We start from the raw sequence: 54,681 nt of genomic DNA on the forward strand, positions 1-54,681 counted from the left end.
TCGCGGACAGCCACAACGGCCCCTCCAACGTCGCGATCATGGTCAGGTCGGTGACCCACAACCGGTTCGGTCCGTTCGCGGTGAAGTTGCGTTGCACCAGGTCAGGGGCCAGATCGGCGTCTGGGTCCCGGCGGGTGAAACCCTTGCCCCGGCGGGGGCTGATCCCGGCGAGGCCGGCCTGGCGCATGAGCCGTTCGACACGTTTGCGGCCGACGTGGACGCCCTCACGCCTGAGGACGGCGTGCACGCGGGGTGAGCCGTAGATCCCGCCGGAATCGGCGTGGACCTGCCGGATCATGCCCGTCAGGTCGGCGTCCTGGCGGTGCCGCCGCACGGCTCCTTCTCGGCCCGGCGCCAGCGGTAGTAGGTGGATGAGGGGATGGAAAGTTCCCGAAGTACGGGCTCGACCCCCAGGTGCGGGTGCGCGTCGAGGAGCGCGGTCACCTGGGCCGGGTCGGGTCGAGCTGGGCCGCGAAAAAAGCCGAGGCCGTCCGCAGGACCTCGTTCGCCCGGCGCAGTTCCCGCACTTCGCGCCGCAGCTGAGCCAGCTCGTTCTTCTCCTCGGTGGTGAGCATGTCGTTCCGTTCGCCGGCGTCGGCCTCGGCCTGGCGGATCCAGTTGCGCAGGGCCTCGTGGTGCACACCGAGTTCCTCGGCCATGCGGCGAATCACGGGCTTCGGCTCGGCGGTCCGATACATCCGGACCGCACGCTCACGCAACTCCAGCGGGTACTTCCTCGGTGCAGGCATCGTCTGGGCTCCTCTCGTGAAACCCATCTGACCCTCTGTCACCTCTTCCCGCATCTCGGGGGGAACCTCAGAGCTGGTGCGGCTGTGTCTCGTGGCGCCGTGGTTAAGGCGACTGGCTCAACGCTCGGATTCCGGGTTGATCGTCGGCGGGCAGTCTGCTTCCCCGGTGATTGCAGACGGTGGGCGCTGCGTCTCGGTACGGTGGCGCGGTGCGGATGGATGGTGAGTACGCCGCGTGCCGGTTCGTCGTCGTGGGACTGGAACTCGCGCGCGAAGCAGGCAAGTTCGACGTGCTCGGTGTCGCGGCGCTCGCGTTGCTGGGTGCGGAGTGGACGCCTCAATGGCGTGTGCACGCACGCGTGGGGCCTGTGCAGGAGCCGGTCTCCTCAGCGGCAGACCCCTCCGCGGTGGTGTGGGTGGAGTCGGCTGCGGACGCGCTTGCGGCGGTTGAGCGGAAGCTGACGGCTGGTCCGCATGTGGTAGTGGCGCGTCTCGGTCAGGTCGAGGCGGGGATCTTCCGTATGCATCGGGCCTCCTGTCCGCGCTTGGCGTCCCAGGTCATTTGGGATGCCTTGCGTCTCGCGCAGATCGCCTGTCCCTCGGTTGCCGAACCCTCGGAGTCCGCGCTGGCGTCGGCTCTCGGTGTGGAGCTCCCGCACCGGCAGGCGCCGCTCACTCAGGCGGTCTGGGCGACTGCCGAGATCTGCCGGCGGGCGGTGGCGCAGGGGGTGGCTGCCGGCCGGTGGTCCTCGTTACGCCAGATTGGCGATCTTGTGGGGAAGCAGCAGCCTCCGGTCGAGGCCGAGTTCCTCCCTGCACATCCCGTGCAGGAGGCCTTGTTCGACGGGCTGTGACCGTGCACCGGGGCGGGCGGGCATTGGCGGTCGCTCGTCTTCAGCGGAGCGTTGCGAACGCTCGGCTCTGGCTGAATTTCCGTCATTCCCGGGTGGCCGTGGGGGTTGCGTCGATAGGGTCCCCGGGTGCTCTCAGGTACCAGTTCTGCACTCCTGTCCCAGCCGCGTTTCCGGCTCCTCGCGGCGGCCCGCTTCGTGTCGGTTCTCGGGTCCAGTTTCGGTCCGATCGCGCTGAGTTTCGGGATCCTGGCGCTGCCCGGCGCCTCACCGGGGGACCTGTCGCTGGTCCTGGCCTGTCAGGCACTGCCCCAGCTGGCGTTCGTGCTGTGGGGCGGTGTCCTCGGGGATCGTGTCCGCAGCCGCTTCCGGCTCGTGTGCGTGACCGAGACGGCAGCCGCGGCTATCTGGGCGGCCTTGGCACTGCTGTTCGCGCACGGCGGCCCGGTGGTGTGGATCGCGGTCCTCGCGGCGCTCGGCGGGGTGAGCCGGGGTCTGTTCTCTCCGGCGCTTGAGGGCGTGGTCGTGGACGTGATTGAGGACCAGGGTCAGCGGCAGCAGGCCAACGCGCTGATCAAGGTGTCGGTCAACACGGCCAGGTTGATGGGCATGATGCTCGCCGGCGTCGTCGTCAGCATGGCCGGTCCTGCCGTCGCGCTCGCGGTGGACGCGGTTTCGTTCGGCGCCTGTGCGGTCCTGTTCGGTGTCCTGGGCCGGTCCACCCCGGACCGGCCGGTGCGCTACAAGACGTCGGCGGTGCACGATCTGCGCGAGGGCTGGCACGAGTTCGTGCGCCATGAGTGGCTGTGGGTGACCACCGGCCAGCTCACCATCGTGCTCGCGGTGGTCAACTCGGTGGCGGGCCTGTTGGGCCCGATGCTCGCCAAGGCCTATCTGGGCGGGGCGTGGGCGTGGTCGCTGGTCATGGTGGCCCAGGTCGCGGGGCAGGTCGCGGGTGCGGGGTGGGCGGCGAAGCTGCGCCCGGCCCGCCCGATGCTGGTGGCGACGCTGTGCACGGCCGGTGCCGCTCTGCCGGCGCTGCTGCTGTCGCTTCGGGCTCCGCTGCCGGTGGTGCTGGTGGGCGCGGCCGCGTACGGGGTGATGTGGGACGTGACGATGGTGATGTGGCGGACCTGCCTGCAGCGCGAGGTCCCCGACGACGCGATCTCCCGCGTGTCTTCGATCGATCTGCTGGGCTGCCTGGCGGTGCCGTCGGTGGCGCTCGCCGCGGTGGGGCCGCTCGCCACGGCGTTCGGGCCGGGCCGGGTGGCGTTCGCCAGCGCGGTGTTCGTCCTGGCGGCCGCGGGCTGCGCGCTGATGTCCCGGGACATCCGCACTCTGCCCGGTGATCCGCGACCGCAGGCGGAGACGGCGCCGGTCACCGCGGGAGCCGCCTGATCACCCCGGTGGACAGGGCGTCGGGATGGTGCCGGCCTGGGCGGTGAGGACGGCGAGGGTGTGGCCGGGGCTGACCGGCAGGACGGAGTGGGCGAGCCAGCCGGGGGCGAGCACGGTGAGGCCTGGCTGGGCCGTGAGGGTGACGGCCCTGCCCCAGGGGAGTCCGGGCACGCTGGCGGCGTCGCAGCCCGCGCGCGGGTCGTGCAGGCACAGGGCGCCGGACCGTTCGTGCGGTGACCGGCCGTCGGCGGCCAGGTAGCACCAGGCGGTCCAGGCGCCGTGTCCGTAGGCGAGGGGAGTGCGGTGGCCGGCACCCCAGATCTGCACGGACACCCGCACCTCACCGCTGGCGTCGTGCGGGAGCGCGGCCTGCCCCAGGGCGGTGAACACCGTCCGGGCCTGTTCGACGTCGAGGAGGTCGTCGGCGTTGATCTCCCGGACACCGCAGTCGGTACGGTGCACCTCGTCGCTCAGCAGACGGTGGTCGAGGACGGGCTGGATCGTGCCGAGCCAGACCGCTGTGGCCCAGAGGTTGTCGGCCGTGGCCTGCCCGGCGGGGACGGGCAGCGCGTGCGCGGTGGTCATGGCCGCTCCACGGTGACGTTGAAGGCGATGCACAGCCGTGGGGTTTCGGCGGTGTGGGGGGCGACGGCGTGGCGCAGCCAGGAGGGGAAGGCGATCAGCAGGCCCGGGTGCGGGTGGACCTGGAGGGGCGCGGCAGCGTCGGGCCGTGTGGTGGCGAGACGGGCGGGGCGGGGGTCGAAGAGTTCCAGGGCCCCGCTCGCACGGTTGCCGGTCTGAAGGTAGTAGACGCCGGAGACGGCACTGTCGTGATGGGCGTGCGCCTCGTGGAAACCGCCGTGCCCGTAGTGGACGGCCCAGCCCGACAGGCGCAGGGGGGTGTCGGGTCCGGCGTCGGTGACGGCGAGCGCCGCGTCCCTGATCCAGCCGTTGAGCGCGGCGATGGCCGGAAGGTCCCAGGTCAGGATGGAGGGTGCGGACTTTCGGGCGTTGTGCACGCCGAGCGAGAGTGACGGATCGGTCTGCTCGTACTCCAGGATCTGCTGGGCGAGGGCGGTGGTGTCCGCCCCGGTGGGCGTGGTCTTCCGGTAGATCCGGGTGGGCCACAGCTGCTGGGGCGCGCCGCGTACGCGCCAGGTGGCCGACGGCGCCGCGAGCGTGGTCATGAGGGTGCTCCGGTGAGGGTGTAGACGGAGATGTGCTGGGTGGAGGTGACGGCGAGGGGGGCGTGGTGCCAGTCGGCGTACCGGTCGGTGAGGGTGAGTCCGGCGGCCTTGGCCAGGAGGTCGAGTTCGGAAAGGTGGACGTAGCGCAGGATCACCGGGAGAAGCCGGGTGCCGCTCGTATCGAAGCGGATCTCCTGGAACCTGATGATCTGCGCGATCGGGTCGTGGGTGTGGCCCGACAGGGCCAGGTGGGTGTCGGCCAGTTCGCGGATGGCGAGTTGCTGCCGGCCGGCGAGGAGTCCGGGGGCGCGGGGCACGGTTGCCTCGATGACGAACCGTCCGCCGGGCGCGAGTGTCTGCGCGACGCGCGCGAGGCACGCAGCCTGCCGGTCCTGGGTCAAGAGGAAAAAGAAGCTGGAGAACGCCACGTAGATGAGAGGGAACTGCGCTCCGCCCGTGTCGAATTCGGCCATGTCACCGAGGTGTGTCTCGACGGGCCGGTCACCACGGTGGCGGTGCAGCTCTTCGAGCATGTCGGGGGAGATGTCGACGCCGACGACTTTCACGCCGCGGTCCGCCAGGGCGAGGGCGATGCGGCCGGTGCCCACGGCGAGTTCCAGCGCCGTACCGCCGCCGGAGAGCGACGCGAGGAAGTCGGCGGCCGGGGCCGGGTCGCGGTCCTTGTGTTCGGCGTTGTAGTGGGGCGCCCACTGGTCCCACAGTTGCTGTTGCTGACGTGCACGGATGTCGGTCACGCGGTCTCCCGGGAAGTGGTCTCCGTCGGTGCAGGGCGTGTGGCCCGGGCCGGGGTCACCCGGCCCGGGCCACACCTGCCGGTGGTGGTCAGCCGTCGGTCTTCGGGGCGAGCGCGGGGTCGAGGAACGTCTTGCGGGCGTGGATCGTCCCGCCGACCTTCTCGGTGCCGACGAGCTCGTCGACCTTGCCGTCTGCGCCGGCGATCCCGCCGCGGGTCAGGGTGACGGTCACCTCGGCCGACAGGGCCATGTCCTCCTGGACGGCGCCCTCGTGCATCGCGGCGGCGCTGACTAGGCCCTTGTTCACCAGGTCCATGACGTGCTCGACGTCGCCGGGGTCGAGTTCGATGCCCGAGATGTTCGCCCGTTCCTCGGGGGTGGTGTAGCGGGTCACCGCCTGTTCCTGCGGTCCGTCCATGCCTCGCTCCCTCTGCTCGGTAGGGGTGGATGCGGTGACAGTAGGACCGGAGCCGGACCGCAGCCCAGTCACAGTTCGCCACTGGATTAGCGCATTTGGGGATGTTTGCCGGGCGGACGTGCAATTGCGTCTGGGGCGGTAGGACTCCACCCGCGGGTCGCGGCGGGTGATGCTCGGTGTGTGCCCGGTCCGCTCGCAGCCGGGACATCCGGAGGCGTGTTCATGCTCGCGACCCGTACCGTGCACCAGCCGCTGCTGCCGGACGACAGCGCGGTGACGCAGCTGCTCAGGGCCTTCTACGGCACCGGGCGCGCCGGCGGTCTCGACCGTCTCGCGGGCGGTGGCGGGCCGCTCGGCTTCGACGTGACGACGGCTCTGCAGGTCCAGGTCCTGGTCAGCCTCTACGGGTGCGACGGTGTCGTGGAGAGCGGCTGCCACCTCGGTGACAGTACGGAGTACTTCGCCCGCGCCTACCCTCACCTGCCCGTGCGCGCCTGCGACATCGACCCGGCCCGCTCCGCGTTCGCCGGCGACCGGCTGGCGGGTTTCCCCCATGCGCAGGTCCGGCACGGCGACTCAGCCGAGCTGCTGCCCGGTCTGCTCGCGGGGATGCGGCGCCCGCTGGTGTTCCTGGACGCCCACTGGGGGCCCGGCTGGCCGCTCTCGGCCGAGCTGACCGCGCTACGGACTGCGGTGGGTGTCATCGACGACTTCGAGATCGGGCACCCGCGGTTCGGATACGACACCTATGACGGGCAGGTCTGCGGGCCGCAGCTGGTCGCCGACACGTTGCCCGGCCTGGAGCGGATGTTCGTGGGCCACGTGGAGGCCGACTATCCGCTGCCGTGTCTGCAGACCGACCGGCGCAGCGGCACCGGATTCCTCCTCCTCGGTCTCGACGACAGCCCCCTGGCCGGGCATCCCTGGTTCGCCGAAGTCCCGCTGCGTCCTCGCCCGCTGCTGCCGTCCTGGGCGACTGGGCGGCAGGAGCGGTGAGCGGCGCGGTGGTGCTCAGCAGCAGCGTGCGCGAGGCCGCGGCGGCCGACACGTGCGCCCGTGCATGGCCGGTGGCGCGCCGCCTGGGCGTGACCCGCGTGGCGGAGACCACAGGGCTGGACAGGATCGGCATCCCGGTGTTCAGCGCGGTACGCCCGCAGGCCGCCATCGTGGTCGTGACCGCCGGCAAGGGCCGCCACCGGCAGGAGGCGCAGGCCGGCGCGATGATGGAGGCCGTCGAGCAGGCCGTTGCCGAACTCTGCAGCCCGTCCACTCCCCTGCGCTGGGCTTCCCCGCGGGCCATCGCCGCCGAGAACGGCGTGAGACTCGGCGCCTGGTGCCCCCGGCCGGACCGGGTCGTCGACGTCGACGAGCCGCTCGCGTGGATCACCGTGACGTCCGCCGACGGGGAAGTGGAATTCACCGCCCCCGCCGAACTCGTCCTCACGCCCTGCCCGCCCGGGGCGACCAGCGGCCTGTTCGGTTCCACGACCACCGGCCTCGCCTCGGGCAACACCCGTACCGAGCGGTCCTGCATGGTCTGTGCGAGGTCCTCGAACGCGATCTCACCTCGCTGATGAGCGTTGGTGACATCACCTGTCTCATCGCTCCGGACACCCTGCCGCCCGGTCCCGCCCACCTGTATGAGCAGATCCGCCGCGCGGGCCTCGGCGTGTGGCTGCGCTGGCTGCCCGCTTACGGCGGCCACTACATGGCCTGCCTGATCGACGATCCCGACCGCGCGCACCCGCTGTACTGCAACGGCGGCTTCGGTTTCCACCCGGTACCGGAGATCGCCGCCGTGCGGGCCCTGTCGGAGGCCGCGCAGTCCCGCCTCACCTACATTCAGGGCGCCCGCCACGACCTCACCGACAGCTACGCCGTCTACACGGCGATGAGCGCCGGCCAGCGGGCCGCCTGCCGGGCCCAGCTGCTCGCCCGCTACAGCAGCCCCCAGCCTGCCGGCCCGTTTCCCCACAGTGGATCCGCGCACGGTGACCGGACGCCGCAAACGCTCCTGGAGGACCTGCTCGCCGCGACCGAGGCCGCGGGTCTCGGGCCGGTCGGCGTGCACGACTTCGCGCCGCTCGCGGCGCCCTTCCACGTGGTGCGTGTCGTGGTCGCCCACGCCGAGCACCTCACCCCTCTCACCCGCCGTTTCGGCCGCCGCCTCGTCGAACACGTCCGGAGCAGCCGGTGAACAGCCCGCCCGGCGCCGCCCGGGTCCACCTGTTCGTCGGGCCCACCGCGCACGGCCTGCCCGCCGTGCTGGTGCACCAAGACGGCATACAACTGCGGCCGCCGGCCCGGCGCGGGCACGTCCAGGAGCTCGTCGACGGTGAACCGGCCGGCCACATCGTCCTGGTCGACGGCCGTTACGACGATGTGCCCGCCGTCGGGCACCGCGAACTCCTCGACGCCCTGGCAGCCGGATGGAGGGTGACGGGCCTCGGTTCGATCGGCGCCCTGCGCGCTGCCGAACTCCACGGCCACGGCATGACCGGCTACGGCCAGGTCTTCACGCATCTGCTGACCAGCCAGGCGCCAGACGACGAAGTCGCGCTCCTGCACGGCCCTGCCCCCGGCTACCGGCCGATCACCGAGGCACTGGTCGACCTGCGCGCCTTCGCCGCACACCTCACCCACGCCGGCGTCCTCAACCGGGACCAGGCCGCCGCCGCCATCGGCCTTCTGGCGGGCCGGTGGTTCGGCGACCGGTCCCAGCCCGCCTTCCTCGACGCCGTCCGTACGACCGCCGACGACGCGGCGGCCGCGGCGGTGCGCACCCACCTGTCCCGCCTGCCGGGTCTGCGCGTGAAGGCGCAGGACCTGCGCGACTACCTCATGGAGCGCCCAGGGACACAGTCACCGACACCGCCCCGTTCGTGCCCGGCCACTGCGGCGGCTGGCCCTTCCTCGACGACGAGCACGCCCCGCAGCGCCTGCTGACGGCCGTGGCCTGTGTCCGGCTCGCCCGACGCGACGGCCCGCACCCCGCTCCCCGGCCCGACGCCCTCGCTGCCGTCCTCACCCCCGGTGAGGCGCTGCGGATCCGTGCCCTCGACCTTCCCCGCCCCCTGCCCGCCGGCACCCTCGCCCCCCACCAGCGGGCCGCGGTCTCGGCCGCGGTGGACCTCATCGCCCGCCTCATACCGGCGTGGGCTCCCCTCCTGCGGTCGCTGCCCCTCACCTATCTCCCCATGCCGGCCGGCCGCAGCAGTATCAGTGCCTCCTGCTTCGCCTGGCCCCAGCACATCCTGCTCTCCGGCGCCGCCTTCACCGATCCGGCGATCCTCGCGGAACAGGCCCTCCACGAGACCTGCCACCAGTGGCTCTACCTGTGCGAGGAACTCGCCCCGCTGCAGCAGCCCGGCTGCACCCAGCGGGTCACACTGCCCTCGGGCACCAGCGGCCGAAGCCCCGCCGAGCTCCTCGGCGCCGCCCACGTCACCCGCGGTCTCGCCCGCCTGTGGCCGCTCCTCGACGTCCCCGGCCCCGTCCGCGACCGACGCCTTGCCCACCTCACCGCCTACACCCGCGGCTGCCTCGACCTCGTCGCCGCCAACCGCCCCTTCTTGACGGCCGACGGACACGCCCTCGCCGACCGGATCCTGGAGGCCACCTCGTGACTCTCTCCACCACACCGACCGCACCCCCGAGCGGCACGTTCTGGCCCACCCCGCTGTACACCCGCACCATCAAGGAGGGACCGGCCGTCAACGAGGCCCTGCGCACGCTCATCCTCGACCACACCCAAACCTCACCGACCTCCCAGGTCGGCGTGAAGAACGCCGACAAGACCCCCTCCGACGTGCTGCGCTGGCAGCACCCCGCCATCGGCCGGCTCCGCGGCTGGATCACCGGCGCCGCCCGCGCGCTCAACGACCACGTGGGCGCCGGCCGGACACCGTCCGGCCAGGAAACGGAGATGATCGCCGAGGCGTGGGCCGTGGTCTACCGGCCCGACGGCCTCCACCAGCTGCACAGCCACCACGACGCCGCCTGGTCGGGCGTCTACTACGTCGCCACCGGACACATGGAACAGGGAACCGGACTGCTGCAGTTCGTCGACCCGCGGCCCGCCGCAGCCGCCCGGGAGTCCGGCCGCACGCCCCTGCACACGATCGTCCCGGAGCCCGGACTGCTGGTCGCCTTCCCCGCGTGGCTGCGGCACTGGGTCACCCCCTACCAGGGCGACGCGGAGCGCGTCGTCATCGCCTTCAACGTCGGCTTCCGCCGCAGCTGAACACATCCCCGCGAGGAAGGAGAATCCGTGTCCGTCACCGCCTTGTGGCCGACGCCCGTCCACACCGGCCTGCTCAGCGAAGACGATCTCACTCGCCTCACCCCCGATCCCGCGCTGCTCGCCGGTCTCCTGCCCGAGCACCACCGAGCCCGAGACCTGGCTTGGTCCTCGCGCATCGAGACGTGGGACGAAGGTTTCCACGCGGCGCTGCGGCATGGCACGGGCGAGTGGTTCGCCCTGGTCGTGCTCGGTGCGCGCGTACGCGAGCGCTCCGGCTCCGAGGCGTCGGGGGCGTTGGTCCTCCACGACCCGCGGGCCGGCGCCGCCAACGTGGCCCTGCCCGGTCTGCCGTGGGGCCGGCCGATCACCGTGCCCACCATCACCGGCACCCTCGTGCTCGTGCCGGGCTGGCTGGCCTGGCAGATCGCACCCGTCCACGCCGACGAGCAGCGGACCGTGCTGACCGCCAACACACCATAAGACCCGCTCGCCAGCCCCATGTCCGGCTATGCGACCAGTTCGGCAGACCGCCCGGCTGCCGCGCGCCACAGGGCATCGAAGCGGGCCGCGCTCTGGCCGTCGCGGCCCGGGACGAGGCGGGGGCTCACGCCCCCGCTCTCCGTGGCCGTCATCGTGAGAGCACCGTCACCGAGAACCGCCAGGGAAAACGCACCCGCCGAAGCCGCCTCAGCTGCCCAGGACGAGGGCAGCACCCGGATTTCCGTCCCCGGGCCCTCGCTCCCGCACAGCTGTGCCGCCTGCTCACGCATCACCTCGTCACCGCCGACACCGTTCGTCAGGGCGCTCTGACCGAGCAGGACGCGAACGGAGACATCACCACGCTGGGCAAACCGCTGCTGGCGCAGGGCCAGCAGCCACAGGCGCCGCTCTCTCTCCGCCGTCGCCACCGGCGCCAGCAGTGCGTGTGCGTAGCGGGAGGTCCTCAGCACCGCCGGGATCACGGTCGGCGCATACACCGCTCTCAGCCCCACAGGCTCCACGTCCAGGTAGTCCCGGTAGGCGGCGTCGGTGACATCGCTGAAGGAGTGGTAGAAGCTGCGGCCCTGGGCCCGAGCAACCCACTCCAGCACCTGGCCGCGCAGGCAGCCGGAAGCTTCATAGTGTTCGATCAGCCGCTGAATGTCCGCCGGGGCTGCCCGGTGGCGGCCGCATTCGATCCGCGACAGCTTCGACACGCTCAGATAGGTTGCGCTCGCCACCATTTGGAGCGTCAGACGACGCGCCGCGCGAAGCCGGTACAGCTGGTCGCCGAGCAGAAGACGCGCGATCGTCGCGCTCAGCCGGGTGTCACAGACCAAGGACAAGGAGACCCCTCCGTACGCTCGGCGGCCGCCATCCAACGGCCCTGTGCGGCAGGCCGGCGTGCGGCCGTCCGGACCGCTCTCGGTGGATGTGGAGGTGGTGCTGTCAAGCACCCGATGTCTGTACGCCGGCCGCGGCCGGCGTACGCAAGGCCGCCGCCGGTGTGGACACACTCATCGGCTGCTCCTCTTCAGACGGGTGGTCGTGGACCGCGGCCAAAACAGCTCACGTCTGGACAGCCGTGCCAGGTCAGATTGCGGGGATGGAAGGGCGACGGCAGGGGCCGCACGGCAACGCGGAGCTTTCGGAATTCGTCGACCTGCGCCGTCCGGCGCCCGGAGACGGACCAGGCGCCGGACGGCACGTTCCTCAGGTAACCGGAGCCGACCTGCAGGGGGGAGGCGCACAAAGGGGGCCAACAAATCGCAGGCGGTGTAAGGGTGTTCCGCACCGGCCTGCCCGTCCTACGCTCGTGCCCATTCCACGGCTGCGGGGGGCCGTGGTCCCCGACACGATGGGGGGGCTCAGTGCCAGGCACACCACGACGGTCCCAGGGCCGCAACACGGAGCTGGAGCGCCTCATCCAGGCGTCCGGCGCCAGTCACAAGTCGCTCGCCCACCGGGTCAACCAGATCGCCCGCGAGTCCGGACAGGAAACGAAATACGGTCACACAAGTGTCTCCAATTGGGTGAACCTCGGAATGATCCCGAGATCCCCCGTTCCCCGGTATCTGGCCGCTGCGCTGGGAGAACGCCTCGGACGGCCGGTCTCAGTCGAGGAACTCGGCATGTATGAGCGTCAACGCGGCAAAGGTGACCTGGGGTTGGATTTCCCCCGCAATCCCTCCGACGCGATCAGCGTCGCCGCGACCTTCTGGAGAACCGTGGACCGCCGACACTTCCTCAGCAACGGCTTCGCCGTCTCCGCTTTCACCACCCCCGTCACCCGGTGGCTCACCCAGCCCGCGGACGCGGCCACCGCCCACCAAGGCGGCCGGCGCGTCGGCCGCAGCGACCTGACCGAGCTGTGGCAGGCCGCCGACGAGGCCCGCCTGTGGGACTCCAAGTTCGGCGGGGGCAACTGGAAGTCCAGCTCCGTCACCGAATGCCTCCGCCTGCGCGCCGCTCCCCTGCTCTCGGGCACCTACACGGAGTCCATCGGCAAAGAACTGTTCGCCGCCACCTGCGAACTCTCGCGCGTCGCGGGCTGGGCGGCCTTCGACGCCGGCCGCCACGAAGAGGCGCAGCGCCATTTCGTCCAGGCACTGCGCCTCGCACGGGCCGCCGGTGACGTGCAGGCCGGAGCCTACGTGCTGACCACGATGTCCCTGCAGACCATGCTCCGCGGCTTCCCGCGCGAAGCCGCCGACATGGCCGAGGGCGCCTACGAACGGGCCAAGCACTCTGCCGCGCCGCGGGTCCTGGCGTTCGCCAAGCTGGCCGAGGCCCGCGCGTACGGCCGCGCGGGCGACCCGAAGGCCGCCGGCGCCGCACTCACGCACTCCGAGGACCTGCTCGGCTCGATCCGCCCCGACAGCGCCCGTGATCCCGAATGGCTGTCGTATCTCACGCACGCCCGGCTCGCAGCAGACGCCACCGAGATCTACCGCGACCTCGGTCAGCCGCAGGCCGCGATCACCTGGAACGAACAGGCCGACGCCATGCCACCCGGCCGCTTCACCCGCGCCGTCGGCATCCGCCTGTCCATCCTGGCCAGCACCCATCTCCAGGACGGAGACCTCGAACAGAGCCTCCACGTCGGCTCCCGCGCCCTCGAAGTCCTGCGCACAGTGTCCTCGGCCAGAGCCCACGGCTACCTCCACAGCCTCACCGCAGACCTGAAACCCTGGAAGAAGGACAACGAGCACGTGTCCGAGTTCATCAGCAGGACCCGGACCGAGCTGGCAGCCGCCTGACCGGCTCCCCTTCTCCGGCCCGCCTCCCGGCTCCCCCTGGCAGGAATGCGGCTGCTCAGGGCGCCGTGAGGTGCAGTCTGGGCTGCAGGTTTTCGCGGCGCGTGGCCAAGTGCGCGCTCGTGACCTGTTGACTGCGAGCCTGTCTCACGCCATGGCCGCACCGATCAGTCTCAGAGCTGTGGCCGGTCTGAGACTCAGAGGGCCGCCGGGACGGCGCCGTCACCCCTGCGGGCGACGGCGCCAGGAGCACCGAACAGGTATCGTCGGACCCGAGGCCGACCGGCCACCCGAGTTGCCACGGTTCGTGAGATCCGGCCACGGGACCTGAGATCCCGCGTTGGACCTCTCAGGGCTGTCGCGGAGGTACCCCATGGCCAGAACCATATGGTCAGGAGCGATCAGTTTCGGTCTGGTCACGGTACCTGTCCATGTCCAGTCCGCGACCGACGACCACTCGATCCGCTTCCATCAGTACTATCTGGAAGACCTGGGCCGGGTCCGTACCCGGAAGGTGTGCGAGCTGGAGAACCGCGTGGTGGCGAACGCGGAGATCGGCAAGGGCTACGAGTACTCCAAGGACCGGCTCATCCCCATCTCCGACCAGGAGCTGCGCGACCTGCCCCTGCCGACGGCGAAGGCCATCGAGATCGACGCGTTCGTGCCCGAGTCGGACATCGACCCCATTCAGATCGCGGAGGGCTACTACCTCGCACCCGACGGGCAGGTCGCGGCGAAGCCGTACAAACTGCTGCGCCAGGCGTTGGAGCGCTCGGAGAAGGTGGCCATCGCCAAGTACGCCTGGTCCGGCCGCGAGCGGCTGGGCATGCTCCGGGTGCGGGAGAACGCGATCGTCCTGCACGCGCTGCGCTGGCCGGACGAGATCCGTGACCCGGCCGGGCTGGTCCCGCCGCCGGTGGAGGTCTCCGAGGAGGAGATCGAGCGGGCACTGGCACTGATGGAGACGATGAGCCGCGACGATCTCGACGACCCCGAGTTCCGCGACGAGTACACCGAGGCCATCGGCAAGCTCATCGAGGCGAAGCGGGAGAACCGCGAGCCACCCGATGTGCCGGCGCCGGAGAAAGCCGCCGAGGTCCTCGATCTGATGGCCGCTCTGAACGAATCCGTGCAGCGGGCCAAGGCCTCGCGCGGCGAGGACGCCGACGTGCACGAGATGCCGCGGGCCAAGAAGGCCGCCGCGAAGAAGACCACCCGGTCGCGGAGCTCGTGAGGAGCGGCCGGTGCGGGCCTACGGGCGGAGGCTGACGTAGCGCACGGTCGAGCCCCACTTCTTCATGACGGGGGCAGCGCACCACTGACAGAGAGGGAACCCACCTCGACCATACTTGTGCGCTTTGCGCTGACACGCTGCGCAAGGCCCGACCAGGTCGCCGGGGCAGACCAAGGCGGAGGGGTCGGGCTCTGTGACCGGCGGGGTGTCGGAGGTGCTCATCTGATGTGTCCGTTCTGGGTGACCGGCATGAGGTCACCCAGAACACAGCCTAGCGACCGCGGCACGGACGTTCGGTTAGCGCCCGTCCCGTGCAGGCCTCACTCTAAGGGCATGGCTTCCGCACAGCCCGTCGTGGTCTACCCGCCCGCCGTGGACGGCGGCCGGCGGGTCCGCGTGGCCGACCAGTTCCTCGGGATGGCGTACGGCCTGCTGGACATCGCCGAGTTCCTTCGCCGGGCGGGGCTCGAGGACGCCGACACCGAGTACGTCGCCACCTCCGGCCTGATCGAGTGGCGCGGTGGCGGACCGGACGTGTGGCACTGAAGCGCAACCCGGGAAGAGCCTGCCCCGCCCGAACAGGTGATTGCCTGCTCTTTACGCCAGTACCCGGTCGATGGTGGACCGGCTGAGTCCGGTCAGCTCGTGCGCTCGGATTTTGCTGACCTTGGCTGGGCGCCCCACGACCAGCACACCGGAAGTCCGGCACACCAGCCCTTTGACCTGCTACTTCAAGTTGGCAGTGGCTCAGGGCGGCACCTCTCACGCCCGCGACATGAGCGGTGGCGATTGGCGGACTGCCGCCGTTCGTGTCCACCGGTTCAAGGAGCGCGCCTCGGCGTGCAGGCGCACCGGGAAGGGGCGACAGCGCGAGCCGCTCCGGCGATACGTACGCTCGGGCGCCGGCATCTGCAGCGAGGCGGTGCCTTCGAAGCCAGCCGGGTATGTCAGTGGTCGCTGTCAGGATGACAGTATGACGATCATGGGTGTGGCGCGTCACGGCGTCGACGAGCAGCGGATCGATGACGCCCTCCAGCGAGGGGTGCGCCTGGCGGTCGGGCACTGGTCCGACATACGGCACAGCTGGCGGCCGCTGCGCGAGGGGCTGCGGGAGATGCGCGGCGACCTGCTCGACCTTGCCGCCGCCCATACCCTGGAGGATCCCGCCCTCGGCGCTCCGCAGTCGCGCAGGGTCCTGCTCACCGCGGCGGAGTGCGCCCTGGGAGAGCTGGCGCTGGGCTGCTTCCCCGGCGGCGACTGGGACGTTCCTCTTCCCCTCGTCGGCGAGACGCTCACCAGCGAGGAGGTGCGCTACGAAGAGGACCGGGAGCCGGCCTCGCTGTCCACCACCGCCCAGACCTGGGTCGAGGCCTTCGCCTTGTGCGTGATCAGCGGCTTCGTGTGGCAGCGCAGCCGGGTGATCGGTCCGCTGCTCCGCGAGGACTACGCGCCGGCCGTCCGTGACGGAGTGCCGTACTCGAAGCGGGAATCGGTGTCGGCCCCGGCCGACCTCGCCGAGCTGGACGCCCTGTGCGGATACCTGACGGTCGTACGCGGCCCGGTCCCCGGCGCCGTCCCCGGCCCCGTACCGCTGGAAAATCCCGGCCCCGCTGCGCATCCTGCTCGACGACGACCAGCCCGCCTTCGAACGAGCCCTGACTGCCCGGCTCCTGGAGCACCGCGAGAGCGTCGGCGCCGACCCGGCCCCGCGCACCCTGCTCCCGGTGAGGACCATCGCGGTATCCGCGCTCGCTTCCCTGGCGCACGGATGGAAACTGAGCGTCCAGTCCCCTTACCTGCCCGACTCGCTGCTGCACACTCCGCAGCACTGACGTGCGTGCCTGCCAGAAGCGGTTACGTGCCAGCTTGGCCTGACATGCACTGCCTGTCAGCTTTAGTCCGGCCATCATGACCGCCGCTGACACGCCGCCTGCGGACGCGGGGAGCCGGATCCGCCGCACACCCCTTCACGGAGACGGCCCCGGCCTGAGGTTCCCCCGCTGCGCGGGACTCCATCACCTCCCTGCCGATGTTCACCGGCTACTGGAGGACCGGTGGCGCCCGCCGGGCGGCCCGGTACGAGAGGACGTCGTCCTGCGGACCGCTCCTCATGTACCTCACGTCAATCATCCGCGTAGGCGGCGCCGACCCCCGCCCGCATCCGCCGGCACCGGCAAAGCGCTGCCCGACTCGGCGCGGGCCCTCGCCGCCAAGCAGCAGCACGCCCTGGCCCGCTGCCGAAGTCCCGCGTACGGCCGCGCCCCACTGCTGGAGCGGGCGGCGGAGCCGAAGCGCACGGCGATGCTGACCGCGGTGATGCGGCACCTGGAGGCGAAGGCGATCGACGAGGCCCTGGACCTGTTCCATGGCCTCATGGCCACCCGGCTGCTGAACACGGCGAAGCGGAAGACGGAGAAGGAGCGGCTGTTCACGCTGCCGCAGATGGAGAAGGCTTCGCGCACACTCGCGCGGGCGGCGGGCGGCGGCGAAGGTGCTGTTCGAGGAGGCCGGCGCTGTCCCATAGGCGTCCCGCGTCCCCGGGCCTCCTGTGCCCTGTTCTCCCGGAACTGCCAGAGGGGGACAACAGGAGCGGTGTACCGCGCATGGTCAGGAGGGTCAGCTCGTGACCAGCCACCGCAGCGGATCGTTGTAGTAGCCCTGCCACAGCTCGACTGCGGCGGGCTTCTCGCCTGCTGGGATCAGGAAGACCTGACAGACCTTCTCCGACTGCCCGGCGCTCAGCTTCTTCTCAGTGTCGAACAGCGGGCAGTCGGGCCACGTCGCCCGGCCCATGATCACGATGAGGGCCCTGGTGCGGTTGATCATCAGGTCCGTGGTCATGTCGCCGATTCTCATGGCCTTACCGCCCTTGTGGCTGAGGGTGGCCCGCACGTAGACCGGGATGGTGGGCTGATCAGTCGCATCCTGCTCCAGGCCGGAGTTGTCCATGTCGGCCTCGGTGCCAGTCTGTACCTGCGTCACGGCGACCGTGTACCGGGCACCCTTGGACGCCGACGCAACGCTTTCCTGCACCGGGCTTGCCTCACCCAGGCGGAGGGTCGTCCTGCTGGTCGACGCACCACCCGACGGCTGGGCATCAGAACTCCCCGAACCCACGCCGGTGCAACCGGCCAGTCCCGTCACCAGGACCAATGCGCCCGCCAGGGCATAGCTCGTCCGCATTCTTCTCACTCCCCGTTGGTCATTCCCGTCGCCGTGCTGAGCAATGTGGCCCCAGCCGGATGCTGTAGGCACATGATCTTGCCAGACCGGCGCTGTCCGACCGGGTGCCGGTTGGGAGCAGGCAGCGGCCAGAGCCCGGTCCCGTTCCGGCCGCGCTCACCGGGCGCCGTCCGGCTTGCCGACGGTCAGGCAGGGCGCGCGGCAGGTGTCGCGGGTGCCGGTCGAGTGGTTGAGGAAGTTCCGTCGGGAGCGGTCCAGCCCTCGCGGTCGGCCCACTCGTGTGCGGCGGCGAAGCAGTCCCCGGCCCGCCCCGGGTGCGCTCCGGCCCGCCAGGGCGCAGGGGCGTGGTCGCGGCCGTGGGTGAGGACCAGGTCGGCGAAGGCCGGATGGGTGAAGGAGCGGTCGAGGGCCAGGGCGCGCAGCTGCTCCAGCGCGGTGCGCAGGCGTCCGGCCGCCGTGGCGGGCCCGGCGGCCGCGCCGTGCGGGGTGTTCATGCGGCGCCCTGCTCGTGGTCGTTGAGGGAGGCGGCCTCGGCGGTGCATACCGCCACGACGGGCCCGGTGAGCCGTCCGGCCCGCCAGGACTCGGCGAGCCCGGCATCGAGGAGGTCGGCGCGGGTGGCCAGCAGCCGCATCTCCCCTGCCAGGCAGCCCGCCGCGGCGGCGTCCGGGGTGACCACGGACAGCGTCCCCGCGCGGTCGGCGATCAGCACGGAGCGCTCCCCCAGCGTGGTGAGCGCGCGGAGGTGATCCGGGGTCACACGGACGGGCGGCCAGCCCGCCGGAATCTCGCCCGCCATCTTCTTCCCCCTACTCGTCGTCGCCGGTGGTGGACGGTGCCTGCCAGGTCAGCGTCTGAAGCGGCGGCCGCAGTCCGGCGGGCCGGGTCGGCGGCCGCGCCGTGGCGGACGCCGCGTCGCTGAAGAGGGCCTCCGGCGCCGTGGTGACGGAAGGTGTCCGGTCCGTCGCCCCGTCGCGGGCGAGCCGGCCGACCAGTTCCGCGGCGGTGATGCCGCGCCGGGCGGCCTCGGCCTCCAGCAGGCCGCGCGCCGTGGCGAGCGGGTCCGGGGCCGCCTGCCCCTCGGGCGTCCGCCCGGTCATCGGACGCCCGTGCGGGTGAGGGCGTGCAGGCGGGCGAAGTCGTCGTCGGTCAACGGGCCGCCGTCCGGACGGCATAGGCGATTTCGGTGCGGACGGCGCGCGCCGTCACCTCGAACAGCGCCGCCTGGGCCGCGCCGGTCGGCGCCTGCGGCATGTCCCCTGCTCCCTCAGGAGTGTTCACGCGGCACCGTCCCCGAGCTTGAGGGCGTCATAGGCGGCGCGGGCGTAGTCGCGCGGGGTCGCCGCCGCGCCGTGCACGGCCGCCATCGCGGCGAGCAGCCGGGTGTAGCGCGGGTCCGCGGCGACCGCGTCGGACTCCTCCAGCAGCTCGAACTTGCGGGGGTCGCCGAGGCTGCGGACGTTGATGCGGGCGGTGCGGCCCACGAGAGCGCCGTCCAGGTGCAGGTCGTGCTCGATGACGCACGCGGCGCGGCCGTCGGGCCCGATGACGCCGACGCGCAGCCGGCGGTCCCGGCCGGCCATGTACCGGTCGAGGTCGCGGTACAACTGCCTCTCCTGCACCGTACGGCCCGTGCCCGGCGGGACATTCCCCGTCATCCTCTCCCCCTACGCTTCCAAGCCGTCCCGGCGAAGTCGTCGCGGGCGCCGGTAGCCGGCGCCCGCCTGTTGTCGTATCCCGGACGGTTTCGGATTCCGGGTAAGGAGAGCGTATCCAGGATCAGGCGCCGCCCGCCCGGACACGGCACCGTCTTGCCCGACGGCCGGTGTCCCGTCTCGTGGGACGGTGTCGATGTCTCAGACCCGTGGCTACTGGGGCGCACGACACGCCCCGGTAGTCCAGCGGCTGGTCGCGTGCGAGCCGCGGCGTTCGATAACGACGGTCGACGGCTCGGTGCGTGGGTGATCTGGCGCAGGGGTGGAATCCTCGGACCCGGACGACTCATACCGAACCAACGACGAATCGCTTGTGCCGGCGGCCAGCACAAAGGCCTTGGCCAGGGATTCCTTCGCCGTCGCGGCCTTCTTCCTCGGGGGAGATCCGATACGGCGGTGGCCGAGACCCAACTGCCGGCCACCGCCGCGATGGGCAGGACTGCTACATGTCCAGCAGGTAGTCGAACTCGCCTGCTTTGGCGCCGAGCAGAAACGCCCTGGCCTCTCCTGGAGTGAAGACGTGCGGCGCCCTGTCTGGGTTCTTTGAGTCACCCACCAGGAGGTAGCCGTCCTTCGTGCCGATCCGGACGCAGCTCAAGCGGCTGCCGCGTGCTCCAGCAGCGCGTCGAGCTGCGCAGCCGTCCCCTCGGGGTCGGTCGTGTGATGGATGGTGCGGATGCCGAGAGCTTCGGCCGGCGCCAGGTTCTCGGCGTGGTCGTCGACGAACACGCATTCCGGCCCCGTCAGGTCGAGAGCGTCCAGCGCCCGCTGGTAGATGAACGCCGACGGCTTCCGCACGCCTTCCCGCTCGGACAGGATCACCGCGTCGAACGCGTCCTCCCACATCCCCAACGCCTCGTACGGGTTGTAGGGCTCCAGGCCAAAGCTGTTCGAGAGCATGGCCACCTTGATCCCGGCGGCTCGGGCGCGGTCCGCGGCCGCCACGATGGCCGGCTCGGGCCGAAGGTTGGCCAGCGCCCGACGCATCAGGTCGGTGGGGTCGATGCCGAGGATGCCGCCGATCACCCGGTTCCATTCCTCCTGGGTGGCCTGGCCGACTTCGAGCTTCGAGTACACGGCCACGCCCTCGGGGTTCTCGTTGAGAGCGTGGAAGTAGGCGCCCGGCTCAAGACCCTCGGACCGTTCGAAGGCCTGTCCGTTCAGCCGCATACGGGTGGTGAGGACTCCGCCGAAGTCGAGGATCAGGCCGCAGTAGGAGGAGGACAAGAGAGACTCCTTGCGAGACGCGCGTCGTAAGGGCGGCCCCGGCGTTTTCGGCCGAGGACCTTTGAGTGCCCTCCCACGGGGGGAGAGACATCCAGTATCCCCCCTCTGGACGGCCAACCGGCCTACGCTGGTTCCGAGTGCCCTACCCCTGCGGAGAACAGGTCAAATCATGTTAAACGCACGCGAGTTGTTCACGATCGGACAACGGGTCAAGTACTTCCGTGAGCGGCGCGGCATCTCTCAAAAGGGTCTCGGGGAGTTGATCGGCCGCTCGGAGAACTGGGTCTACAAGGTAGAGCACGAGCAGATCCCGATCGACAAGCTCTCGCTGCTCTTCGACCTGACCAGGGTCCTGCGCTGCACCCTTGAAGACCTCACGGGCGGCTTCCTCTCCGGCGTTGGCGCGGGCCTGGATACGGAGCACGAGCACGTCCCGGAGATCCGTAGCGCCCTGTCCCTGCCCTCGTCGATGCTCCCCACCGCTGTCGGCTCGGTGACCGTCGAGGACTTCAAGAAGGACGTCGACGAGGCGTGGAAGGTGTACGAGACGCAGTCCAAGGGCCGCTATCAGGACGTGGGCGCCCGCCTGCCCCTGCTGCTCCGTCAGGGACATGCAGCCCTGCGTGACGCCACCGGCCCTGACGAGCAGGTGGCGCTGCGCCAACTCGTCAGCCTGTACGGGCTTCACCAGATCTGGCTTCGCCGTGTGGGAGAGCCCACCCTAGCCCGCATCGCAGCCGACCGGGGATTGTCACTCGCCGACAACGCCGGCGACCCGGCCCTCATCGCGGCCGCCGCCTGGAACCTGTCCTGTGTCCTGACCTCCGCCGGTGAGGTTCACGACAGCGTCGAGCTGGCGCGGGCGACGATCGCCAACTGCGCCCCGAACGACGACTCGCCGACGGAGCACTGGTCAGCGATCGGAGCCCTACACCTGCAGGCAGCCGTCGCCGCAGTGCGCGCTGCGAAGGGCCCCGTCGCCTGGGACCTCTACCGGGGGGCCAGGTTCGCGGCCGCGCGCGTCGGGTCGGACCGCAACGACTGGCACACCTGCTTCGGGCCCACCAACGTGGCGATGCACGAAGTGCACCTGACGGCCGAGGAGGGTAACGCGAGCGAGGCCCTGCGCTTGGCGGACACGGTGGAGATCAACCCCGAGCTGCCGCTGGAGCGGCGCACGCGGTACTTGATCGAGGTCATGAACTGCAACCGGATCCAGCGTGACGACTACGCCACGGTGCACGTGCTCACCAAGCTGATGGATCAGTCGCCCGAGGAGATCGTCTTCTCTCCGCTGGTCAGGGAGGCAGTGACCGACCTGCTCAAGCGGGAGCGTCCGCTGTTCCGCGACGATCTTCGCGCAGTGGCCAGCCACATGGGCATCGCGGCCTGACCCTGAACTGGCCATTCCGACCCTGAACCCCAGTCAGCCCTGAACCGCATTCAGGGTCGACCCGGGGAAATGGTTCTACGTTCTTGTGCCATGACGAAGGGTCACTCTGCGGAGGGGCCTTCCGGTGCGTCCTTACCTGCTCTGCGGGTAGAGCGCGCGGAAGGCAATCCGCTCCGCCACACCCAGGCCGGCCGAATCTCCGTCCCGCTCCGCCTGATGCGGGGAGCCGATCGAGTCGAAGACCTGGCGCTCGTCCTCACGGCCGAGCAGATGGAAGCCTTCTACGAGGAGATCGGCGCGATCCTCTACCCGCGCCGAGTGGCCGCCCCTGCCCCGGCGGCGGAGGCGGCGTCATGACCGGCCCGCGCCGTACAGCGAGCGACCGCGTTCGGCGTCTCGCGCTTGCTGATGCGGCTGCGGCCCCCGGCTTCCCGACGGCCCCCCTTCTGCACCGCCTGCCACTGCAGCGGACGCGCCGCACGCAGCTCTTCGCCTCCATGACCGAGCCGGAGTTCAGGAGGCCGCGGAGATGAGCACCACTGCATCCCTCGCCGAACAGATCACCGCGTTCCTGGACGGCATTCCCTCCCCCCACTGGCCGGCCGTCCCGGACAGCCTCAACGACTCATGGTGGGGCATTGACGAGCAGCCGCGCATCCCGGCGAACCAGCAGATCCGCCTCGGGCGCCTTTCCCGCTCGACCCTCGACATAGCCATCACCCGGCCCGGAGCGCCCTTCAAGGTGGTGGTCTACGCCAACGCGCCGGGCGGAGACCCGTCCCGCTCCCTCTCGGCCGCAGAGGCATACGCGCTCGACTGCGGGTGGCATGTCGTAGGCCGCTTCGTCGACGTCACCACGGACACGCAGCCGTGGGAGCGGCAGGAATGGCCGAAGGTGCTCCGCAAGCTGCGCGGCGGCTTCGCCCAAGGCGTGGTCACAGACGACCGGTCCGCGGTGTCCGTCACCGATGAACCGTACGAACAGACCCTGCGCTGGCTCTTCGACCACTTCAGCTTCGTCGCGCACGCCCGGCCACGCCCCGCCGCACCGGCGGTAGCTCGATGACCTCTCCCCCACCCCCGAAGGAACTGATCCCATGCCGCCTACCGCAACTGTGGAAGAGCCCCTCGCGCTGCGCGAACCCGGCCAGGGCTGGCGCCGGCCGTCCTGGACGGACAACCGGGAGGCCCTGGAACGCATCGTGGAACTGCTCCGCGCGGGTCTGCCCATCGACAAGGCCTACGACGACGTCGCCACGGTCATCGGAGACGGCACCACCGCGACCGAGGAAGAGATCACCGTCCTCGTCGCACGGTTCCGAGGCACCCCTGAGTTCCCGGGGCACCTCAACGTCCTGATCGACGCTGTCGAGAGGCAGCAGTCCGGCGAAGACCCGCACACACGAGAACGGCTCATCTTCCGAGCCCGGCGGGTCAGGGCGGAGACGGCGGCCGGAGCTTCGCTCGGACACCTGCGCCGCCTGGCTTCCGCTGCCGAGGACCTGCTGGAACTCCTGCTGCCTGACGACGAGGCGGAGGCAACCCCGTGTCCCCCCCTGACACCGATGACGGAGCCGGACATCACCGTCATGCCGCCGGCCGAGGCCTATGACTTTGACTACTTCCACGGACGAATCGACGCCCACCTCCTGTCGCGCAGCATCGCCATCCGGGTGTTCCGCATGCCGCTGCTCGCCGTTCCGGTGGGCGGGAGCAGGCGCGGCGGCTGGTTCGGTGTTGACGACCTTGCCATCGCGCTGGCCGTCCGTGACGTCTTGGCGCCCTTGGGCGGGTTCCCCGACCTGCGCATCACCTGGCAGAGCGAGCCGCGCAGTTCGTACGTCGTCGAGTGGGGCGACCGCCCTCCGGCCACCTGGCCCGACGAGAACGTACGCCTGGCCTTCTACGGCCTCATGCGGCCCGGCCCCGGCCAGCCTCGCACTCCCTCTTCGGCTGTCTCCAGCTGTTCCCCCACGGCTCCGTAGAGCGCCGAGGGCCCCAACCGTCCTGCACGCCCGGAAGGAAGAAGACCTCCATGTGTCGGCACGACCCCCCCTGCCCCGCCGTGGAAGCGGCCGATCGTGAGGCGGCCGCCGTCGTCTCTCACTGCGCCGAACAGGGATGGGCCCTGCTGTGCAATGGGGTCTTGCTCTTCGACGACACGGGCGAGCTGCTTCCCAGCGGCAAGGTTGTTCCCCCGCTCCGCACCGTCCCCGCGAGCGTGGCGTCGTGAGCGGGGCCGGACCGCGCCAGTTCCACTGGCGGGGGATGCGGGTGCCGTTCATCGCGCCGTGGACCGGCGAGAAGCAGACCCCCGTCCCGCTCGTGCGGCGCCCCAGCCTGCTCGGCGGCGGAATCGGGTACGAGGGCGAGCACCCCCGGCTGGATCGGCGTAACGGCATCCTCTGGGTGCGCATGCCGGCGGTACGCGGCGCCGGCTACCCGCGTCTCGCTAAGGTGCACGCGCTGCGGCAGCGGCAGGCCATGGCGCACATGCTGTGCCAGGTGTGCGGTCGCTCCACGTTCGGTCGCGAGGACGGTACGCATCTGTTCCTCATTGCCGAGCGGAGCGGAGTGCCGATCGCGGAAGGCGAGAAGACAGCCGTACCGCCCATCCACGAGCCGTGTGCGGCCGAATCGCTCCAAAACTGCCCGCACCTGCGCGATGGGGCCGTGGCCGCATGGGTGAAGAACCCGCTGCCGTGGGGCGTGGCCGGCATCGAGTACGCCCCCCTCACGCTCGCTCCAATCCCCCCAGCCCGCGAGGGCCAAGAGCTGACCTTCGTGCCCTATGAGTCTCCGCGTGTGCACTGGACCATCGCCGCGCGCGACGTCGTCTCCCTGCACGACTGCACCCCCGTCGACGTCAGGCACCTGATGGCCCTGGCCGTATAGACCCGTCCGGCGGTTCGGTGCCCCCTCGCCTGGACCGTCGGACGCCTCAACACCGGCGCGGGGAGCGGGCGCCTCCTCCTCGACGCCCCCGCATCGGCCGCCCAGACTCACCCCCTTCCACATCAGGAGAGTGCCTTGTCCACAGTCTCGAAGACCTCGAGCGCCGTTCTCGCCGCCGCGGCGGTCGGGGTCGGGGTCATGCGCGTTCTGCAGGTCGAGCGGTATCACCGGCGGAAGCTGGCACTGCAGGCAGCGGAGATGCATCAGGCGTGGCTGTCCGACGTCGCCTCGAACGAGACGCTGCGGGCGGCCTGGGCGCCGCCGGGCGAGAAGCTGACGTCCGACGACTACGCGCTGCTGGTGCACTGCAACCGGCAGGTCTCCCTGCTGTCCGCCAAGTTCCGGGCGGGGCTGCTCGACCGGCACGCTCTGCGCGTCCAGGCCCGGTGGCTCATGGAACGCGAGATCGGCCGGACCTACTGGCGCGAGTTCAGCAGCTTCCGCGAGCAGGAAGCCCAGGACCGCGTGGACCGCCTCTTCAACCAGGTCCTGGCCGACGAGTACATCGCCTTCAGCGCCCCGGACACGGTCGCCGCCTGACCCTCGCTGCGCCCCTGCCCTCACCCGATGACCCGTCGGCGGCCCGGTGACCTCCCGGCCCGAACCGTCGGCGCACCAACCCGTCCCACCCACCTCTGTCCCCGATCAGGAGGGTGTCTTGCTCACAACCCAGACCTTCCGCAGCGTCGAAGGCGCCTACGTCGCCTTACTGCAGAGAGCTACGAAGAAACCCGAGCACCGGATCGACGCGCGCGGCAACGCCGCCCGCGAGGTCATCGGTGCCAGTTTCCGCCTGCCCGACCCCCGGCAGCGGCTGCCCTACCTGGCGGAGCGGAAGACGAACCCCGTCTTCCAGTTCGCCGAAGCGCTCTGGTATCTCGCCGGCCGCCGCGACCTGGAGATGATCGGCTACTACGCGCCGTCCATGCGCGCCAGCAGCGCGGACGGCATCCACCTCGGCGGATCCGCGTACGGCTACACCCTGCTCCACCCGGCCGACGGGCACCGGTCACCGTTCGACCTCGTCGTCGAGCTGCTGCAGAACGAGCCCGACAGCAAGCGCGGCTACCTGCCCGTGTTCTCGGCGGCCGAGCTCGCCGAACGCTCCAACCCGGACGTCGCCTGCCTGGCCGGTCTGCACCTGCTGCCCCGTGATGGCCAACTGCACATGGTCTGCAACATGCGGGCGAACGATCTCGACTGCGGCCTGTTGTCCGACGTGTTCTCGTTCACGATGATCCAGGAGTACGCGGCCATCCAACTCGGGCTGCGCCTGGGCGCGTACACGCACACGATCGGCTCCGCGCACGTCAACGACCACAACGCCGACCGGGTCCGTCGTGTGCTGGAGGAAGCCGCCAGCCGCCCGGCGGTGCACTTCGCCTTCCCACCCATGCCCGTGGACACCACCGCGGCGACGATCGAACACCTGCTGGTCCACGAAGAGGCACTGCGTACCAACGAGCTGTGCTACACCGCCCTGCACATCCAGAACCGTCTCGGCCTGCATCCGTACTGGCAGCAGGTCGTGATGCTGTTCGAGCTGTACCGGCAGATCCAGCACGACCAGGTCGACGCCGTCGACCCGGCCCTCCTGCACGCCCTTGACCCGGGCCTGCGCTGGCTGGTGGTACGCAAGTGGCCGGCCTGCGCCGCAGCGGTCGACGGGGGTGCCCAGTGAGCGCCGGCAAGCCGATGAGCGGCGCCGTGGTGGGCGGGGTCGACTTCGACCGGTGGGCGGTCGTCCTGTGCAAGCCCGACGCCGTGGCGCGCGGGCTGACCTCCCGCATCCTGGAGATGGTCTCGTCCGCAGGCTTCACCGTCACCGACCGCATGGACGTTGTCGCCGCGCCGTGGCAGGCGCACGTCGCCTACCGCGACATGCTCGCCGCCACCGGGCGCAGCGACATGCGCGACCTGCCCTCGTACATCGATGCCGCCTACGCAGGGCAGCCCGTCACGCTGGCCCTGGCGCACGGTGAGCCGGGTATTCACGCCCGGTTGCGGCAGCTCATCGGCCACACCGACCCGACCCGTGCTGTGGCCGGGACGATCCGCGGTGACCTGGGAGACGACAGCCTCGCCGTCGCGCGGGCGGAGAACCGTCTCGTGCGGAACCTCGTGCACGCCTCCGACGACCCCGCCGGAGCCCGCCGCGAGTACGGCACGTGGTACGGGCCGGGCCGCCGTCTCCAGATCAGCGATTTCGACCGCTGCTCGGTCGTCCTGTGCAAGCCGGACGCTGTGGCGCGGGGCCTGGTCGACTCGGTGCTCGAACGGATCGCCGCCGCCGGCGCCACGATCGCCAACCGGATCGACGTCACCGTGCAGCCTTGGCAGGCCCACGTGCACTACTGGGACCTCTTGGTCGATGCCGACTGGTTCCCCGACCGGGACATTCCCGCGTGTCTGGACAACGCGTACGCGGGCAAGCAGGTCACCATCGCCCTCGCATATGGCGAGCCGGGCATCCACGGCCGCCTGCGCCAGCTCATCGGGCACTTCGACCCCACTCACGCGGCTGCTGGCACCATCCGCGGCGACCTCGGCAACGACAGTCTCGAAGCCGCTCTCGAACAGAATCGCCTCGTGCACAACTTGGTGCACACCTCCGACGACGCGGACGCGGCCCGCCGCGACTTCGGCACCTGGTACGGCGCCCGCCGCCGCTTGCTGCTCACCGCCCCGTCGGTCGGCGTCCCCCTTCAGACCACGCACACCCCCCGCTGACCGTCCCCTGCCCGGAGGCCCCCCTGTGACTGCCCCCTCGATACCTCGCCGCCGCCCGCTGCCCCTGCTCACCACCGAGCAGATCAGCGGCCTCAACCCCGGCCTCGCCGACGTGATCGAATACCGCAAGTCGGGCCTGTCCCTGAACCATGTCGTCGGCTGCCCGCTGGACTGCGGCTACTGCGTTCGGCACCTGTTCGGCAACTTCGAGATGAAGACACCGCGGGCGCTGATGCGCGACGAAGCCGCCGTCACCCTGCTGGTCAGCCACCCGTACTTCCGGCCGCACAAAACACCCATCCAGGTCTTCAACCGGGCCACCGACCCGATGCTGCCGGTGGTCAAGCCCCACACGTTCGAGGTCCTGCGGCTGCTCGACGAGCAAGGCCTGACCAACCACGTCCTCGTCATCACCCGGTGGCGGGTGAGCGCGGACGACTGCGCCGTCCTGAACTCTTTCAAGAACCTGCGCCTGACGGTCCTCGTCACCTACTCCGGCATCGACCACCGCGACATCGAGCCCGTCAACTCCACGTACGCCGCCGACAGCCTGCGCATGCTGCATGAGCACGCCGAGCACTACCGCACCGTCCTGTACTGGCGGCCGATCGTGCCCGGCCTCAACGACTCCGACGAGCACATCGAGCGGGCCCGCGAACTGTCCCTGCACGCGCACGCCACCGTCTTCACGGGCCTCTTCTTCCGCGACGAGATCAAGGCGTACTACGAGGGCCATGGCATGCCGATGCCGTACGACGACACGGCCCGGCGGAAGATCATGCCAGAGCAGGCGGAGCAGCGAATCCTGGGAGCCTTCGACCTGCACAAGGCCGCCGGCGGAGCCGAGTGGGGTGCGCTGTTCCGCAAGACGAGCTGCGGAGTCGCCTACGCCTGGGGCGAGGCCGACTACAACGGCCACTACGGCATCCGAGAACTGTGCGACATCTGCCCGCCCGAACAGATCGCCCTGTGCAAGAAGGGCTGGGTCAAGCCGTCGCTGGACGCCGTCGTGCACGAAGCGCGCGCTCTGGGAGCGGTGGGCGACGTTGAGGTCAACGACCGTGCCATCGTCGTCGAGGGACTGGACGAGCCGCCCCGCTACTACCTGCAGCACGGGTTCGGCTACCAGTGCCACGACCGGAGCAAGCCCCACCACTACCGCCAGCACGGCCGGGCCCCCATCGGCTGGGAGGCGGAGGACGGACCCGACACGCCATGAACTTCGCCACCTGGCCCGCGCTGCTCGTCGTCGACATCGAAGGCAACGGCACCAACCCCCCCGACCTCGTCGAAGTCGCCGCGCTGCCCGTCCGGGACGGACACCCCGACAAGGGCACCGCGGGCTGGTGGCTGACCCGTCCGAACCGCCCAGTCACCCCCTTCGCCGCCCGAGTGCACGGCTGGACCAACGATCACTTGGCCGACAAGCCGGCATGGGCCGAAGTCGCCGACCAGGTGCGCGCCTTCCTCGGCAACGCATGGATCTGCGCACACAACGCGCACACCGACTACCGCGTGCTCAGTGCGCACCTGCCCGGCTGGGAGCCCGCGGGCGTTCTGGACACGCTCCGGCTGGCCAAGGACACCTTCCCCGACCTCGGCAAGTACAGCCTCGACCGGCTTATCGAGCACGTGCAGCCCGACCTGCGCGAAGCCCCCGGCGACCGTCACCGGGCCACCTTCGACGCCTTCGCCACGGCGCAGCTCCTGATCGCCATGGCCTCCCGCTACGACACCTGGGACCAACTGGTCGGCGCGGCCGTGCCGCCCGGCCTGCCCGGCGCCCCCGAACCAGAAAAGGACCCCACCCTGTGGTGACTTCCTCCGCCCAGCCCCTGCGGATCGCCGTGCTCGGCACCCACTCGACGGGCAAGACGACGCTCCTGAAGCGCATAGAGATGGAACTGCGCGGCCACGGCCTCACCGTGGCGCGCACCGGCCAGCTCGGCAAGCGCGCAGCCGCGGCCGGCCTGCCCAAGATGCAGCACCACACCGTCCGGTCCACCGAGTGGATCATCGCGCAGGGCATCGTCGACGAGACCAACGCCGCCGCGCAGGGCGCCGAAGTCGTGCTCATCGACCGCGCCGCCCACGACGCCATCGCCTACTTCGAGGCAGCGATGGTGTTCCGGGCCGAGACCCCGCCCCGCCTCGAACGCGAACGCCTCCTGGCCCTCGCCTCCACGCAGCTCCCCAAATACGACCTGCTGTTCGCGACCGTGCTCGACGAGAGCGTGCCCATCGACACCAGCCACGACTACGACGCCCACTTCCGGCGCCTCGTCAACGAGCGCGTGCACCGTCTCCTGGCCAACGACGTCATCCCCCACCGGCGGGTGACCAGCGATCCCGACAGCCAGGCCCACGCCGTTGAGGTCGCCGTCCAGCGCTGCCTGAAGGAGGAGCTCGTATGATCCCCGCTCCGCCCGCCGGCAGCATCACCATCGCCGGGAAGACCGTCTCCCGGCTCGGCTTCGGCACCATGCGCCTGACCAACCCCGGAACCTGGGGTGACCCGGACGACCGCGGCACCGCGCTCAGCATCCTGCGCCAAGCCGTGCACACCCACGGCATCAGCCACATCGACACCGCCGACGCCTACGGCCCCCACACCGTCGAACACCTCATCCGGGCAGCGCTCTACCCCTACCCCGACCATGTGCTGATCGCCACCAAGGTAGGCATGCTCCGCCCGGCCCCCGGCCAGTGGAAGCCACTCGGTAACCCCTTCTACCTGCGGGCCTGCGTCGAAGCGAGCCTTCGGCGACTGAAGGTCGAGCGCCTGGAACTGTGCTACCTGCACCGCATTGACCCCGAAGTATCGCGCGACGACCAGATCGCCGTACTGGACGCCCTGCGGGACGAGGGGAAGATCGGGCACTTCGGCCTGTCGAAGGTCACGCCCGAGGACATCCGGTACGTGCACAAGTACCTGCCCGTCGCCGCGGTGCAGAACGTGCTGAACACCACCGACCGCGACGACCCGGCCGTGGAAATGTGCCGCGACCTCAACATCCCGTACGTGGCCTATCGGCCGCTGGACGCTGGCGTTCTGGCCCAGGTCCACGGGGTCGCCGCTCCGCTGCACTGGGTCCTCTCCCAGGGCTCGCACGTCGCCGTCATCCCTGGCACCAGCCAGCCCCGGCACCTCGACGAGATCGTAGCTGCCGTGCAGGACGGTCCGGCCTGATGCGCAGCGCAGTGGCCACCGTGCCCGCGCGGCGCCGTCCCGCCGCCTACGAGAACTGGCGGCCGCCGGTGGTCGGCGTCTCGCTGCTCGTTCCGGTCGGCGCCGACTGCATCACGGTCGTCGATCTGCGCGGCATACTGATGCTTCCCGTGGGCGGCGTGTATGACGGGCAGACGCCAGAGGAAGCCGGCTACCGGGTGCTCGTCGACCCCTCCGGCGGGCTGAGGCTCCTGCGGCGCGTCGCCGTCGACTGGGTGCAGACGCGACGCAGGAAGGTGATCACCCACATCATGGCCGCGGCGCCCATGACCCGCGCCGCGGCGACGGGCCTGGTGTACCGGGACCCACGGGCCACCGTGCGCGTCATGTCGACCCTGCAGTTCTTGGATCAGTGGCCGACCGGGCGGACGCGTCTCCTCGTCAGCCTGCAGGCCCTGGCGACCGGAGACACAGTCGGCCCTGTCGCCGAGGTGACCGTCCATGGGCACCGGATGGTGGCCGGCGCCGGTCTCTTCCCCACCTACGAGACCGGCTCCCAGGTCGCGCACCTCGTCAGTGCCGGCCTGCGGGAAGCCGTGGACGCCGCTTGGCCCCGGGAGGAGACCCGCGAGAAGCTCGTGCGCGCGGCTGAGGCCATGGAGCGGAGGGCCGCGTCGTGACCGTCGCCCGGCTGCTCGCAGTCCTGCTCGGTGCCGCCCCGCCTGACGAGCCCATGGCCCGGCTGCTCGTCCTGGATGAGGAGGCCTTCACCCAGCGCGTCCGCCTCGCGTGCCCCGCCGACGGCGCGGACACTACGGGCCGTTGCATGCCTGACTTCGCCCGCGTAGGGGGTGAACGCGGCCCTCGCCCGCCTCTACGCGCGATCTGGCATCGCCTTCCGGGCCCGGACCGGAGAGCAGGTCCGCGACCTGCTGCGCTCCTGGACGCCGCTGGAGGCCGACGGGCCGTTGACCACCGTCTCCTGTCGCCAACCCGCCCCCTTGCACGAACGCTTCGACCACTCCGACGCCTACGCCATCCTCGCCTCGCCTGGAGACCGCACCCCATGACCACCGCGACGCCGATCCCCCTCGCCCCGTCTGCGCGCCGTCCGCGCATCGAGGACTACGCCCTCATCGGAGACACACAGACCGCCGCCCTGGTCTGCCGGGACGGCAGCGTCGACTGGCTGTGCCTGCCCCGCTTTGACTCACCGGCCGTACTCGCCAGCCTGCTGGGCACGAACCGGAACGGGTTCTGGCGGATAGGGCCCGCCGTCCCCGCCGGTGCGTCAGCCCCGTACGCCGACCGCCGCCGCTACGTGGGCGACAGCCTCATCGTCGAGTCCGAGTGGGACACCGCGGCCGGCACCGTCCGCGTGCTCGACCTGATGCCGCCCCGTGACGGGCACGGCCCGCAGCTGGTCCGCATCGTCGAAGGCGTCTCCGGCACGGTGGAGATGACGTCGGCCCTCTCCCCGCGGTTCGGCTACGGCCGGACGAGGCCGTGGATCCGAGAGCAGGACGGCCGGACCGCCGCGGTCAGCGGACCCGACGCCCTGTGGCTCGACACCTCCGTGCCGGGCACCGAGAAGGACGGCATCGTCCACCACACGTTCACCGTCGCAGCCGGCACGTGGGTGGCCTTCGCCCTGAGCTGGCAGCCCTCCCACGGCGTCCAGCCCGAAGTCCCGGATTCCGAAGAGGCCCTCGCGCAGACCGCGGCCTTCTGGGCGGCGTGGGTGGCCCAGCTCAGCTACGACGGCCCGTACCGCGAGATGGTCGTCCGTTCCCTGATCACCCTCAAGGCGCTCACCCACGGTCCCACCGGCGGGATCGTCGCCGCGCCCACCACGTCGCTGCCCGAGGAGATCGGCGGGGTGCGCAACTGGGACTACCGGGCGTGCTGGCTGCGCGATTCCGCGGTCACCCTGTCCGCGCTGCTGCGCACCGGTTACCGGGACGAGGCGACCGCGTGGCGGCGGTGGCTGCTGCGCACGCTGGGCGGTGACCCGGAGAACCTGCAGATCATGTACCGCATCGACGGGGGCCGGGAGCTGCCCGAGCGGGAGCTGCCGTGGCTGCCCGGGTACGAGGGGTCCGGCCCGGTCCGTGTCGGCAATGGTGCGGTCGACCAGTTGCAGCTGGATGTGCCCGGCGAGGTCGTCGAGACGCTCTTCCTGGCCCACCAGCACGGGGTCGCGCGCTGTGAGAACACCGAGGCGCTGATCCTCCACCTCGTCGACTACGTGCGCCTGCACTGGCGCGAGCCCGACGACGGCATCTGGGAAGTCCGCGGGGGAAGGCGCCACTTCACGCACTCGAAGATCATGTGCTGGGTGGCGGTCGACCGCGCCGTCCGCCTCGTCAAGGACGGTGCCCTGGACGCCGACCTCAATGCGCTGACGGCCCTGCGGGACGAGATTCACGCCGACGTCTGCGCCAAGGGCTACGACCCTGTCCGCAACTCCTTCACCCAGTCGTACGGCTCGCGCGAGCTGGACGCCTCGCTGCTGCTGCTCCCCCGTACGGGCTTCCTCCCCCCGGACGATCCGCGGGTGATCGGCACGGTCGACGCGGTGCGCCGGGAGCTGTCGTCCCACGAGGGCCTGGTTCACCGGTATCCGACGGCCGGCGCTCAGGAGGGGGTCGACGGGCTGACCGGTGACGAGGGCGCCTTCCTTCTGTGCTCGTTCTGGCTGGTCGACGCGCTCGCGCTCACCGGTCGCGCCAGTGAGGCGAGGGACCTCTTCGAGCGGTTGCTGACCCTGCGCACCGACCTGGGCCTGCTCGCCGAGGAGTACGACGCGGTCACTCGCCGGCAGCTGGGGAACTTCCCGCAGGCCTTCTCGCTGCTGGGCTTGACCGAGAGCGCGGCATTGCTGGCCGAGCTGGACAGGGCGGTGTCGCCGGTGATGGCCGCGTGAGCGCCACCCCAGTGGTTTTGTACGCCGGCCCGCCGCAGCGGCGCCTGCGGCATCTGCAGCCCCAGTCCGCCGACCGCACGCCAGCGAGGATCCGATGACCCCCCTTCTACAGGAAGCGCTCATCCTGGCGCCGTGCGCCCTCGCTGCCGCCGGCGGCGGCAGCGCCGTCTACTTCGCCAGGTCGGCCGCACGGCACCGCCAGGCCGCCGGCGCCGCCACCCGACGGGCCACCGACGCCGCACAGCGCGCCGCCGCCCAAGAAGAGGAGGCGCAGCACCTGGCCGGCTCCCGGCTGCCGGGACTCATCTACGCCATGCAGCACGGAGCCGGCGACCCGACCGCGGTCGGTGCCCTTCTCCACCAGGTGCTGGCCGGCACCGACACCGACCGAGCCCACCAGACGGTGCTCGAGCAGGTATTCACTGCACTGTCCGAGGCCGCCACGCGGTCCGAGGGCGCGGCAAGAGTGGCGGTTCAGGCGACGACTCGGTCCGTGCAGCCGCTGGGCTACGAGCTCCAGTCCGCCATCACCAAGCTCCTCTCAGCGGGACACGATCACAAGACGCTCGAGCTGGTCCAGCCGATCGACCACACCGCGAGCCAGCTGCTCAGGCGGCTGCAGATCCTCGGCGTGCTGACCGGCATGTGGCCCGGCCGGCAGCGCGACGATGTGCCGCTGCTCGACGCGGTACGCGGAGGCATCTCGCGGATCCGCGACTTCCCCCGCGTCCAAGTGCCCCCAGCCCGCCCCCTGTACGTCGCCGGCCGTTACGTGGAGCCCTTGGTGCTGCTGCTGGCCGAGCTGCTGGACAACGCCGCCCGCCACAGCGCGCCGACGACCCCGGTCGAGGTGTCCTTCGTGGAGACCCACAACGGCGTGAGCGTCGAGATCCACGACGCCGGTCCCGGAATGACGCCGGAGGCCCTCCACGAAGCGCGGCGGCGCGTGTCCGGCCAGTACCCGGTGCAGTTCACCGAGCTGAGCAACCCGGCCGCGTTCGGCCTGCACGGCGTCGGCGTCCTGGCCGGCCGCTACGGCTTCCGGGCCAGCCTGGACATCGAACACTCCCGCTACGGCGGAACGCGGGCCGTGGTACAGGTGCCGCGCACCATGCTCGCCCCGCCACCCGCCCAGGAGCCCCAGCACACGGCGCACCGCCCCGCCGCCACGGAACCAGCATCCGCCGCACCCGCGGCACCGCGCCACTCCCCCTACCCGGTGGCCGACGACGGCCTGCCAGTGCGGCGCCGCCGCGGCGCCGTCGCACCTCCGGTTCAGGCTGCGCCCGACTCCGAACCCCCGCCGCCGCGCGCCGGCCAGGGCCTGGCCGCGTTCGCCAGCGGCACCCGATCCGCCCACCACCCGACACCCCAGGAGCCGACCTCATGACCACCAGTGCCGACCTGTCCTGGATCCTCGACGACCTCGTCGCCTTCCCCGGCGCCCGGAACGCGGTGGTGCTCTCCGCCGACGGCCTGCGCATGGCCGCCTCCCGCGACGTCACCGACGAGCTCGCCGACCACATCTCCGCCACCGCCTCCGGCATGCAGTCCCTCAGCCGCAACGCCGCGACGTTCGTGGGCGACGACGTCACCCCCTGGCAGCAGACGATGATCCAGTACCGCGGCGGCTACCTCTTCCTCGTCGCCGCCAGCGACCGCTCCTACCTGGTGGCGTCCGCGCAGGCCGACGTGGACATCGTCGCCTTCTCGGACCGGATGGCGAAGGTCGTCGAGAGGCTGGGGCCGGTACTGGGCGTCGCTCCCCGCCAGAGTGAGGACGAGCGGGGATGAGCCCGGCGGGGCGCGGCGATGACCGGCTCGTGCGGACCTATGTGGTCACCGGCGGCCGGTCACAGCCCAGCCGCAACCACTTCGACCACATCACGCTGATCAGCCTCGCCGCGTCCTCCCCTCACCTCAACCGCGGCACGCTCAACCCCGAGCAGCTGACGATCCTCGAGGCGCTGTCCCACAGCTCCCAGTCGGTCGTCGAACTCGGCGCCCTTCTCGGGCTGCCGGTGAGCGTGATGCGGATCCTGCTCGCCGACCTCATGGAGGCGGGCCACATCTCCACCCGGCAGCGCATCACCGACGCCGCCGACCCCACCCGACAGCTGCTGGAGGACGTCCTTGCCGGGCTTCAACGGCTCTAATCCCCCGATACTGCGCGGGGACGAGCGCACCGCGAAGATCCTGATCGCCGGGCACTTCGGTGCGGGCAAGACCACCTTCGTTCACGGCCTGTCCCAGATCGCGCCCGTCAGCACCGAAGAGGTGATGACCAGCGCCGGTGAAGGCATCGACGACCACGCAGGCCTGCCGCAGAAGACCACCACGACCGTGGCGATGGACTTCGGCCGGCTCCACCTCGCCGACGACCTGGTCCTCTACCTCTTCGGAGCGCCCGGCCAGCCCCGCTTCTTCACCATCCTCAAGGACCTGGCCTACGGCGCACTGGGCGCGCTCGTCCTCACCGACACCCGCCGCCTGCACGAGACCTATCCCATCCTCGAGCTCGTCGAGGAACTCCACATGCCGTACGCGGTCGCCGTCAACGCCTTCGACGGCGCGCCGGTCCACCCTGAGCCGCGGCTGCGGCAGGTCATGGACCTCGCCGAGACGACCCCGCTGGTCACCTGCGACGCCCGAGAGCCGGCGAGCTCCCGCAACGCGCTGATCGTCCTCATCCGCCACCTCCTCACCCCGGAGCCCGCCCGATGACCACCCGCCACGAGTTCGATGCCGCCACGTGCCCCGTGCGCGGGCACACCCCGCCGCCCCAGCGGCCCCTGCCGATCTACGGCCCTGCCTTCGACGCCGACCCACAGGCCACCTACCACCGGCTGCGCGACATGGGCCCGGTCGTCCCGGTCGAGATCTCCCCCGGCGTCTACGGCTACCTCGCCGTCACCTACCGGGCCTGCCTCTACCTGCTGCGCCACACCCCCGCGCTGTTCCACAAAGACCCCACCTACCACTGGCAGGCCCTGCGCACCGGACAGATCCCGGCGGACAGCCCAACGCGGCAGATGATGATGCCCCGGGACAACGCGCTATGGAAGGACGGCGCGGAACACCAGCGGCTGCGCGGCGCCATCACCGGTGCGCTCGCCCGCATCGACACCTACGCGCTCGCCGACACCGTCGACCACGTCGCCGACAGGCTGATCGACGCCTTCTGCCCGGCCGGGCAGGCCGATCTCGTAGCCCAGTACGCCGACCCGCTGCCGATGCTCACCGTCATCGAGCTGTTCGGCTGCCCGCCCGAGCACGGCGAACGGATCATCCGCTACGTCACCCGCCTGTTCGCCGCCGGGGACGACGCCGCCCAGGCCAACACCGCACTCGAGAACGCCTGCCTGCAACTCGTCCAGCTCAAGCGGGCCCGGCCCGGCCGCGACATCGTCAGCTACCTGATCCAAGCCGGGCTCAGCGACGGCGAACTCGTGCAGACGCTGCTGCTCCTGTTCGGCGCGGCGGCGCCGCCGACCGCCAAGCACATCGGCCGCGGCATCCAGCGCTTCCTCGCCAGCGAGCGGTTCGCCGGCAGCGTGTACACCGGCGTCACCCCGGTCGCCGCCGCCCTCGAAGAGGTGCTGTGGGACGAGCCGCCCGTGCCGAACTACTCCCCGCTGTACGCCCAGGGCCCCCAGTACGTCGAAGGCGTCACCGTCCAGCCCGGCTACCCGATCCTCATCTCCTTCGCCGCCGCCAACAGCGACCCGGCCGTAGCCGTCGACACCGACCAGCGTGCCGGGAACCGCGGTCACCTGGCCTTCAGCGCAGGCGTGCACGCCTGCCCGGCCCCGGGACTGGCCCGCGTCATCTCCGAGACCGCCGTCGAACGCCTCCTCGACCGCCTGCCCGGCCTCGCGCTCACCGTCCCCGCCGCCGACGTGGCCAACCTGCCCGGCACCTTCCTCGCCGGCCCCGCCTCGCTCCCCGTGCACTTCCAGCCCGCTCCCGCACCCACCGGAAGGTGACCACCATGCCCGCCATCCCCACCCCCGAGTCCGCGTCCCAGAGCCCGCTCACCGGCTGCCCCTACCGCCTGGACGGGACCGGTTCCGACATCCACGGCGAAGCCGCCGCCCTGCGCGACCGCGGCCCGGCCACCCAAGTCGTGCTGCCCGGCGACATCGACGCCTGGTCCATCACCGACCCCGGCCTCATACGCCGCCTGCTCACCCACCCCGACATCTCCAAGGACGCCCACCAGCACTGGCCCGCCTACCTCGACGGCGAGGTCCCCGAGACATGGCCGCTGCGGATCTGGGTCGACGTCCGCAATGCCCTGTCCGCCTATGGCACCGAACACCGCCGCCTGCGCCGCCCCCTGGCCGCCGCGTTCGCCACCCGCCGCGTGCGGGCGCTGATCCCGCAGATCGAAGAGATCGCCCGCACCCTCCTGGACGAGGTCGCAGCCGCCGGACCCGACCAGGTGGTGGACCTGCGCGAGACGTTCGCCTGGCGCCTGCCGCTGCGGGTCGTCAACGTCCTGCTCGGCGTGCCCGACGACCTGCACAACGACTTCCGCGACGCCGTCGGAGCACTCTTCCTCACCGACGCCACCCCCGAGGCCGCCGCGGCGGCCGGCCAGCGCGTCTACGAACTGATCTGGCAACTCGTCGACCGCAAGCGGAAGATGCCCGGCGACGACGTGACCAGCGCCCTCGTCGCCGCGCACACGGAGGGAGAACTCAGCGACCCCGAACTCGCCGACAGCTTCGTCCTCCTCATCGGCGCCGGCCACGAGACGACCGTCAACCTCCTCGACCACGCCGTCACCAACCTGCTCACCCACCCCGACCAGCTCCACCAGGCCACCTCCGGCCACACCCCCTGGGAGCAGGTCGTCGACGAGGCGCTGCGGCTGGAAGCGCCCCTCGCGACGATCATCATGCGCTTCGCCGTACGCGACGTCACCGACGAAACCACCGGCATCACCTTCGCGAAAGGCGACGCCCTGGTGATCAACTACGCCGCCGCCGGCCGCGACCCCGGCGTCCACGGCCCCGACGCCGACCGGTTCAACTCCAGCCGCCCCACCGCACACCAGCACCTGGCCTTCGGCCACGGCACCCACATGTGCCTGGGCGCCGAACTCGCCCGCATCGAGGCGCGCATCGCCCTCAAGGCCCTCTTCACCCGCTTCCCCAACATGCGGCTCGCCGTCGAGGCCGACCAACTCCGACCGCTGCCCAGCTTCATCTCCAACGGCCACCAGAGCCTCCCCGTCCGCCTCGGCCAGCCGGCCGCCTGACCCCCATCCCGCCAGGACCACCAGTGACCACCATGACCGCCGAGCCCATCGCGCCCCTGTCCGAAGCGGCCAGACGCGTCGCCGCACGCCTCGTCTACGGCGAAACCAACGCCGCGATCGCAGCGCACCTGCACCTGTCCGTGCACGGCGTGAACAGTCAGCTCCGGGCGGCCCGCAGACACGTGGGCTGTCCGCCAGAAGCCTCCCGGGCAGTGCTCGTGCACGCGCTCCTCACCGCCCGGCAGGTCGACCCGCCCGACTGCCACAGGCCGTCCCCGCGCCTCGACGAGAACGAGCAGCGGCTCCTGCACGCCCTCACCCGGCACTCCCGCAACGCCACAATCGGCGCGGCCATCGGTGTCTCCGCCCGAGACGTACGCGCCGACATCGACTCCCTCCTGGCCAGGGCGTGCGCGGACAACACCGCACACCTGATGGGCCTCGCCCACGCCTGGAAGCTCCTCGACGACACGGCATCCGCCTCCGCCCCGTCCGCGGCAGGACCGGCCTGATGGGCACCACGGGCGCCATCGACGGGCTGACGATCGGCAGAGACAATCCACGGCCGGCTTACGAGATGCTGCCCATCAGCACTGGTGCATCCCGAGCCGAAGCAGCAGCTCTCGCGCAAGAGGCTGCCCTCCGGCTCGCGGAGCAGCACATAGACCACCCCACCAGCCACCTGGTGGACCTCATCCGGTCGCAAGCCGACGTGCTCGGCCTGTATGAGGACGGAATCCTCATCAGCTGCCTCGTTGTGCCCCCGGATCCTGACGTGCGGCACTGGGGCACCGAGGGCCGAGCCCCCGGACTCCTCGTGTCCCTGGTCCCACCGGTGCCGGGCGGCGACATCCAGGGAGTACGACTGCTGACCCTGTGGCTCGCCGACCGAGCGGCACGAAGCGGCCTGGAATGCGTCTGGTGGGAGATCCCGACCACCACAAACGCCAGCAGCGAAGCGAGCACATCGCTGACGGACACTCTGCACGACCTCGGGTGGGAGTACCTGCCGCCCATCCACCGCACCGACGGGGAGCGGGTGAAACGACTGCGGTTGCGTGCCGAGCCCCGAGACGCGTCCGCGGTGGCACTCTCCGCCCCCGACGCGGCACTGCGCCTGCTGGCGGTGAGTGAACGGTGAAGCCCTGTGTTTCTACCGACCTCCCTGTCGTCGGTTTGCCTGCCGCCGGTGGCCGGACCTTGACGCCGCGAGCAAGCAGCCACCTCAATCGCCAGCACCAAGCCCGGCGGCGGACGCGTCTTCATCGAGCTCGGCCACCACGCCGCCACCGAACTCGGCCAGTCCAGCACGCTGGAGGCGACTATCGGTAACCCGGGCTATCAGACGCTGCGGAATCCCCCAGACCTTCCAGTTGAAACGTCGGTCATAGCCAATGACGGCTGCGGGATCGATGCCGAGGCAGCGCCATACGGCGGTGAGGGAGACATCTCTCCCAGATGACAAGGTCCCGCGCGGGGCCGGGACGCACACAACCAACCCGATCAACTTCTTTCTGGAAGCAGCACATGATGAGAACCGTTGTTCACCATGACGCAGGACGTAGGTTCGACGCTCTGGCGGAGCGCCTCGAAGCTGCGGTGGAACCGATCGCTCCTCTGGTCGAGGCCGTGACGGGGCTGGCTCTGCCCGACACCGTGATCATCCGTATGATGACCGTACGCATGTGGCTGGCAGCGCACCGGCGCAAGGCCAAGCGCCAGTTGAGGACGGAAGCGCGCGAACTACGCCCCTCACGCAGCAGCCGGAGCGCGGCCAAAGCCAAGATCGCTTCCGTGTATCACGCCCGTCGCATTATCTGGCCGATGATCGGGGCCCAGGTCCTTGAGTTTCAACAGGGCCACCCTGAAATTGTCGTCTTGCCTCAGGCCATACGAGAGGCAGGCCGGCTCAAAGACGAGCCCACGCTGAACAAGATCGTCTCCCACGAGCTGACCCACGTCGCCCAGTACGCCGCCAACAGCGCAGCGTGGCGCCTGATGGACACGCTCTACCCCGACCAGCGGGGCATAGCCGACCGCGACTATGCCTTCCTGATGGAAGGCCACGCCTACTGGGCCGATCAGCAGATCACCACCAAGCTCCTCGGAGCGCCGGTGCCAACAGGAGAGATCAGTCCCCACGCCACACTCCGCTACCGGGACCTGGCCGAAACCCGCCAGCGTGTCGAGACCCTGAAGTACCTCAACCTGGCAGCCGACAGCGTGGCCCAGGTCATCGACACCGAGGGCCTCGACGCGTTCAACCGGGTCTGGACCACCCCCGATCTTGTACCGCTCAAGTCCGAAGCCAGCAGGCCGGAGCTCTGGCAGCGGCGCTTCGGGTAACCACGCACGGCCACCATCCCCACCCCGTCCGTTCTGTCCCTGCCTGCGCTGTCACAGGCAGCGGGATTCATGTCCCGCCCGCCTCATCCACGGAGGGTTTGATCACCATTCGGGATGCAGCAGAGCCACCCGTCCAGCCGCACCAGCCGCACCAGCCGCACCAGCCGGGCGGACGCCTCGGTCAGATCCGTTGTAGACACACACGCCTCCCATGTGCCAGGTGCGCGAATCACGCATCAGATGAACGCACCAGCGCAACGAGCCAGGTCAGCCACTTAATCTCCTTGTGGGGGCGTGTGCCACGATGCCGCAGATCATCCGGTGTGACGGCTTACGCGTCATGCATCAGACGCAATTCCCCGGGGTTGGCGAGCCTGAAGCGGACCAACCAGGGGCCCTCCCAGCGCATCGACCGCATGTACTGCACCCCCGACCTCGCGCCGGCCCTGCCCGCCTTCGACGTCCTGGCGACCGATGACGTCCGGGAGGGCTCCGACCACGCCTTGCTCCTGGCGACGCTCGACCTCGCCGTCCTCCGCCAAGTCCTCACGCCCACCCGCTGACGCCTCTACCTCTGGAGACCTTCCGTGCTGATCAATGCGGCGATCTGCAACTTCGAGAACAACGGCGGCGGCAACCGCGCGCTGTGGCAGCGGATGCACGACCGGCTGAAGTCCCTCGACCTGCACCTGCTCCTGCGGCAGGAGGTGTGGAACGCGCAGGACGACGGCAATGCGCTCGCGGACGCGGCCGAAGCCGTGCTCGGCATGGCCGGCCTGATCGGTCCGAAGTGCTGCACCGCCCTCTACCACGACCCGGACCTCTTCACCCCGGTCGGCGAGTTCCCGAAGACCGGCCCGATGTGGGTGCTCCCGCCGACCGTACGGAGCCTGCGGCTCGCCAGCACGGCCCCCGGCGCAGTCCCGCTGATCGTCGGCTCCTACCACCTCAACTACGGCTCCCCCACGACCCGCTTGGCGGAGGCGGAGCGGCTGACCCAGTGGAACGACAGGTGGTTCAAGGCCGACGGGCGACGCGTCCACTACCCGGCGCTCCTCGGTGGCGACAACAACAGCTACCCGATGGCCGGCGTCCCCGGGGACCCGGCCCTGCCCCTTCTGGAGGAGATCCGCGACGAGCCCCACCGTGCGCACCGCTCCTACATCAGGCCGGACGGTGTGCGCCGGATGGACGACCGCCCGGACGACACCCTGCGTACCGCCGGCCTGCACGACGTCGCCCGTCACCTCGCCACCACCGCAGGCAGGACCACCGCAGTCGCGCCGACGGTCGACGCCTGCGACACCCACGGGCCGGACGCGCGCATCGACCGGATCTACGCCAGCACGGAGCTCCTGCCCGCCATCCGCGAGGTCGAGGTCATCGACATGACGGGCCTGTCCGACCACCACACGGTCGTGGTGCGCCTGGACCGGCACACCCTCACCGACATCCTCAACCACCCGATCACCCGGGCGGCGTGAGCGATGTCCACGAGGCAGGTATGTTCCTTCTCGCCGGCGTACATCACCACGTCCCTTTGCCGCCCCTCGCCCGAGGAGTGCGCCGAGGACTACGCCTGGCTCCGCGAACGCCTCGCCGACCGGGGCCTCCTCAGGTGCGCGGTCGGTGTGAAGGTGGACGGCACCGTGCTCGATACCGTGCGCGTCTGGGCGGCCCTGCGGGGCCAGCCCGGATTCCCGCGTGTACGGCTCGGCCTGTCGGTCCACCGCGACACCTGCCACACCGTCGACTGGGGCCCCGCCAGCCCTGGGACGACGCGGAGCGCGGCAGGTACTTCGGCTACGCGCCGCACCTTCGTCCGCCGCCGCGCTATCCCCGACCACCCGGCGGCCCAGATGGAGCACGACGCGGACCAGGACGACGGGCGGCCCTGGCGCCACGACCCGCTGAAGTCGACGCTCCGCGACCCCGGCGGCTGCCTCGCCGTGATCCTGCTGGGCGTTCTGATCACCCTGCCCGTCTCGGCGGCCAAGGCAAACGCGACCGGTCCCACCCCTACTTCCCCTGAGGTTCCCCCGAGATGCGGGGGAACCTCAACCCGACCCCCACGAGGCGGGCGAAGTCCGCGAGGTCCTCTTCGGGTGAATGCACCACCGCTGCCTCCGAGGCTCGATATTCCGCCTCGTCCATCTGCCCCGACCGGACCGGCCTACCCCGAACAAGCGCACGTCAGGCTTCAGGCCGGCCGGTGTCACACGGCGGCATCCCAGCAGGCGCATCGGGCCGTTTCGGGATCCGCCGCAGCGATGGCGCCCGTGGCCGTCTCGATGAGGCGGCAGATGTTGCCGGCCCGTACACCGGAGGCGTCGATGGTGAGGTCGAAGACGATTCGCTCGCCCGCGAGCAGAGTCCGCTCGCCGACGCCATGCACCGCAGCCCCGTACGCGACGGCGCAGGGGCCTCCGCCGTCCGGCGCGACCCGGCCTGCACCCCGTCCCGGGTCGCACCACTGCACGATTCCTACAGGCACGTCATCACCCCCGCAGGGTGCCGCTGATCAAGCAGAGTCCACCCGCGCATGACCCGCAGCAAAGGGCGCGGGCGCGCAGGGCATCAACCCGGCGCCCGGTTCACCCGCCCTCCCGCATAAATGTGACCCACGCCACATGAAATTGCGGCATATCGGGCACACTGGGGGCTCGTATTGACCCAGCGGAGGAGTCTCACACCGCATGGCTCAAGCCTCCCGCCCTCGCACCCCCGCACTTCGCCCCGATCTGCCCCAGGCACGCGACTGTGACCGCTGCCTGGGGTGGGGAACCGTGGTCACCCCCGGCGGCGACCACGAACTGTGCCCCTCCTGCCAGCAGGGCACACTCGAGCGGCCCCAGAGCTCTGAGGAAGAACCGTCCTAGCTGCCTGAGGCCCGCACTGGCTAAGATCCCCCGCCGGGGGACTGCCGGACCGGACGGCCCCGCGCTCTGGAGACGTCCGGTCCGACAGCCCTTTCCGCCCCCTTCAGGGATGGGCGCCCCGCCTGCCTCTCGAAGGCCGGGTCGGCGCCAGAATCGCGAGGTGGCCAGGGCAACGCCGCGCCACGGAGCCAACTCGCGGAATCACCAGGACACAATGACCGTCGGCACATGCGAGCGCGGTACATCGCCGCCGCCCGTGCCGACCGGCTGGATGTTCCTCCAGCGCCCGCGAGATAGGAGGGGCGACCCGCCCTTTCATTGACGCCGACTACGCCCTTCCCGGCCTGATGCTGGACATCTGCCTGAGCGGTTGGCTCGCTACCATGGCCCGATGGCCGGGACGAGCAAGCCAACCGACACGCCCACGCCCCGCGTGCTGGCCCGCGCCGCCCGCGATGACCTCGGCGAGTTCGAGCGGCGGGTGCGCCGCCGCCCCGGCCTCGGCGGGGCCGCGGCGTGCCTGGTGCTTCTCATCGTCGTCATGAACTTCGTGGTCAACGGGCCAGCGAACGTCTGGGGCCGCGGCGTTGTGGTGGTCGGCCTGCTGATCGTCCTCACATGGGGTTATGTCCGGGTTCAGCCCACGCGTGGCGGGCTCTACCTGTTCTCGGAGGGTTTCGTCGACGCCGCCGGCAGGCGCGTGGTCAGCGTTGCGTGGTCGGAAATCCGGTCGATCGAGGGCCAGGGCACGCAGTTCGCCATTGGCTCGCTTCCGGCGGGCAGCGCCTTCGCCTACGAGGTGGCGTTCACGTCGCGGCTGACCGGCCACGACGCTGAGTGGTGGTTCAACACCACATACAGCGACATACGTGAGCTCGCCGAACTGATCTCCCGTCGTTCCGGCGTACCGGTGACCGGCCTCACCGACCCGTACCAACTGTGAAGTGGCGTCGGGCAGGCCGTTCCGGCGATGACATAGCGGCTGGCCCAGGAAGCTGTGGTTTCGAATGTGGTGATCGATCGCGTGCCCGGCACCCGCGGGATTGGGCCGCCGGAGCGGCCGGGCCGCCTGATCTCCACGGCGATGCGGATTTCGCGCGCGGCGTGGTCACCTTGTACTCCACCGGCGGCTGTGCCCCATGATCAATCCCCCGAGCCGGTCAGGGGCGTGTCCAGCCGGTCAGGTTCTTCCATGTGGCACTGCGTACTGAGCTGACCGTCACCTGCTCCGGTACGTACTGGTCACAGTCTGGGGCGTGGCAGGGACCCGCGACCCAGATGGGGACGTAGACGCCCATGGTCTTGTGTCGTTCCACCACCGCGTCCACCGGCTGCTGGCACGAACGGCACACATGTCGGGACGGCGGGTTTGTCCTGGGCTCCGGCTCGACTTTCATAACCAACATTTTACGACGAATTTTAAGAACTTTGCGAGCGTTTGGGGATTTGGGCCGTGATCCGGGTGGGTGGGCCCGCGGGTCGCCGGCCGGACTCACCTGACGTCGGGGGGTTCGTCTGTGCTGTGCGGACCGGTAGGCGGTTCCGGGGGGTCGTCAGTGGCGTTCTGGGCCGGAGCGGGGCCGACGGGCCTTGCTGTGTCCGCGGGAGACCGGTCACCGGTGTGGCCGGGCGGCGGGCGCAGCACGCTGAGTCCGATGGAGATGGCCAGGACGGTGACGATGACGGCGAGGCTGAGGAGGGAGGGGATCTCGGGGACGTCGGTGCTGATCGTCTTGTGGGACGCCTGGAGGATGAGCTTGACGCCGATGAAGGCAAGGATGAACGCCAGGCCCACGCTGAGGTAGTGGAAGCGGTCGAGCAGGCCGGCGAGCATGAAGTACAGGGCGCGCAGGCCGAGGATGGCGAAGGCGTTGCTGGTGTAGACGATGAAGGCGTCGCTGCTGACGGCCAGGACGGCGGGCACGCTGTCGACGGCGAAGACGAGGTCGGCCGCTTCGATCGCGGCGACGACGGCCAGCAGTGGGGTGGCGACGCGTTTGCCGGCTTCCCTGACGAAGAAGTGGGTCCCGGCGTAGTCGTCCCGCACGGGGATGACCTTGCGCAGCAGGCGCACGGCGATGCTCTTGCCGGGGTCGAAACTGTCGTCCTCTTCTTTGAGGATCTTGTAGGTGCTGTAGAAGAGGATGGCCGCGAAGACGAACAGGACGGCGGTGAAGCGGCTGACCACCGCCACACCGGCGGCCAGGAAGATGCCGCGGAAGACCAGGGCGCCCAGGACGCCGAGGAAGAGCACACGGTGCTGATAGGCGCGCGGGACTTTGAAGTATCCGAAGATCAGCGCGAAGACGAAGAGGTTGTCGACCGACAGGCTCTTCTCCAGCAGCCACGCTGTCGTGTACTCGACACCGGCACTGGTTCCGACCACGAGGAAGACGACGGCGCCGAAGACGATCGCCAGGCCCACCCACACCCCGCTCCAGGCGGCGGCCTCCTTGAAGCCGATGACGTGAGCCTGGCGGTGCGCGAGCAGGTCGACGGCCAACGACACCAGAACGGTGACGGCGAACACCAGCCACAACCACAGCGGCACATCATGCACGGCCCGACCTCTCAGACGCCATCGACCGGAAGCCTCACTTCGAGTCTGCGGGATGCCACCGCGGTTGTCCTGCACGGCGCACGCCACCCCCGGCCCAGGCTGGACGGTACGGTCCTCGCCCGCCGACACCCAGGCCGGCGGTGCGGGCACGGCCGGCTTGCCCTTCGCTCCACTGCGGAGCCCGCCGACGCCGTCGCGCACCCGGGCCGGCACAACCGTGGTTGGGCCCGCCGGCCCGGCAGCCCGCCACATCGACCGGCCGCGCAGCCAACGCCCTGCAAGCCAAAGATCCTCGCCGCCCGGAAGATCAGGACTTCGCAAGAAGGACCACTGACTTCGGATGGCCTCGCGGTCGGCACGGCCAGCTGGACTTCGCCCCGGGACGTCATATGGCCTGGCGGCCGGCGGGGTCTCCGCCGGGGTCGTCGGCGAGCTGGACGGAGGCAGTGATCCGCTTGCCCACCGGTTCCCGGTGAACACAGAAGGTCTGGGACACCGCCATGGTGATCTCCAGGCCGTGCTGACCGATCCGTTCCGGGTCGGCCGCCTGGATGGACGGCAGTGTGGTGCTGCTGTCCCACACGCTGATCTGGACGGCGCCTTCGACGATCTCCAGGTCCAGCAGGCAGGGGCCGGGCGCGTATTTACGGGCGTTGGTGATCAGCTCGCTCACTACCAGTTGCACCATGTCCATCGCCCGCGCCGACACCGGCAGCCCGTGCGCGGCCTGCACCGTGGTGAGGAAGTCGCGGGCCATGGCACGGGCCTCGGCGATCTCCGGGCCGCTCGCCACTCGTTTCGGGCCGGGCCGGGTGGCGTTCGCCAGCGCGGTGTTCGTCCTGGCGGCCGCGGGCTGCGCGCTGATGTCCCGGGACATCCGCACTCTGCCCGGTGATCCGCGACCGCAGGCGGAGACGGCGCCGGTCACCGCGGGAGCCGCCTGATCACCCCGGTGGACAGGGCGTCGGGATGGTGCCGGCCTGGGCGGTGAGGACGGCGAGGGTGTGGCCGGGGCTGACCGGCAGGACGGAGTGGGCGAGCCAGCCGGGGGCGAGCACGGTGAGGCCTGGCTGGGCCGTGAGGGTGACGGCCCTGCCCCAGGGGAGTCCGGGCACGCTGGCGGCGTCGCAGCCCGCGCGCGGGTCGTGCAGGCACAGGGCGCCGGACCGTTCGTGCGGTGACCGGCCGTCGGCGGCCAGGTAGCACCAGGCGGTCCAGGCGCCGTGTCCGTAGGCGAGGGGAGTGCGGTGGCCGGCACCCCAGATCTGCACGGACACCCGTAAATGTCACAGGCATGCCATACACGATGAACTATGACAGCCCGGCCATGATCGATCCGGGCCCGAGTGGCGACCGACCGCCAGGCAAGTAGTGACACGCATTGGACGGCGATAGGGCTGATTGACTAGTTGATACACGAGTCTATAGGCTTTTCAGGTAAGCCTTGATAGGTGAACCGGGGAGACGCCACTCGCGAAAAGTTGACATGCGCCGGGAACCGACTCGACATCATCGCCATGCGAGGCCACGACCACCTGTCGCTCGTGTCACGAGTCGTACAAGCACTCCTGCCCCCGGCATGCGTCGGGTGAGCAGCCGCACCGCTGCCGCACTGCGGCGTAACACGCCCCTCTGGGGCGGCACGGAGGATCTGATTCATGCAGGACGGGGACGCCACTCGGGCGGAAGAGGCCGGCGAGTGGCTGCGCAAGAACCTCAAGGACAAGCCCGAGCCAAAGGTTGACATCCGCTGGACGCAGCGCCAGGAACCGGATGACGCGGGCTTCGCCCGCTTCCTCGCCGCTCTGTTCACGCCCCTGCCCGATGGCCCTGAGGCATAGGATGCCCGCCACATGGGTGACCCCGACGGCACTGCGAATGCCCCGGAGTCTGGCCAGTTGGGAAGGACTGACATGACACAGGCTCTCACGGGCGCCATCGACGTAGCGCGCCGGACCATCACGGCTCAGCTCCGGGCGGTCGACTACCTCAGGGTTTCGACCGAGGAGCAGACCAGGGGCTACGGGATCGCCTACACCGGCAAGAAGACAGCGCGGCACATCAGCGGCAAGGGCTGGGCTCACGTCGGCACCTTCAAGGACGAAGGCGAATCGGGGACGCTTCCCTGGCGGAAGCGCACGGACGCACAGAAGCTGATGGAGCTGGCCCGCCAGACACCCCGCCCCTTTGACGTGGTCGTGGTCTACGAGACCCGGGCCATCGGCCGCGAGGCCCGCGTGTACTGGGACTGGGTCTGGACGCTGGAGGATCTCGGCATCTCCGTCGCGGTCGTCGAGGAGGACATCGACAACACGACCGACGACGGCAAGAACCGCATGGCCGACAAGGCCAACGAGGCCTTCAAGGAGATCGCCAAGATCCGCAAGCGCACCCAGAACGGCCTTCAAGAGAAGGCCGAGGACGGGGGCTGGGTCGGAGGCCAGCCGGCCTACGGCTTGCGGATCAAGGACCAGGGCAAGAAGGGCCTCTCGACGCTCGAAGTCGACCCCTTCGAAGCCATCGTCCTGGAGAAGGCCGCAGAGTTGATCGTGGACGAGGGCAAGAGCGCGGACGAAGCCGCCGCGTCGCTGAATGCCCTCAACTACCGCACCCGTTCGGGCGCCACCTGGACCGGCGGGAACCTCAAGGTCAAGTTCTTCAACTCCGCCATGCACGGCGTGGTGATCTTCCGTAACACGGACGAGAGGGTCAACAAGACCCGAGGCAAGCGGGCCACTCGCCTCGGGCGGGACGGCCTGCCGGCCCATGGCCAGACTGTCGAGATCCCCTGCCCCCTGCCGCTGCCCATTGAGCGCGTCAGGAAGGCCAGGAAGGCGCTGGAGCGCCGCTCCCGGCCCAAGTCGGTCACGGGGCAGGTCTACGCCCTTTCGACGCGCCTGGTGGGCGTCTGCGGGTCCCACTATGTGGGGCAGCACCTCAAGGAGGAGGGCAAGCGGGCCTACCGCTGCTCGGGCGGGAGCTGCGGAGACTCGATCATCCTCGCCGACGAAGTCGAGGACTACGTCTGGGAGGGCCTGGCCGACTACCTGTCGGACGAGAGAACGTTGCAGGAGCTAGCCCAGCGCTGGATCGGGGACACCCCCGACCACCGTGAGCAGTATCAAGCCCGGCTGGAGGTGCTCGACAAGGAGATCGAGCAGCTGACCAACGACTCGGCGCAAAGGCTCCTGGCCTTCACGACGGGCGGCACCGAGATCCCGCAGGCCGTGGTGAGCGCCGCCATGGCGGCGCTCAGTAAGCAGATCAAGGACAAGGAGAAGGAGCGGGACCTGGCCCGGCAGATGCTCGGCGACGCCGAGAGGGCGGCCACGAGGGCCGCTGACATTGCCTCCTTGATCGAGCTGGCGAAGAAGAACCTGAGGCTGATCAAGGCCGAGCGCCGGGCGGACATCATCGAGTTCATGGGCATCAAGGCCACCGTGGCCGGGCCCGTGCCCGTTCGTCAGGGCGGGCGGTCCTGCTTCATTGAAAGCTGGTTCGCCGAGCAGGCGTACGGCGTCCTGGACCTGACCGACGACCTCTGGGCGGAGGTCGCCCAGAGGATTCCTCCGTACCAGGCCCGCAAGAACACGCTGGACCCGCGCGACGTCGTCGAAGCGACGCTGTACAAGCTCCGCACCGGCACGGGATGGGAGTCCCTGCCGGACAGGTTCCCGGCCGGCTTCTCGGTCCGGGCCCGGGTGAAGAAGTGGATCGAGTCCGGCGCCTGGGCGCAGATGATGGAGCCCCTCTTCTCCGAGCAGGCGGAACGCTTCGAGCGTTCGTTGCTTCCACCCCTGAAGGTCACGGGCGAGCTGGACCCCAATCTGGTCATCCTGCTCGACGGAGGCAACGTTATGGATCTTGACCCGGTTGAGCACTCGCGACGATGACCGAGACGACGGGTGACCTGATCGCGGTCGGCGAGATGACGGGCCGCAGGGTGGAGCCGCGCTCCCTCGCGGACGGCCTGCGCGCCGACGGTCTGTCGACCGTCCTCGGCGGTGTCTTCAACACCTTCCCGTACACGGCGTACGCGCAGAACGTGGGTCTGGTCGGCATGACCCGGGTGCGCAGCCGCTGGGTGGTCGCCGCGGCCGGCGGCATCCTCGTCCTGCTCGGTCTGCTGCCGAAGCTGGGCGCGGTGGTGGCGGCGATCCCGGCGCCCGTCCTGGGCGGCGCGGGCCTGGTCATGTTCGGCACGGTCACGGCGAGCGGGCTGCGCACCCTGGCCGAGGTCGACTTCAGGGGCAACCACAACCTGACGGTGGTGGCCGTGTCGGTGGCGATGGGCGTCCTGCCGGTCGGCGTCCCGACGCTCTACGAGAAGTTCCCCGACTGGTTCCAGACGGTGATGAACAGCGGGATCAGCGCGGGCTGCGTGACCGCGATCGTCCTGAACCTGCTCTTCAACCACCTCCCCCGCAAGAGCGGTCCGGCGGCCGCCGAGGCGGACGCGTCGACGGACACCTCTACGGACGCGCCGTCGGCTACGCGGGCGGACGGCGGCGCCGACGCGGGCGTCGGAAAGTCCCGGGAGGAGGTCGCCTAGGCCGTCCGTCCGGAGCAGTTGCGGGAGAGCCCGTCGCCGTCGGCGGCGGGCTCTTGCGCGGCCTGCCGGCCTGCCTCGGCCGCGCGCGGTCGGTCAGACGGGCGTCCGCCCGTGCACCGCTTCCGTCAGCTCCCGCCGGTAGGCGGTGTACGCGGCGCGCAGGGCGGCGCCCGGCCAGTCGGCGGGCAGGAGTTCGGGCGGCAGGACGGGGTCGGCGAGGAGGTGCCGTACGGCGGCCGCGTGGGCGGTGAAGCGGTCGGCGGGCCGTTCGGCCCGCGCGATGTGCGCGAGCAGGCCCCGGGCCGTGCCGGCCCACTCGTCCAACGGCCACAGGGTGGCGGCCAGTTCCCGGTCCTGTACCCGGCCCTGTTCCCGACCCGGCTCCCGTTCCTGTCCCCGACCCGGTTCCCGGCCCTGTTCCCGACCCGGTTCCCGTTCCTGTCCCCGACCCGGTTCCCGTTCCTGTCCCCGACCCGGTTCCCGTTCCTGTCCCCGACCCGGTTCCCGGCCCTGCCGCTCCGCTCCGGTCGGCGTCTCGGGGCGGGCGGTGAAGCACCGGACGACGCCGGAGAGCCCGTCCGGCCAGGGGCGGAGCAGTGTGGCGGGGCGCAGCCACACCCCCTCGCGCAGTTCGGCGAGGCGGAGCCGGGTCAGCGCGGCACGGAGCTCGGCGCGTTCGGCGGGACCGCGGCCGGTCACCGTCACCACGGCCATCTCCCAGTCGCCGTCCCAGGGCCGGGTCGCCGGACGGACGGCGTCGTCCTGCCGGCGCCGGCGCTCCAGCAGGCGGTCGCTGAGACCGTAGACGGCACCGGCACGCCGCAGGTCACCGGCGGCCGCCATCCGGCTGAGAGCCGCCCGCAGGGTGGAGCCGCCGACACCGAACGGCTCCACCAGCCGGACGAGGTCCTTCACCGGCAGCTCCGACGGGTGGGTGCCGAGCAGCAGGCTCAGGACCACCGAGCGGGCCGACAGCGGCCGCAGCTCCACCTCACCGGCCTCGGCCGACACGTTCGCGCGCATGACGACGTACTGTACGTCCGCCACGATGTTGCACTATTGCTGCGGTCGCGGAAAGCATGCAACATAGCGGCATGACGCTCACCGTCGCGCAGCCGCAGTCACCGGTCCCGGCCCACACCACGCACGACGTCACCAACCAGCCCCCGCCGCTCACCCCGTACGACGCCTCCGAGGACGCCGCCCTGCTGGAGGGGCTGCGGCGCGAGGGCGCCGGCTGGGCGGAGGCGGACGTCCGGCGGCTCGGGCTGCGGGCCGGTGGTTCCGAGGCGCAGGAGTGGGCCGAGCTGGCCAACCGGCACGAACCGGTGCTGCGCACGCACGACCGGTACGGCCACCGCGTCGACGAGGTCGACTTCCACCCGAGCTGGCACGCGCTCCTGCGGGTCGCGGTGGCCGAGGGTCTGGCCGGGGCGCCCTGGGCGGACGGCCGGCCCGGCGCCCATGTCGCCCGGACGGCCGGCGGCCTGGTCTGGGGCCACACCGAGGCGGGTCACGGCTGCCCCACCTCCATGACGTACGCGGCCGTCCCCGTCCTGCGCCGCCGGCCCGAGCTCGCCGCGGTGTACGAGCCCCTGCTCACCGGCCGGGAGTACGACCCGGGGCTGCGGGTGCCGACCGGCAAGCGCGGGCTGCTGGCGGGCATGGGGATGACCGAGAAGCAGGGCGGTTCGGACGTCCGGACCAACACCACGACCGCCACGCCGACCGCCGAGCCCGGCGTGTACACCCTGCGCGGGCACAAGTGGTTCACCTCGGCACCGATGTGCGACGTCTTCCTGGTGCTGGCCCAGGTGTCCCCGCGCGGCGGGGCGGGGGGCCTGTCGTGCTTCCTGGTGCCGCGCGTCCTGCCCGACGGCACCCGCAACCCGTTCCGCGTCCAACGGCTGAAGGACAAGCTGGGCAACCGCTCCAACGCCTCCTCCGAGCCCGAGTTCGACGGCACGGTGGCCTGGCTGGTCGGGCCCGAGGGCGAGGGGGTGAAGACCATCATCGAGATGGTGAACTGCACCCGCCTGGACTGCGTGATGATGTCGGCGGCGCTGATGCGCAGGACGCTCGTCGAGGCGGGGCACCACGTACGCCACCGCAGCGCGTTCGGCGCGCGGCTGCTGGACCAGCCGCTGATGCGCAACGTGCTGGCGGACCTCGCGCTGGAGTCCGAGGCCGCCACCACGCTCACGCTGCGGCTGGCCGGGGCGGCCGACCGGGCGGTGCGCGGCGACGGGGGCGAGCGGGCGTTCCGGCGGATCGCGACCGCCGTCGGCAAGTACTGGGTGACCAAGCGGGGCCCGGCCTTCACCGCGGAGGCCCTGGAGTGCCTCGGCGGCAACGGCTACGTGGAGGAGTCCGGCATGCCCCGGCACTACCGCGAGGCCCCCCTGCTGTCGATCTGGGAGGGCTCCGGCAACGTCAACGCCCTCGACGTGCTGCGGGCGCTGACCCGGGAGCCGGCCACCGCGGAGGCCCTGTTCGACGAGCTCTCCCTGGCGCGAGGGGCCGATGCCCGGCTGGACGCGGCGGTCACCCGGCTCAGGTCCCGGCTCGGGGAGGCGACGCAGGCCGGAGCCCGCCGCCTGGTGGAGCAGATGGCCCTGGTCCTCCAGGCCTCCCTCCTGGTCCGGCACGCCCCGGCCGCGGTCGCCGACGCCTTCTGCGCCACCCGGCTCGGCGGCGACTGGGGATACGCCTTCGGCACACTCCCCGACGGCGCGGACCTCGACGGCATCCTGGAACGGGCGCTGCCGGGCGGTCTCTGACCAGGCCGTCCGACCTGGGCTCGCCGATCGGCGAGTGCGCCCCTCGAGGGGGTCTCCTCAGTGCGCCCCTCGAGGGGGCCTCCTCGTCGAAGCGGCGCCGCGTACTCTCCGGCGGGTGACGCCCCCCGGGGGCCGCCACCGCCGATGTGACCTGCGGCGACGCCGCTTCCGGAGGTGACTGTCAGTGGCGGGGTGCAGACTGGCCGGTGGCTGGGACAGCGCCGTCCCGGCCGAGCACAGCGGAGGTGACCGGCATGACCGAGGTACTGCTCGCCGTGGGCACGCGCAAGGGCCTGTTCATCGGGCGCGGGCGCGCGGGCACATGGGAGTTCGACCCATCCCCCTGTTTCAACGCGCAGGCGATCTACTCGGTGGCCATCGACACCCGCGGTGACCGGCCGCGGCTCCTCGCCGGTGGTGACAGCGCCCACTGGGGCCCGTCGGTGTTCCACTCCGACGACCTCGGCCGGACCTGGACCGAACCGGCACGGCCGGCCGTGAAGTTCCCGCCGGACACCGAGGCCTCGCTGGAGCGGGTGTGGCAGCTGCACCCGGCGGCCGCCGAGCCGGACGTGGTGTACGCGGGCACGGAACCGGCCGCGCTGTACCGCTCCGAGGACCGCGGGGAGAGCTTCGAGCTGGTCCGCCCTCTGTGGGAGCACCCGACGAGGTCCCGGTGGGTGCCGGGCGGCGGCGGTGAGGGGCTGCACACGGTGCTCACCGACCGGCGCGACCCGAAGGCGGTGACGGTGGCGGTGTCGACGGCGGGCGTATTCCGCACCACCGACGGCGGCGCGAGCTGGACACCGTCCAACTCCGGTGTCTCCGCGGTGTTCCTGCCGGACCCCAACCCCGAGTTCGGGCAGTGCGTGCACAAGGTCGCGCGGGACGCGGTCACCCCCGACCGCCTGTACCTGCAGAACCACTGG

64 protein-coding genes and 3 pseudogenes (1 of these 67 only partly in view) are annotated in these 54,681 nt (G+C 70.7%); 48 read left to right on the forward strand and 19 right to left on the reverse strand.

Translation table 11 applies throughout. The features are described 5' to 3' along the window. Both ACIP67_RS37110 and ACIP67_RS37115 read right to left on the reverse strand, forming a co-directional pair. Window positions 1-334, reverse strand: a 334-nt coding sequence (locus tag ACIP67_RS37110) for an IS3 family transposase (RefSeq protein ID WP_401697870.1), incomplete at its 3' end; no start/stop codon positions are given. A gap of 106 nt (window positions 335-440) precedes the next feature. After that, a complete protein-coding gene (locus ACIP67_RS37115) occupies window positions 441-749 on the reverse strand; it encodes a transposase (RefSeq protein WP_401697872.1) in 309 nt (102 codons plus the stop codon). Window positions 750-958: 209 nt separating this feature from the next. Between ACIP67_RS37115 and ACIP67_RS37120 the strand changes: the two genes are divergently transcribed. Together ACIP67_RS37120 and ACIP67_RS37125 are read left to right on the forward strand one after the other, a co-directional pair. Beyond that, window positions 959-1,603, forward strand: coding sequence for a hypothetical protein (locus tag ACIP67_RS37120; protein WP_401697874.1), 645 nt, complete (start codon window positions 959-961; stop codon window positions 1,601-1,603). Window positions 1,604-1,729: 126 nt separating this feature from the next. Then, window positions 1,730-2,998, forward strand: coding sequence for an MFS transporter (locus ACIP67_RS37125; RefSeq protein WP_401697876.1), 1,269 nt, complete (start codon window positions 1,730-1,732; stop codon window positions 2,996-2,998). Here ACIP67_RS37125 and ACIP67_RS37130 read toward each other — a convergent pair whose 3' ends face one another. From ACIP67_RS37130 to ACIP67_RS37145, 4 genes are all read right to left on the reverse strand, one after another. After that, window positions 2,999-3,583, reverse strand: a complete 585-nt coding sequence (locus tag ACIP67_RS37130; protein ID WP_401697878.1) for a hypothetical protein — start codon at window positions 3,581-3,583, stop codon at window positions 2,999-3,001. Beyond that, window positions 3,580-4,185 carry a TIGR02466 family protein gene (locus ACIP67_RS37135; RefSeq protein WP_401697879.1) on the reverse strand — a complete coding sequence of 202 codons (606 nt, stop codon included), beginning with the start codon at window positions 4,183-4,185 and terminating at the stop codon, window positions 3,580-3,582. Before ACIP67_RS37135 ends, ACIP67_RS37130 begins: the two co-directional genes overlap by 4 nt. Further along, window positions 4,182-4,940, reverse strand: coding sequence for a class I SAM-dependent DNA methyltransferase (locus ACIP67_RS37140; protein ID WP_401697880.1), 759 nt, complete (start codon window positions 4,938-4,940; stop codon window positions 4,182-4,184). Before ACIP67_RS37140 ends, ACIP67_RS37135 begins: the two co-directional genes overlap by 4 nt. Before the next feature lie 88 nt (window positions 4,941-5,028). Further along, window positions 5,029-5,358: a hypothetical protein gene (locus ACIP67_RS37145; protein WP_401697882.1), complete on the reverse strand. Its 330-nt coding sequence runs from the start codon at window positions 5,356-5,358 to the stop codon at window positions 5,029-5,031. A 222-nt stretch (window positions 5,359-5,580) separates the two neighbouring features. Here ACIP67_RS37145 and ACIP67_RS37150 point away from each other — a divergent pair, with 222 nt between their 5' ends. From ACIP67_RS37150 to ACIP67_RS37180, 7 genes are read left to right on the forward strand one after another with little or no spacing between them, the layout of a single operon-like run. Beyond that, window positions 5,581-6,354: a hypothetical protein gene (locus ACIP67_RS37150; RefSeq protein WP_401697884.1), complete on the forward strand. Its 774-nt coding sequence runs from the start codon at window positions 5,581-5,583 to the stop codon at window positions 6,352-6,354. Further along, window positions 6,351-6,932: a YcaO-like family protein gene (locus ACIP67_RS37155; protein ID WP_401697885.1), complete on the forward strand. Its 582-nt coding sequence runs from the start codon at window positions 6,351-6,353 to the stop codon at window positions 6,930-6,932. The genes ACIP67_RS37150 and ACIP67_RS37155 overlap by 4 nt, the downstream gene beginning before the upstream one ends. Continuing rightward, entirely contained in the window at window positions 6,932-7,555 is a 624-nt protein-coding gene (locus ACIP67_RS37160) for a YcaO-like family protein (protein ID WP_401697887.1), read from the forward strand. The genes ACIP67_RS37155 and ACIP67_RS37160 overlap by 1 nt, the downstream gene beginning before the upstream one ends. Then, window positions 7,552-8,304, forward strand: a complete 753-nt coding sequence (locus tag ACIP67_RS37165) for a TfuA-like protein (protein ID WP_401697889.1) — start codon at window positions 7,552-7,554, stop codon at window positions 8,302-8,304. Before ACIP67_RS37160 ends, ACIP67_RS37165 begins: the two co-directional genes overlap by 4 nt. Then, window positions 8,241-8,984, forward strand: coding sequence for an aKG-HExxH-type peptide beta-hydroxylase (locus ACIP67_RS37170; RefSeq protein ID WP_401697891.1), 744 nt, complete (start codon window positions 8,241-8,243; stop codon window positions 8,982-8,984). Before ACIP67_RS37165 ends, ACIP67_RS37170 begins: the two co-directional genes overlap by 64 nt. Then, complete coding sequence (locus tag ACIP67_RS37175; protein WP_401697892.1) at window positions 8,981-9,601, forward strand: TIGR02466 family protein; 621 nt, start codon at window positions 8,981-8,983, stop codon at window positions 9,599-9,601. Before ACIP67_RS37170 ends, ACIP67_RS37175 begins: the two co-directional genes overlap by 4 nt. A 27-nt stretch (window positions 9,602-9,628) precedes the next feature. After that, a complete protein-coding gene (locus ACIP67_RS37180) occupies window positions 9,629-10,081 on the forward strand; it encodes a hypothetical protein (protein WP_401697893.1) in 453 nt (150 codons plus the stop codon). Window positions 10,082-10,107: 26 nt separating this feature from the next. Here the strand turns inward: ACIP67_RS37180 and ACIP67_RS37185 are convergent, their stop codons facing one another. After that, a complete protein-coding gene (locus tag ACIP67_RS37185; protein WP_401697895.1) occupies window positions 10,108-10,926 on the reverse strand; it encodes a Scr1 family TA system antitoxin-like transcriptional regulator in 819 nt (272 codons plus the stop codon). A gap of 786 nt (window positions 10,927-11,712) precedes the next feature. Here ACIP67_RS37185 and ACIP67_RS37190 point away from each other — a divergent pair. The 5 genes and pseudogenes from ACIP67_RS37190 to ACIP67_RS37210 all read left to right on the forward strand — a co-directional run. Beyond that, a complete protein-coding gene (locus ACIP67_RS37190) occupies window positions 11,713-12,840 on the forward strand; it encodes a sporulation protein (protein WP_401697896.1) in 1,128 nt (375 codons plus the stop codon). A 370-nt stretch (window positions 12,841-13,210) separates the two neighbouring features. Then, window positions 13,211-14,071 carry a Ku protein gene (locus tag ACIP67_RS37195; protein ID WP_401697898.1) on the forward strand — a complete coding sequence of 287 codons (861 nt, stop codon included), beginning with the start codon at window positions 13,211-13,213 and terminating at the stop codon, window positions 14,069-14,071. 333 nt (window positions 14,072-14,404) lie between these two features. Further along, window positions 14,405-14,617, forward strand: coding sequence for a hypothetical protein (locus ACIP67_RS37200; RefSeq protein WP_401697899.1), 213 nt, complete (start codon window positions 14,405-14,407; stop codon window positions 14,615-14,617). 1,109 nt (window positions 14,618-15,726) lie between these two features. Further along, the gene (locus ACIP67_RS37205) at window positions 15,727-15,903 is read left to right on the forward strand and encodes an Imm49 family immunity protein (protein ID WP_401698030.1); all 177 of its coding nucleotides are present in this window, start codon (window positions 15,727-15,729) and stop codon (window positions 15,901-15,903) included. A gap of 424 nt (window positions 15,904-16,327) precedes the next feature. Then, window positions 16,328-16,549, forward strand: a pseudogene (locus ACIP67_RS37210) (hypothetical protein); the annotation flags it as partial. Window positions 16,550-16,687: 138 nt separating this feature from the next. On the opposite strand, the gene ACIP67_RS37215 reads toward ACIP67_RS37210, so the two are convergent. The 7 genes from ACIP67_RS37215 to ACIP67_RS37245 form a co-directional block, all read right to left on the reverse strand. After that, the gene (locus ACIP67_RS37215) at window positions 16,688-17,254 is read right to left on the reverse strand and encodes a hypothetical protein (protein ID WP_401697900.1); all 567 of its coding nucleotides are present in this window, start codon (window positions 17,252-17,254) and stop codon (window positions 16,688-16,690) included. Window positions 17,255-17,439: 185 nt separating this feature from the next. Then, on the reverse strand, window positions 17,440-17,748 hold the full coding sequence (locus ACIP67_RS37220; RefSeq protein WP_401697902.1) for a hypothetical protein: 309 nt from the start codon (window positions 17,746-17,748) through the stop codon (window positions 17,440-17,442). Continuing rightward, window positions 17,745-18,053 (reverse strand): hypothetical protein, encoded by a 309-nt coding sequence (locus tag ACIP67_RS37225; protein ID WP_401697904.1) that lies wholly within the window; start codon window positions 18,051-18,053, stop codon window positions 17,745-17,747. Before ACIP67_RS37225 ends, ACIP67_RS37220 begins: the two co-directional genes overlap by 4 nt. A 10-nt stretch (window positions 18,054-18,063) precedes the next feature. Then, complete coding sequence (locus ACIP67_RS37230; RefSeq protein ID WP_401697905.1) at window positions 18,064-18,354, reverse strand: hypothetical protein; 291 nt, start codon at window positions 18,352-18,354, stop codon at window positions 18,064-18,066. 177 nt (window positions 18,355-18,531) lie between these two features. Next, window positions 18,532-18,912 carry a DUF6354 family protein gene (locus tag ACIP67_RS37235; RefSeq protein ID WP_401697907.1) on the reverse strand — a complete coding sequence of 127 codons (381 nt, stop codon included), beginning with the start codon at window positions 18,910-18,912 and terminating at the stop codon, window positions 18,532-18,534. A gap of 499 nt (window positions 18,913-19,411) precedes the next feature. Continuing rightward, window positions 19,412-19,567 carry a DUF397 domain-containing protein gene (locus ACIP67_RS37240; protein ID WP_401697909.1) on the reverse strand — a complete coding sequence of 52 codons (156 nt, stop codon included), beginning with the start codon at window positions 19,565-19,567 and terminating at the stop codon, window positions 19,412-19,414. Beyond that, window positions 19,564-20,196, reverse strand: coding sequence for an HAD-IA family hydrolase (locus ACIP67_RS37245; protein WP_401697911.1), 633 nt, complete (start codon window positions 20,194-20,196; stop codon window positions 19,564-19,566). Before ACIP67_RS37245 ends, ACIP67_RS37240 begins: the two co-directional genes overlap by 4 nt. 169 nt (window positions 20,197-20,365) lie before the next feature. On the opposite strand from ACIP67_RS37245, the gene ACIP67_RS37250 reads away from it, so the two are divergent. The 28 genes and pseudogenes from ACIP67_RS37250 to ACIP67_RS37385 all read left to right on the forward strand — a co-directional run. Next, a complete protein-coding gene (locus ACIP67_RS37250) occupies window positions 20,366-21,589 on the forward strand; it encodes a helix-turn-helix domain-containing protein (RefSeq protein WP_401697913.1) in 1,224 nt (407 codons plus the stop codon). Between the two features lie 216 nt (window positions 21,590-21,805). Then, window positions 21,806-21,946, forward strand: coding sequence for a hypothetical protein (locus tag ACIP67_RS37255; RefSeq protein ID WP_401697915.1), 141 nt, complete (start codon window positions 21,806-21,808; stop codon window positions 21,944-21,946). A gap of 172 nt (window positions 21,947-22,118) precedes the next feature. Then, window positions 22,119-22,655: a hypothetical protein gene (locus tag ACIP67_RS37260; protein ID WP_401697916.1), complete on the forward strand. Its 537-nt coding sequence runs from the start codon at window positions 22,119-22,121 to the stop codon at window positions 22,653-22,655. A 31-nt stretch (window positions 22,656-22,686) separates the two neighbouring features. Continuing rightward, entirely contained in the window at window positions 22,687-23,574 is an 888-nt protein-coding gene (locus ACIP67_RS37265; protein WP_401697918.1) for a DUF6302 family protein, read from the forward strand. A gap of 50 nt (window positions 23,575-23,624) precedes the next feature. After that, window positions 23,625-23,822 (forward strand): DUF5999 family protein, encoded by a 198-nt coding sequence (locus ACIP67_RS37270; protein WP_401697919.1) that lies wholly within the window; start codon window positions 23,625-23,627, stop codon window positions 23,820-23,822. A 35-nt stretch (window positions 23,823-23,857) separates the two neighbouring features. After that, a complete protein-coding gene (locus tag ACIP67_RS37275; RefSeq protein ID WP_401697920.1) occupies window positions 23,858-24,484 on the forward strand; it encodes a hypothetical protein in 627 nt (208 codons plus the stop codon). Between the two features lie 135 nt (window positions 24,485-24,619). Continuing rightward, entirely contained in the window at window positions 24,620-25,084 is a 465-nt protein-coding gene (locus ACIP67_RS37280) for a DUF6082 family protein (RefSeq protein ID WP_401697921.1), read from the forward strand. A 118-nt stretch (window positions 25,085-25,202) separates the two neighbouring features. Next, a complete protein-coding gene (locus ACIP67_RS37285; RefSeq protein WP_401697922.1) occupies window positions 25,203-26,225 on the forward strand; it encodes a thymidylate synthase in 1,023 nt (340 codons plus the stop codon). Next, complete coding sequence (locus ACIP67_RS37290) at window positions 26,222-27,274, forward strand: nucleoside-diphosphate kinase (protein ID WP_401697923.1); 1,053 nt, start codon at window positions 26,222-26,224, stop codon at window positions 27,272-27,274. Before ACIP67_RS37285 ends, ACIP67_RS37290 begins: the two co-directional genes overlap by 4 nt. A 25-nt stretch (window positions 27,275-27,299) precedes the next feature. After that, window positions 27,300-28,493, forward strand: coding sequence for a radical SAM protein (locus ACIP67_RS37295; protein ID WP_401697924.1), 1,194 nt, complete (start codon window positions 27,300-27,302; stop codon window positions 28,491-28,493). Beyond that, window positions 28,490-29,092: an exonuclease domain-containing protein gene (locus ACIP67_RS37300; protein WP_401697925.1), complete on the forward strand. Its 603-nt coding sequence runs from the start codon at window positions 28,490-28,492 to the stop codon at window positions 29,090-29,092. The genes ACIP67_RS37295 and ACIP67_RS37300 overlap by 4 nt, the downstream gene beginning before the upstream one ends. Continuing rightward, entirely contained in the window at window positions 29,089-29,688 is a 600-nt protein-coding gene (locus tag ACIP67_RS37305) for an AAA family ATPase (RefSeq protein WP_401697926.1), read from the forward strand. The genes ACIP67_RS37300 and ACIP67_RS37305 overlap by 4 nt, the downstream gene beginning before the upstream one ends. Beyond that, window positions 29,685-30,464 carry an aldo/keto reductase gene (locus ACIP67_RS37310; protein ID WP_401697928.1) on the forward strand — a complete coding sequence of 260 codons (780 nt, stop codon included), beginning with the start codon at window positions 29,685-29,687 and terminating at the stop codon, window positions 30,462-30,464. Before ACIP67_RS37305 ends, ACIP67_RS37310 begins: the two co-directional genes overlap by 4 nt. Further along, a complete protein-coding gene (locus tag ACIP67_RS37315; RefSeq protein ID WP_401697929.1) occupies window positions 30,464-31,123 on the forward strand; it encodes a hypothetical protein in 660 nt (219 codons plus the stop codon). Before ACIP67_RS37310 ends, ACIP67_RS37315 begins: the two co-directional genes overlap by 1 nt. A gap of 171 nt (window positions 31,124-31,294) precedes the next feature. Further along, entirely contained in the window at window positions 31,295-31,513 is a 219-nt protein-coding gene (locus ACIP67_RS37320) for a hypothetical protein (RefSeq protein WP_401697931.1), read from the forward strand. Continuing rightward, a complete protein-coding gene (locus tag ACIP67_RS37325) occupies window positions 31,510-33,369 on the forward strand; it encodes a glycoside hydrolase family 15 protein (protein WP_401697932.1) in 1,860 nt (619 codons plus the stop codon). The genes ACIP67_RS37320 and ACIP67_RS37325 overlap by 4 nt, the downstream gene beginning before the upstream one ends. A gap of 94 nt (window positions 33,370-33,463) precedes the next feature. Then, a complete protein-coding gene (locus tag ACIP67_RS37330; RefSeq protein WP_401697934.1) occupies window positions 33,464-34,759 on the forward strand; it encodes a sensor histidine kinase in 1,296 nt (431 codons plus the stop codon). Further along, window positions 34,756-35,163 (forward strand): roadblock/LC7 domain-containing protein, encoded by a 408-nt coding sequence (locus ACIP67_RS37335; RefSeq protein WP_401697936.1) that lies wholly within the window; start codon window positions 34,756-34,758, stop codon window positions 35,161-35,163. The genes ACIP67_RS37330 and ACIP67_RS37335 overlap by 4 nt, the downstream gene beginning before the upstream one ends. Continuing rightward, the gene (locus ACIP67_RS37340) at window positions 35,160-35,525 is read left to right on the forward strand and encodes a DUF742 domain-containing protein (RefSeq protein ID WP_365777488.1); all 366 of its coding nucleotides are present in this window, start codon (window positions 35,160-35,162) and stop codon (window positions 35,523-35,525) included. Before ACIP67_RS37335 ends, ACIP67_RS37340 begins: the two co-directional genes overlap by 4 nt. Further along, the gene (locus ACIP67_RS37345) at window positions 35,503-36,093 is read left to right on the forward strand and encodes a GTP-binding protein (RefSeq protein ID WP_401697938.1); all 591 of its coding nucleotides are present in this window, start codon (window positions 35,503-35,505) and stop codon (window positions 36,091-36,093) included. The genes ACIP67_RS37340 and ACIP67_RS37345 overlap by 23 nt, the downstream gene beginning before the upstream one ends. After that, entirely contained in the window at window positions 36,090-37,355 is a 1,266-nt protein-coding gene (locus ACIP67_RS37350) for a cytochrome P450 (RefSeq protein WP_401697939.1), read from the forward strand. Before ACIP67_RS37345 ends, ACIP67_RS37350 begins: the two co-directional genes overlap by 4 nt. Window positions 37,356-37,360: 5 nt before the next feature. Further along, a complete protein-coding gene (locus ACIP67_RS37355; RefSeq protein WP_401697941.1) occupies window positions 37,361-38,635 on the forward strand; it encodes a cytochrome P450 in 1,275 nt (424 codons plus the stop codon). Between the two features lie 32 nt (window positions 38,636-38,667). Further along, the gene (locus tag ACIP67_RS37360) at window positions 38,668-39,147 is read left to right on the forward strand and encodes a sigma-70 family RNA polymerase sigma factor (RefSeq protein ID WP_401698032.1); all 480 of its coding nucleotides are present in this window, start codon (window positions 38,668-38,670) and stop codon (window positions 39,145-39,147) included. Continuing rightward, a complete protein-coding gene (locus tag ACIP67_RS37365; protein ID WP_401697942.1) occupies window positions 39,147-39,776 on the forward strand; it encodes a hypothetical protein in 630 nt (209 codons plus the stop codon). Before ACIP67_RS37360 ends, ACIP67_RS37365 begins: the two co-directional genes overlap by 1 nt. Window positions 39,777-40,234: 458 nt before the next feature. Next, window positions 40,235-40,981: a hypothetical protein gene (locus ACIP67_RS37370; RefSeq protein WP_401697943.1), complete on the forward strand. Its 747-nt coding sequence runs from the start codon at window positions 40,235-40,237 to the stop codon at window positions 40,979-40,981. Window positions 40,982-41,346: 365 nt separating this feature from the next. Next, a complete protein-coding gene (locus ACIP67_RS37375; protein ID WP_401697944.1) occupies window positions 41,347-41,544 on the forward strand; it encodes a hypothetical protein in 198 nt (65 codons plus the stop codon). 24 nt (window positions 41,545-41,568) lie between these two features. Then, window positions 41,569-42,465, forward strand: coding sequence for an endonuclease/exonuclease/phosphatase family protein (locus tag ACIP67_RS37380; protein ID WP_401697946.1), 897 nt, complete (start codon window positions 41,569-41,571; stop codon window positions 42,463-42,465). Between the two features lie 3 nt (window positions 42,466-42,468). After that, a pseudogene (locus tag ACIP67_RS37385) lies at window positions 42,469-42,759 on the forward strand (DUF6302 family protein); the annotation flags it as partial. 437 nt (window positions 42,760-43,196) lie between these two features. Here the strand turns inward: ACIP67_RS37385 and ACIP67_RS37390 are convergent. Beyond that, window positions 43,197-43,376 carry a hypothetical protein gene (locus tag ACIP67_RS37390; RefSeq protein WP_401698042.1) on the reverse strand — a complete coding sequence of 60 codons (180 nt, stop codon included), beginning with the start codon at window positions 43,374-43,376 and terminating at the stop codon, window positions 43,197-43,199. A gap of 875 nt (window positions 43,377-44,251) precedes the next feature. On the opposite strand from ACIP67_RS37390, the gene ACIP67_RS37395 reads away from it, so the two are divergent. Further along, on the forward strand, window positions 44,252-44,803 hold the full coding sequence (locus tag ACIP67_RS37395) for a hypothetical protein (RefSeq protein WP_401697947.1): 552 nt from the start codon (window positions 44,252-44,254) through the stop codon (window positions 44,801-44,803). 549 nt (window positions 44,804-45,352) lie between these two features. Here ACIP67_RS37395 and ACIP67_RS37400 read toward each other — a convergent pair. The 3 genes from ACIP67_RS37400 to ACIP67_RS37410 all read right to left on the reverse strand — a co-directional run bounded on the left by ACIP67_RS37400 (window position 45,353) and on the right by ACIP67_RS37410 (window position 47,697). Next, entirely contained in the window at window positions 45,353-46,420 is a 1,068-nt protein-coding gene (locus ACIP67_RS37400) for a TerC family protein (protein ID WP_401697949.1), read from the reverse strand. 385 nt (window positions 46,421-46,805) lie between these two features. Then, on the reverse strand, window positions 46,806-47,177 hold the full coding sequence (locus ACIP67_RS37405) for an ATP-binding protein (protein ID WP_401698034.1): 372 nt from the start codon (window positions 47,175-47,177) through the stop codon (window positions 46,806-46,808). A 187-nt stretch (window positions 47,178-47,364) separates the two neighbouring features. Further along, entirely contained in the window at window positions 47,365-47,697 is a 333-nt protein-coding gene (locus ACIP67_RS37410; protein WP_401697950.1) for a hypothetical protein, read from the reverse strand. A 381-nt stretch (window positions 47,698-48,078) separates the two neighbouring features. Between ACIP67_RS37410 and ACIP67_RS37415 the strand changes: the two genes are divergently transcribed. The 3 genes and pseudogenes from ACIP67_RS37415 to ACIP67_RS37425 all read left to right on the forward strand — a co-directional run. After that, complete coding sequence (locus tag ACIP67_RS37415; protein WP_401697952.1) at window positions 48,079-48,261, forward strand: hypothetical protein; 183 nt, start codon at window positions 48,079-48,081, stop codon at window positions 48,259-48,261. Window positions 48,262-48,333: 72 nt separating this feature from the next. Continuing rightward, window positions 48,334-50,313, forward strand: coding sequence for a recombinase family protein (locus tag ACIP67_RS37420; RefSeq protein ID WP_401697954.1), 1,980 nt, complete (start codon window positions 48,334-48,336; stop codon window positions 50,311-50,313). Continuing rightward, window positions 50,298-50,972 (forward strand): annotated as a pseudogene (locus ACIP67_RS37425) (solute carrier family 23 protein); the annotation flags it as partial. The gene ACIP67_RS37420 and the pseudogene ACIP67_RS37425, both read left to right, overlap by 16 nt. Window positions 50,973-51,065: 93 nt before the next feature. Here the strand turns inward: ACIP67_RS37425 and ACIP67_RS37430 are convergent. After that, window positions 51,066-52,019 carry a PaaX family transcriptional regulator C-terminal domain-containing protein gene (locus tag ACIP67_RS37430; protein WP_401697955.1) on the reverse strand — a complete coding sequence of 318 codons (954 nt, stop codon included), beginning with the start codon at window positions 52,017-52,019 and terminating at the stop codon, window positions 51,066-51,068. Window positions 52,020-52,066: 47 nt separating this feature from the next. Between ACIP67_RS37430 and ACIP67_RS37435 the strand changes: the two genes are divergently transcribed. Both ACIP67_RS37435 and ACIP67_RS37440 read left to right on the forward strand, forming a co-directional pair. Continuing rightward, a complete protein-coding gene (locus tag ACIP67_RS37435; protein WP_401697956.1) occupies window positions 52,067-53,752 on the forward strand; it encodes an acyl-CoA dehydrogenase family protein in 1,686 nt (561 codons plus the stop codon). Window positions 53,753-54,006: 254 nt separating this feature from the next. Then, window positions 54,007-54,681, forward strand: the 5' portion of a protein-coding gene (locus ACIP67_RS37440) for a WD40/YVTN/BNR-like repeat-containing protein (protein WP_401697958.1). 411 nt of this gene lie beyond the right edge of the window; only the first 675 of its 1,086 coding nucleotides appear in the window; the start codon lies at window positions 54,007-54,009; the stop codon falls past the right edge of the window.

It is taken from the genome of Streptomyces sp. NPDC088812 (genome assembly GCF_044750285.1).
In the GTDB taxonomy this organism is placed as follows: domain Bacteria; phylum Actinomycetota; class Actinomycetes; order Streptomycetales; family Streptomycetaceae; genus Streptomyces.

Excerpts from the sequence above, each read along its gene's own strand:
- ACIP67_RS37115 (WP_401697872.1), bottom strand. The coding sequence starts at position 749 with ATGCCTGCACCGAGGAAGTACCCGCTGGAGTTGCGTGAGCGTGCGGTC.
- ACIP67_RS37130 (WP_401697878.1), bottom strand. The coding sequence starts at position 3,583 with ATGACCACCGCGCACGCGCTGCCCGTCCCCGCCGGGCAGGCCACGGCC.
- ACIP67_RS37135 (WP_401697879.1), bottom strand. The coding sequence starts at position 4,185 with ATGACCACGCTCGCGGCGCCGTCGGCCACCTGGCGCGTACGCGGCGCG.
- ACIP67_RS37145 (WP_401697882.1), bottom strand. The coding sequence starts at position 5,358 with ATGGACGGACCGCAGGAACAGGCGGTGACCCGCTACACCACCCCCGAG.
- ACIP67_RS37150 (WP_401697884.1), top strand. The coding sequence starts at position 5,581 with ATGCTCGCGACCCGTACCGTGCACCAGCCGCTGCTGCCGGACGACAGC.
- ACIP67_RS37160 (WP_401697887.1), top strand. The coding sequence starts at position 6,932 with ATGAGCGTTGGTGACATCACCTGTCTCATCGCTCCGGACACCCTGCCG.
- ACIP67_RS37190 (WP_401697896.1), top strand. The coding sequence starts at position 11,713 with ATGTATGAGCGTCAACGCGGCAAAGGTGACCTGGGGTTGGATTTCCCC.
- ACIP67_RS37195 (WP_401697898.1), top strand. The coding sequence starts at position 13,211 with ATGGCCAGAACCATATGGTCAGGAGCGATCAGTTTCGGTCTGGTCACG.
- ACIP67_RS37200 (WP_401697899.1), top strand. The coding sequence starts at position 14,405 with ATGGCTTCCGCACAGCCCGTCGTGGTCTACCCGCCCGCCGTGGACGGC.
- ACIP67_RS37215 (WP_401697900.1), bottom strand. The coding sequence starts at position 17,254 with ATGCGGACGAGCTATGCCCTGGCGGGCGCATTGGTCCTGGTGACGGGA.
- ACIP67_RS37220 (WP_401697902.1), bottom strand. The coding sequence starts at position 17,748 with ATGAACACCCCGCACGGCGCGGCCGCCGGGCCCGCCACGGCGGCCGGA.
- ACIP67_RS37225 (WP_401697904.1), bottom strand. The coding sequence starts at position 18,053 with ATGGCGGGCGAGATTCCGGCGGGCTGGCCGCCCGTCCGTGTGACCCCG.
- ACIP67_RS37230 (WP_401697905.1), bottom strand. The coding sequence starts at position 18,354 with ATGACCGGGCGGACGCCCGAGGGGCAGGCGGCCCCGGACCCGCTCGCC.
- ACIP67_RS37235 (WP_401697907.1), bottom strand. The coding sequence starts at position 18,912 with ATGACGGGGAATGTCCCGCCGGGCACGGGCCGTACGGTGCAGGAGAGG.
- ACIP67_RS37250 (WP_401697913.1), top strand. The coding sequence starts at position 20,366 with ATGTTAAACGCACGCGAGTTGTTCACGATCGGACAACGGGTCAAGTAC.
- ACIP67_RS37255 (WP_401697915.1), top strand. The coding sequence starts at position 21,806 with ATGCGGGGAGCCGATCGAGTCGAAGACCTGGCGCTCGTCCTCACGGCC.
- ACIP67_RS37260 (WP_401697916.1), top strand. The coding sequence starts at position 22,119 with ATGAGCACCACTGCATCCCTCGCCGAACAGATCACCGCGTTCCTGGAC.
- ACIP67_RS37265 (WP_401697918.1), top strand. The coding sequence starts at position 22,687 with ATGCCGCCTACCGCAACTGTGGAAGAGCCCCTCGCGCTGCGCGAACCC.
- ACIP67_RS37270 (WP_401697919.1), top strand. The coding sequence starts at position 23,625 with ATGTGTCGGCACGACCCCCCCTGCCCCGCCGTGGAAGCGGCCGATCGT.
- ACIP67_RS37275 (WP_401697920.1), top strand. The coding sequence starts at position 23,858 with ATGCGGGTGCCGTTCATCGCGCCGTGGACCGGCGAGAAGCAGACCCCC.
- ACIP67_RS37300 (WP_401697925.1), top strand. The coding sequence starts at position 28,490 with ATGAACTTCGCCACCTGGCCCGCGCTGCTCGTCGTCGACATCGAAGGC.
- ACIP67_RS37310 (WP_401697928.1), top strand. The coding sequence starts at position 29,685 with ATGATCCCCGCTCCGCCCGCCGGCAGCATCACCATCGCCGGGAAGACC.
- ACIP67_RS37315 (WP_401697929.1), top strand. The coding sequence starts at position 30,464 with ATGCGCAGCGCAGTGGCCACCGTGCCCGCGCGGCGCCGTCCCGCCGCC.
- ACIP67_RS37325 (WP_401697932.1), top strand. The coding sequence starts at position 31,510 with ATGACCACCGCGACGCCGATCCCCCTCGCCCCGTCTGCGCGCCGTCCG.
- ACIP67_RS37330 (WP_401697934.1), top strand. The coding sequence starts at position 33,464 with ATGACCCCCCTTCTACAGGAAGCGCTCATCCTGGCGCCGTGCGCCCTC.
- ACIP67_RS37335 (WP_401697936.1), top strand. The coding sequence starts at position 34,756 with ATGACCACCAGTGCCGACCTGTCCTGGATCCTCGACGACCTCGTCGCC.
- ACIP67_RS37340 (WP_365777488.1), top strand. The coding sequence starts at position 35,160 with ATGAGCCCGGCGGGGCGCGGCGATGACCGGCTCGTGCGGACCTATGTG.
- ACIP67_RS37350 (WP_401697939.1), top strand. The coding sequence starts at position 36,090 with ATGACCACCCGCCACGAGTTCGATGCCGCCACGTGCCCCGTGCGCGGG.
- ACIP67_RS37355 (WP_401697941.1), top strand. The coding sequence starts at position 37,361 with ATGCCCGCCATCCCCACCCCCGAGTCCGCGTCCCAGAGCCCGCTCACC.
- ACIP67_RS37360 (WP_401698032.1), top strand. The coding sequence starts at position 38,668 with ATGACCGCCGAGCCCATCGCGCCCCTGTCCGAAGCGGCCAGACGCGTC.
- ACIP67_RS37365 (WP_401697942.1), top strand. The coding sequence starts at position 39,147 with ATGGGCACCACGGGCGCCATCGACGGGCTGACGATCGGCAGAGACAAT.
- ACIP67_RS37395 (WP_401697947.1), top strand. The coding sequence starts at position 44,252 with ATGGCCGGGACGAGCAAGCCAACCGACACGCCCACGCCCCGCGTGCTG.
- ACIP67_RS37405 (WP_401698034.1), bottom strand. The coding sequence starts at position 47,177 with ATGGCCCGCGACTTCCTCACCACGGTGCAGGCCGCGCACGGGCTGCCG.
- ACIP67_RS37415 (WP_401697952.1), top strand. The coding sequence starts at position 48,079 with ATGCAGGACGGGGACGCCACTCGGGCGGAAGAGGCCGGCGAGTGGCTG.
- ACIP67_RS37420 (WP_401697954.1), top strand. The coding sequence starts at position 48,334 with ATGACACAGGCTCTCACGGGCGCCATCGACGTAGCGCGCCGGACCATC.
- ACIP67_RS37435 (WP_401697956.1), top strand. The coding sequence starts at position 52,067 with ATGACGCTCACCGTCGCGCAGCCGCAGTCACCGGTCCCGGCCCACACC.